The following is a 57,671-nucleotide window of genomic DNA, read 5'->3' as shown; positions in this document are numbered from 1 at the left end:
GGGTTCGGTGGGCGGCTCCGCGGGGACAGGCCGCAGTCGCCCGGTTGTCTCGGTGGTCCCGTCCTCGGGTTCGGCGGTCCGCGGACCGGACGGCGGGGCGTCGGGAAAACGGGCGGAGGGCGGGGGCGGGGGCGGGGGCGGCGACACGGGGGCGGTACGGGTGCCGGGGAAGCCCGGCGGCTCGGGGGCGTCACCGGCACCCGGCGCCGCCGAAGGCGTCGTCGTGGCGACGGAGGCATCGGCGGAGGGCTTCGAGTCGTGCCAGAGCCGGAAGGGCCGCGGTGCGCGGGCGCCGGAGCGCGGCGCGGGGCCGCGGGGGGCCGGAGCCGCGCTCCCGGCGGAGCCGGACGGGGCCGGCCGCCGGGAGTCGCCGGCCGGGCGCGGTGTGTCCGTGGTGGACGCGCCGGGCGACAGCGGCGTACGGGGGGCGCCGCCCGCGCGTGCGGCCGCGTCGGCGGAGGTGCCGGTCGGCTCGGGCCGCCGGGACTCGCCGGCCGGGCGCGGCACGGCGTCACGGGTGGCACCGGGGCTCTGCGTCCCGCCCGTGGAGGGGCCGGACGGTGGGGTCATGGCGTCGTCCGCCGAGGACGACCGGTCCCGGCGGGGCGGGCGCGGAGCGGGGACGTCCCGTGTGGCGGAAGGCTCCGCCGGGCGGCGCGCGGGGGGCCGCGGGGCCGCCTCCGAGGACGCCTCCTCGGGACTCGGCATCGACCAGGACTCACCCACCACGGACGGCTCCGTCCGGCGGGGTGGCACAGGCTGCCAAACGGGCGCCGAAGGCATCTCCTCCGGACCCGCAGGCGACCAGGAATCACCCGCCCCCGACGACTCCACCCGACGGGGCGCCGCAGGCCGCCAAGCGGGCGCCGAAGGCATCTCTTCCGGACTCGCAGGCGACCAGGACCCACCCGCCTCCGCCGACTCCACCCGGCGAGGGGCCGCAGGCTGCCAAGCAGAGGCCGAGGATGTCCCCTCCGGGCTCGCTGGCGGCCAGGACTCACCCGTCACGGACGGCTCCGTCCGGCGGGATGGCGCAGGCTGCCAAGCGGGCGCCGAAGGCGTCTCCTCCGGACTCGCAGGCGACCAGGACCCACCCGCCTCCGCCGACTCCACCCGGCGAGGGGCCGCAGACCGCCAAGAAGAGGCCGAGGACGCCTCCTCCGAGCTCGGAGGAGGCCAGGACCCGCCTTCCACCGACGACTCCACCCGACGGGGCGCCGCAGGCCGCCAAGCGGGCGCCGAAGGCATCTCTTCCGGACTCGCAGGCGACCAGGACCCACCCGCCTCCGCCGACTCCACCCGGCGAGGGGCCGCAGGCTGCCAAGCAGAGGCCGAGGATGTCCCCTCCGGGCTCGCTGGCGGCCAGGACTCACCCGTCACGGACGGCTCCGTCCGGCGGGATGGCGCAGGCTGCCAGGCAGAGGCCGAGGGCGTCTCCTCGGGGGTCGGCAGTGACCAGGGCTCGCCGCCCACGGGTGGCTGTGCCGAGCGGGGCCGCCAAGTGGCGCCGGAGGGCAGGTACTCAGGGCGGGGCGGTAGCGCGTCTCCCCTCCCGGCAGGCCGCTCAGGCCTCCCGGCAGACCGCTCGGGCCGCTGCGGAGCCGCCGGGGGCGGTGGCGCCGCGGCGTCGGGCGCGGGCGGTGTTTCGGGCCGCTGCGGGGTGGCCGGACGAGAAGGCGCGGAACTCCCCCGCCCGACGGACTCTCCGAACCCCGGCGCCGAAGCCGGACGAGAGGACATCCCGGAAATCCCCTGCCCAGCGGGCGCCTCGGACCCCGGCGCCGAAGCCGGCCGGGGCGGCACGCCGTCCCGGCGCGCAGAAGCCCCTCCGGACCGCGGCGGACCCGCAGGGCGCGACGGCGGAACACTCCCGCCGTCGCGATCCCCCGCCCACGACGGGGACACCGGACGGGAAGGCGCTCCAGGCCCCCACGCAGGGCGGCGCAGCATGCTGTCGCCGCTCGCCGGGGCTCCCGACCGCGGCGACGACGACGGGCCGGAAGACACCGCGTCACCACCCGTGGAGGACGCCTCGGACCTCGGCGCGGGCGCCGTACGGCGCGGTGTGCTGTCGTCCCCCGCCGGCGGTCCCGACCGCGGCGACGACGACGGGCCGGAAGGCGCTGCCTCACCGCGCACGAAAGACGCCTCAGATCTCGACCCGGGCGCCGGACGGCGCGGCGCGCTGTCGTCACTCGTGAGGGATTCCGTGCCCGTGGGAGTCGTCGTCTCCTCGGGGGAGTCTCCCGGTGGCTGTGCCGGGCGGGGTGGGGTGGCCGGGCGTGGCGGGATGGAGGCGCGGCGCGCTTCCGTACTCATGCACCCCCCGTTTCCTCGTACCCGGGCAACCGACCCGGCCCGGAGTCCGCCGGGCCGTTCACCTGTACGGAAGGAACCACCTCGGCGACTCATCCGTCACGAGCACGCATACCCGTACCGACGGACCGTCATCCCGGACACGACCCGCCCGGACAAGGTCGTTCCTCCCTGCGTGCGCGTCACTCTACGGGTTGACATGGGCAGGGAGGGAACCAGTCCACGACCCCGCGGCATCTGCCCGGAACGTCCCCCTACCCTGCAGTAATGGAGTCTGGCAGGCTTCGGGCATGACTGCCCGCGCCGCAGACCGGGCCCGCTACGACCGGGCCACCGCTCACCTCGACGCCCCTCTCGCGATCGTGGACCTGGAGGCCTTCGACGCGAACGCCGACGATCTCGTCCGCAGGGCCGGCGGAAAGCCGATCCGGGTCGCCAGCAAGTCCGTGCGCTGCCGCGCCCTGCTCGAACGCGTCCTGGACCGGGACGGCTTCGCGGGGATCATGTCCTTCACCCTCGCCGAGTCGATCTGGCTGGCCCGCTCCGGCTTCGACGACATCCTGCTCGCCTACCCCTCCGTGGACACCGGGGGCTTCGCCGAGCTGACCTCCGACCCCAAGCTGGCGGCCGCCGTCACCGTCATGGTCGACGACCCCGCCCAGCTCCGGCTGATCGACGAGGCCCGCCGGGGCGGCACCGAAGTCGTGCGCGTCTGCCTGGAGTTGGACACCTCCCTCAAGCTGCTCGGCGGCCGGATCCGGGTCGGGGCGCTGCGTTCGCCGCTGCACTCGCCCGCCCAGGTCGCCGACATGGCCCGCGCCGTGGTCGGCCGCCCCGGGTTCAAGCTGGTGGGGATCATGGCGTACGAGGGGCATATCGCGGGCGTCGGCGACGCCGTCGCGGGGCGGCCGTTCCGGTCGCGTGCGGTCCGGCTGATGCAGGCCACCGCCCGTAAGGAACTCGCGCAGCGGCGCGCCGAGGTGGTCCGCGCGGTACGGGCCGTGGAACCGGACCTCGAATACGTCAACGGCGGCGGCACGGGCAGTGTGCAGCACACGGCCGCCGAGGACTCGGTCACCGAGATCGCGGCGGGATCCGGACTGTACGTTCCGCGGCTGTTCGACAACTACACGTCGTTCAGCGGACGTCCGGCCGCGCTCTTCGCCCACCCCGTCGTCCGCAGGCCGGGCGTCGGGGTCGTCACGGTGCTCGGCGGCGGCTACCCGGCCTCGGGCGCCCCGGGCCCCGACCGGCTGCCCGTGCCCTACCTCCCGGAGGGGCTGCGCTACGACCCCCAGGAGGGCCCCGGCGAGGTGCAGACGCCGCTGCTCGGCTCCCCCGCGGACGACCTGCTCATCGGCGACAAGGTGTGGTTCCGGCACGCCAAGGCCGGCGAGCTGTGCGAGCGGTTCGACTCACTGCACCTCGTCGAGGGCGACACGGTGACGGAGACCGTCCCGACGTACCGCGGAGAGGGCCACACCTTCCTCTGAGGCCGGGGTCGCCACCACTGAGGCCGGGGCCGCTACCGCGACGGGCCGATGCTGCTCCCCACTCCCCCGCCCGGGTCCGCGTCGCCCACCGGCCGGATCCCGTCGGTGATCCTGTCCATGTCGGTGAGCGGCGGCCCGTCCGCACCCGCGTCGAACGCGAAGCGGACGATGACGAGCGCCTGCGTGCCCACCGTGGACGGGAACGCCAGTGACTCGACGTACCCGCCGGGCCCCACCCCGGTCCTGACCCGCCAGCGCACGAAGTACCCGGCGCGGCCCGCGACGGCCGCCGAACCCGCCGCCACCTGCCGGTGGGAGGTGATGCCTCGGTAGGGGCGGCCGTCGAGGAGGTCGCGGTCGTACGCGGTGCGCGCGGCGTCCGTGATGTCGTGCTCGGCGAGGACCTTGGGGGACTTCTCGTCGTTCGCGGTGACCGTGCGCGAGACGACCCTGCCGTGGCGGCAGACTCCGGGGTCGCCCGGACAGTCGTAGGTGCCGGGAGTGGTCATCACGACATCGTCCTCGGCCACGTACCGGGGCCGGACCCAGCCGTCGAGCAGCGGCAGGGTGATGCCGTTGAGCTCGTCCACGACGACGGACGGTCCGGACGTGGACGGGGCGGGTGACGGGGAGCCGGTGCCCGCGGGCGCGGCGGTCTCCGCGGGCGCGGCGGACGGCGTGGTCCGCGCGGCCGCGTCACCGCCCCCGCCGGCGTCTCCGTTGCGCCGCAGGAGTACGGCGCCCGTGACGATCGAGGTGACCAGGACGACTCCGGCGACGACGAGCGCCACGGCCTTGGCACGGCGTGGGCCGCCGCCGACGGGTTCCGGCGGCGCCAGGGGCACTTGGGCGGCCTCGGACTGCCGCCGGTGGTCGGTCCACGCGCTGCCGTCCCACCAGCGCTCGACGAGCGGGTACGACGGGTCGCGGTACCAGCCGGGCGGTGGCGTCATGCTCATCCCGGCACTCTAGGACCCACCCCGAACGTCAGTACACGGTGCTTCCGTGGACGGTGTCCTTCTGGTCGGGTACGACCGAACCGTCGCCCCTGAGGACGGGTTCCTTGCCGCCGTCGGTCGCGTTGTACGCGTTGGTCGAGCACGGATACGGCTCCGGCCTGCGCGGCAGTGGGGCGATGAACATCGGGTTGATCACCCAGCGGCCGTCGGCGTCGTCGTACGCCCGGCACATGAGTTCGCTCTTGTTGCGGTTGAGGACGAGGTGCGCCCCGGTGGCGTCGCCGACGAAGGTCACGTCGGTGTCGGCGTCGCCGGCCGCGAGCGCGGGGCGGTGGCGCGGGTCCTGCCGCTGCCAGGCCGCGGCGCCACGGACGCCGTAGATCTCCTGGTTGATCCAGCAGCGCTTGCCGTCGATGTACGGGATGGCCTCGCCCCGGGTCGCGGGTACGCCCCCGCAGCCCTGGTTGGAAGTGGTGATCCGGCCGTGCCGGTCGAGGACCGACCGGATGGCGATCGTGTGCCGGGCGTCGATGCCGACGCCGCGCGACCAGACCTCGGTGACCGGCTCGGAGCCCGCCGAGACGACATAGACGTCGAATCCGGCCCGCTGGAGCGTACGGATCAGATCGCGCTGCTGGTCGTAGTGGCGGACGTACGCGGGGAGGGTGTGGGTACCGAGGGTCCGCGTCGCGCCGAGGGGTGCGGCGAGGGCCTCCGCGCGGGCGTGGCGGGCGTACGAGGTCAGTTCGGCGATCGTGCGGCCGGCCAGGAGCTGGGGCACCCAGGCGTACTGGGGCAGGGTCCGCCGGTGGTTCCAGGTGCCGGCGAAGGCGGCGGCACCGCTCATGGTCCGGCCGTTCTCGCGGATTTCGAGGATCTCGTCGGTGCAGCGGGGCTCGGCCGAGGTGGGGAGGGGCACGCCCACGGCCGCGGTGGTGCCGCAGGCGGCGGTCAGGGCCCGGTCCGCCGCGTCCGTGAGCCACTGGCTGGTGTCCCGCCAGCGCGCGGGGCGGAGGATCCTGTCGTGCCGCAGGGCCCAGGTGAGGGTGGCGTCGGTGACGTCGTTCCTGGTGACCGTGTTGTCCCAGTCGAAGACGGCGACCGGGGAGGTCTCCCCCGCCGGAGCGAAGCCGACAGCTTGGGGGAGGCCGCCGGGGCGTCCGGCGCAGCTGCCGCGTTCGTCGATCACCTGTTGGAGGTGGGCCCGGTTGTCGCCGTACCAACTCCCGGACAGGCGGGGGCAGTTCCGGTGTGCCGTCGCGGCCGGGGCGGTGGTGGCGGCCGCCAGGGCGGTGGCCGCCACCAGAGTCCACGCGAGAAGGTGTCGCATACGACGTGGACCGTACCGTTCTGTCCCCTACAGGGGCGTGACGTACGCGCCCGAGATCCCTCCGTCCACCAGGAAGTCGGAGGCGTTCACGAAGGAGGAGTCGTCGCTGGCGAGGAAGGCGACCGCCGCGGCGATCTCCTCGGCCTCGGCGAACCGGCCGACCGGGATGTGCACGAGACGGCGCGCGGCCCGCTCCGGGTCCTTGGCGAACAGTTCCTGGAGGAGCGGGGTGTTCACCGGCCCCGGGCACAGGGCGTTGACCCGGATGCCCTCGCGGGCGAACTGGACGCCCAGTTCGCGGGACATGGCCAGCACACCGCCCTTGGAGGCCGTGTAGGAGATCTGCGAGGTCGCGGCGCCCATCCGGGCCACGAAGGACGCCGTGTTGATGATGGAGCCCTTGCCCTGGCGGCGCATGTAGGGGATCGCGGCCTTGCAGCACAGGTAGACGGAGGTGAGGTTGACCTCCTGGACGCGCTTCCAGGCCTCCAGACCGGTGTCCAGGATGGAGTCGTCGTCGGGCGGCGAGATGCCCGCGTTGTTGAAGGCGACGTCGACGGAGCCGTAGGTGTCGAACGCCGTCCTGAAGAGCGCCTCGACCTGCTCGGGGTCGGTGACGTCGACCTTGACGAAGATCCCGCCGACCTCGTCGGCGGCGGCCTTGCCGCGGACCTCGTCGACGTCGCCGCAGACGACGTGGGCGCCCTCGGAGGCGAGCCGGCGCGCGGTGGCGAGACCGATGCCGCTGCCGGCGCCGGTGATGACGGCGGTACGGCCGACCAGGCGGCGGCAGATGTTCTCTTCGGTCGCGGTCGCGGTCGGTTCGGTGGCTTCGGTCACTGTGCGGGGCCCTCCGTGCTGATGAAGACGTTCTTGGTTTCGGTGAAGGCGGTGAGCGCGTCCGGACCGAGCTCGCGGCCGATCCCGGACTGCTTGAAGCCGCCGAAGGGGGTCCAGTAGCGGACGCTGGAGTGGGAGTTGACGGACAGGTTGCCCGCGCGGACGGCCCGCGAGACGCGCAGCGCCCGGCCGACGTCACGCGTCCAGATGGACCCGGCGAGGCCGTACTCGGTGGCGTTGGCGAGCCGGATCGCGTCGGCCTCGTCCTCGAAGGGCAGGACGACGGCGACGGGGCCGAAGACCTCCTCGACGGCCACGCGCGCGTGCGGCTCGACGTCGGTGAGGACCGTGGGCGGGAACCAGAAGCCGGGCCCCTCGGGGGCCTTGCCGCGAATGCCGGGGATGCCGGCGGTGTCGGCGGTGTCGGCAGGGACGTAGGACCGTACGCGCTCCAGTTGCGCCCGGGAGATCAGCGGGCCCATCTGCGTCTGCTCGTCGGACGGGTCGCCGACGACGACGGACTCGATCGCGGGGGCGAGGAGGTCCAGGAAGCGGTCGTAGGCGGAGCGCTGGACGAGGATGCGGGTGCGGGCGCAGCAGTCCTGTCCCGAGTTGTCGAGGAAGGACATGGGGGCGGCTGCCGCCGCGGCCTCGATGTCGGCGTCGGCGAAGACGATGTTGGGGCTCTTGCCGCCGAGTTCGAGGGTGACGCGCTTGAGCAGGGCCGAGCCTTTCGCCAACACCTGTTTGCCCACAACCGTTGACCCGGTGAAGACGATCTTCGCGACACCGGGGTGCTCGACCAGCGCGTTGCCGGCGACCGGGCCCGCGCCCGGCAGCACCTGGAAGAGGTGCTCGGGAAGGCCCGCCTCCAGGGCGAGTTCGGCCAGCCGCAGTGCCGTCAGCGGTGTCGTCTCGGCGGGCTTGAGGACGACCGCGTTGCCGGCCGCGAGCGCCGGGGCGGTGCCCCAGGCGGCGATCGGCATCGGGAAGTTCCAGGGCGCGATGACCGCCACGACGCCGAGCGGTTCGAGGATGGTCACGTCCAGACCGCCGGGCACGGGGATCTGGCGGCCGGTCAGCCGCTCCACTCCCCCGGCCGCGTAGTCGAGCAGATCGCGTACGTTGCCCGCCTCCCAGCGGGCGTTGCCGATGACGTGCCCGGCCTCGCGGACCTCCAGCCGGGCGAGCTCTTCGAGGTGGTCGTCGACGACGACGGCGAAGCGGCGCAGCAGCCGGGCCCGCTCGCCCGGCGCGAGGGCCGCCCATCCGGCCTGGGCCTTCGCGGCCCGTACGACCGCCGCGTCCACGTCGTGCGCGGTGGCGCCCGGGACGGTGGCGAGAACCTCCTCGGTCGCGGGGTCGAGTACCTGGAGTTCGGACTGCTCGGACTGCTCGGACTGCTCGGACAAGAAGGGCCTCACATGCGTTCGAAGGAGCGGCGCAGCTCCCAGTCGGTCACCGCGGCGTCGAAGGCTTCCAGTTCGACGCGCGCCATGTTGCGGTAGTGCGCGACCACCTCGTCGCCGAAGGCGGCCCGGGCGATGGGGCTGTTCTCCCAGAGCTCGGCGGCCTCGCGCAGGGTGGTGGGCACATGCGCGTACTCCGCGGTGTACGCGTTGCCCGCGCACGGCTCCGGCAGCTCCAGCTTCTGCTCGATGCCGTACAGGCCGGCCGCGACGAGTCCGGCGACGGCCAGGTGCGGGTTGACGTCACCGCCGGGCAGCCGGTTCTCGAAGCGCATCGAGCGGCCGTGACCGACGACACGCAGCGAGCAGGTGCGGTTGTCGTACCCCCAGGCGACGGCGGTCGGCGCGAAGGAGCCGGGCTGGAAGCGCTTGTACGAGTTGATGTTGGGGGCGTAGAGGAGCGAGAAGTCGCGGAGGGCGGCCAGCTGCCCGGCGAGGAAGTACCGCATGACCTCGGACATCCCGCCGGGGTCCTGGGCGGAGCCCGCCATCACATTGGTCCCGTCCGCGTCCGTGAGCGAGAGGTGGATGTGACAGGAGTTGCCCTCGCGCTCGTTGTACTTCGCCATGAAGGTGAGCGAGACGCCCTCCTGGGAGGCGATCTCCTTGGCGCCGGTCTTGTAGATGGCGTGCTGGTCGCAGGTGACGAGGGCCTCGTCGTACTTGAAGGCGATCTCGTGCTGACCGGGGTTGCACTCGCCCTTGGCGGACTCCACGGTCAGCCCCGCGGCCTGCATCTCGTTGCGGATGCGGCGCAGGAGAGGCTCGATACGTCCGGTCCCGAGCACCGAGTAGTCGATGTTGTACTGGTTCGCCGGGGTCAGACCCCGGTAGTGCGCGTCCCAGGCCTGCTCGTAGGTGTCCTTGAAGACGATGAATTCGAGCTCGGTGCCGACCTGGGCGGTGTAGCCGAGTTCGGCCAGGCGGTCGAGCTGGCGGCGCAGGATCTGGCGGGGCGCGGCCACCACCGGGGAGCCATCGTTCCAGGCGAGGTCGGCGACGAGCAGGGCGGTGCCCTCGTTCCAGGGGACCCGCCGTAGGGTGCCGAAATCGGGGTGCATGGCAAAGTCGCCGTAGCCCCGGTCCCACGAGGACATGGCGTAGCCGTCGACCGTGTTCATCTCGGTGTCGACGGCGAGGAGGTAGTTGCAGCCCTCCGTACCGTGTTCGAGGACCTCGTCGAGGAAGAAGCGCGCGGCGAACCGCTTGCCCTGCAGCCGCCCCTGCATGTCGGGGAAGGCCAGGACCACGGTGTCGATCTCGCCGCCCGCGACGAGGGCGTGCAACTCCTCGACGGCGAGCGGGGGTGTGCGGTCTGCCACCGGAAAAGCCTCCTTGGGTCAGCCGAGAGCCATAAGGTATTGCCGAGAACCATTGCTTGGGAAGGGGGCACGACGAGATGACGCGGGCGGAGGCCGAGGGCGGCTTGGACGACCGGCTGACGCCGGTGCTGCGGCCGGTGCGGGCGGGCAACGGTTTCGAGGAGGCGCTGGAGCAGATCCTCCAGGTGGTCCGGCTGGAGCTGGTGCCGGGCGGTGGGCGGCTGCCCGCGGAGCGGGAGCTGGCGGAGCGGCTCGGGATCAGCCGGGTGACGCTGCGCGAGGTGCTGAAGGTGCTCCAGGACCAGGGTCTGGTCGAGTCGCGGCGCGGACGCTACGGCGGCACGTTCGTGGTGCCGAGGGCCGACACGCCCGGTGAGGACGAGCTGCGGCGCCGGTTCGCCGAGGTCGACATCGAGGACGTACTGCGCTTCCGCGAGGTGCTGGAGGTGGGGGCGGCGGGGCTGTGCGCGACGCACGGGCTCTCCCCGGAGCAGGCCGAGCGGCTGCGCGAGGCGCTGGCCCGCACGCACGAGGCGCCGCTCACGGACTACCGGCGCCTGGACACCCTGCTCCATCTCACCCTCGCGGAGCTGAGCGGTTCGCCGTCGCTGACGGCCCAGTACGCGGCCGTCCGCGCCTCCGTGAACGACCTGCTCGACTGCATCCCGCTGCTGGTGCGCAACCTGGAGCACTCCCAGCGCCAGCACACCGCACTGGTCGAGGCCGTGCTCGACGGGGACGCGGACGGGGCACGGGAGATGATGCGGGAGCACTGCGCGGGAACGGCGGCGCTCCTGCGGGGCTTCCTGGCGTGAGCCGGCGCCGGGTACCGTGCACACACCGTCAAAGGTATGAGTGCATTCCATTGAATCCGGTTGGGAGCGCGGTGTGGACAGTGCGGGTGGTGCGGGCAGTGCGAGTAGTGCGGCCGGTGTGGGCAGACCGCTGATCGGCGTGAGTACGTATCTGGAGGCCGGGGCGCGCTGGGGCGTGTGGGAGCTGGAGGCCGCGCTGCTGCCGGTCGGCTATCCGCGGCTCGTCCAGGCCGCGGGGGGTCTCGCCGTGATGCTGCCGCCGGACGACCCGGCGCACGCCGCTTCGGCGGTCGCCCGGCTCGACGGCCTGGTGATCGCGGGCGGCCCCGATGTCGACCCGGTCCACTACGACGCCGAGCGCTCCCCGCGGACCGGGCCGCCGGCCCCCGAACGCGATGCCTGGGAACTCGCCCTGATCCGGGCCGCGCTGGCCGCCGGCACCCCGCTCCTCGGCATCTGCCGCGGTATGCAGCTCCTCAACGTCGCCCTCGGCGGCACGCTCGTCCAGCACATCGACGGGCATGTGAAGGACGTCGGAGTCTTCGGGCGGCACGAGGTGACGCCGGTGGCGGGGAGCAGGTACGGGGTTCTCGCGCCGGAGCCGTGCGCCGTGCCGACCTATCACCACCAGGCGGTCGAACGCCTCGGCGAGGGGCTGACGGTTTCCGCGCACGCCTCGGACGGAACGGTGGAGGCGATCGAACTCCCCGGTCCCGCCTGGGTGTTGGGAGTCCAGTGGCATCCGGAGATGGGCGAGGACCTGAGGGTCGTGCAGGCGTTGGTACGAGCCGCTGCTTGAGCCGGGCAGCTCTTTTTGCGTCCGGGAGCGGAGCCCCTGGGGATGGGATGGGACGGCAGGGGGGCGGGGCGAGGCAAGTTCGTGGTCTACGCGCCGCGTGTCAGCGACAACAGGTCCCGGGCCGGCCCCGTGGGCCGGTGCCCCGTGGGCCAGACCGCCCGCAGATCCCGGCGGAGCCGGACGTCGGACAGCGGGATGTTCACCAGCCTGTGGGTCGACAGCTCCTCGCCGAGGGCCAGCTCGCTCAGCACGGCGGGCCCCGCCCCGCTGACCGCCGCGGCCTTGACCGCCGTCGTCGAGGAGAGCTCGATCAGCGGCCGGGCCAGACCGCCCAACGCCGCGTCGAGGACCTGCCGCGTCCCCGAACCCTCCTCCCGGAGGATCAACGGGGTCGTGGCCAGCTCCGCCCCGGCCAGGGACGCCCGGCGCCGGGCCCACGGATGCCCCGGGGCCGTCACCACGATCAGACGGTCGTGGGCGATGACCGTCGAGTCGAGGCCGGCGGGCACCGACAGCCCCTCCACGAAGCCGAGGTCCGCCTCCCCCGCGAGGAGCCGCTCGGCGACGGCCGTCGAGTTCCCGGCCAGCAGCGACACCGCCGTGTCCGGCCGCTGCCCGCGCAGCGCGATCAGCCACCCCGGCAGCAGATACTCGGCGATCGTCATGCTCGCCGCCACCCGCAGCCGCGAGTCCCGCCGGTCCCGCAGCGCCTGCGCCCCCGCGTCGAACGCCTCCGCCGCCTCCACGACCCGCCGCGCCCAGTCGGTGACCAGTGCCCCGGCGTCCGTGAGGCGCGAGCCCCGGGGCGAGCGGTCGACGAGCGCCACACCCAGTTGCCGTTCCATGGAACGGATCCGGCTGCTGGCCGCGGGCTGGGTGATCCCCAGTTCCCGTGCCGCCCGCCCGAGACTCCCGAGCCGGGCCACCGCGAGCAGCAGCTCCAACGCCCCGAGATCGGGCACCCGGTGCGCGATGCCGACCGCGACCGGCCCCCCGGCGTCCCTGGCCCCGGCACCTTCGGCCGGTTCCCCCGACCGGCCGCTCTCCTTCGGTCCCGCAGCGCTCGTACCCATAAAGCCAGCTTATGCCCCCATAGACCCGTGCTCCCTGGTGGGGACCTCGTCCCGGCGCGACCGTGGACCCATGGTCACCGCAGCCCAGCCCTTCCGACCGATCCCCGCCTCCGCCCTCGCCCCCGCCTCCACCGGAACCGCCGAGACCCGGCACCCGCGCGCCGCCGCCGTCCGTCACCTCGGTCCGAACTGGTACGCCTCGGTCATGGGCACCGCCATCGTGGCCACGGCGGGCGTCGGACTCCCCGGCGACGTCCCGGGCCTGCGGGCCGGCTGCGCCGCCGTCTGGGTCCTCTCGGCCGTCCTGCTCATGGCCCTGCTCGGCGCCCGCGCCCTGCACTGGAGGCACCACCGCGACCAGGCCCGCGCCCATCTCCTCGACCCGGCCATGGCGCCCTTCTACGGATGCCTGTCCATGGCCCTGCTGGCCGTGGGCGGCGGCGCCCTCGTCGTCGGCCGGGACTGGATCGGGACACGGGCGGCGGTCACCGTGGACGCCGTACTGTTCACCACCGGTACGGCCGTCGGCCTGGCCGCCGCCCTGACCATCCCCTACCTCATGGTCGTACGCCATCGCATCCGGCCCGACCAGGCCACCCCCGTCTGGCTGCTGCCCCTCGTCGCGCCCATGGTGTCGGCCGCCCTCGGGCCCCTCCTCGTCCCCCATCTCCCGCCGGGCCAGCCGCGGGCGACCCTGCTCCTCGGCTGCTTCGCGATGTTCGGGCTCAGCATGCTGGCCGCCTTCGTGATGCTGCCGGTGATCTTCACCCGGCTGATCACCGCGGGGCCGCTGCCGCTCGCGCTCACCCCGACGCTGTTCCTCGTGCTCGGTCCGCTCGGGCAGTCCACGACCGCGGTCGGCAAGTTCGCGGACTTCGCGCCGGGCGTCGTACCGGCCCCGTACGACCAGGGCTTCGAGATGCTCGCCGTCCTCTACGGCGTCCCCGTGCTGGGCTTCGCGCTGCTCTGGCTGGGGCTCGCCGGCGCGCTGGTGGTGCGGGCCCGCCGGCAGGGCATGGGGTTCGCGATGACCTGGTGGGCGTTCACCTTCCCGGTGGGGACCTGCGTCACCGGCGCGGAGGCACTGGCCCGGCACACCGGGCTCGTCGCCTTCGACGGGCTCGCGATCGCCCTGTACGCGCTGCTCGTGGCCGCCTGGTGGGTGACCGCCGTCGGCACCGCGCGCGGTCTGGTCAGCGGCGAGCTGCTCGCAGCGCCGCGCTGAGCCCGCCCGGCGCGCTGAGCCCGCCCGGCGCCTGTGCCAGCGACGGTCCGTACCAGGTGAGCAGGCGGCCGTCGACGAGCGCGCAGGGCACGCCCTCGAACGCCTCGGGTCCGTCGTCGGCCGTGAAGCGGTACGGCTCGTCGGGCAGGACCACGAGATCGGGGGCCGCGGCCCGGAGTTCGGGGAGGGGGACGCGGGGGTAGCGGTCCGCGTGGTGGGCGTACACGTTGTCGACGCCCAGGCGCGCCAGCATGTCCCCGGCGAAGGTGTCCCGGCCCAGGACCATCCAGGGGCGGCGCCAGATCGGCACGATCGCGGTCGTACGGCGGTCGGGAGCGGGCTGCCGCGCCCACGCCGCCTCCGCCTCGCCGAGCCAGCGCGGCCGGGTCCGCGCCCCGCACGCGTCGAGCACCCTGGCCAGCTCGCGGAAGGCCTCCGGTACGTCCCGCACCTCGGTGACCAGGACCTCGATCCCCGCCTCCCGCAGGGCGGTCAGATCGGGCTCGCGGTTCTCCTCCTCGTTGGCGATCACCAGGTCGGGGGCGAGCCCCACGATCCGGTCGATCCCGGGGTTCTTGGTGCCGCCCACGCGCACGACGTCGAGGTCCGGCGGATGGCTGCACCAGTCGGTCGCACCCACCAGGGCGCCGGGGACGGTGACGGCCACGGCCTCGGTCAGCGAGGGCACGAGCGAGACGACACGCACTCCGGTGGCCCCTCTAGGCACTGCGGGAGGTCTCGTCGTCATCGCGGGAAGTCACGTAGATATCGCGGGCAGTCTCGTAGGTGTCGCGGGAGGTCTCGTGGGTGTCGCCGGAGGTCTCGGGCACGGCACCAGTATCGCAACGGCTCCCGCGGGAACGGCTCAGCGCCTGCCGAAGCTCTGCCGGTCCTCCACCGCCTCGATGTGGTCGGCGACCTCGACCACGACCACCCGGGTGTCCGGCACGGTCGCGCGCCACCGGTGCCGCACTCCGCCCGTGAGGTACAGCGTGTCGCCGCGCCCCAGCCGGTGGGCGCGGCCCTCCGCCTCGACCTCGACGGCGCCGTCCGCGACGTACATCAACTTGTCGTTGCGGTGCTGGAGTTCACGGCCCTCCTCGTGGTCGCCGGTGAACTCCGTGGCGTGCAACTGGTGGTGACCGCGCACGAGGGGGCGCATATGGGCGTCGGGAGTGAACTCGGCGCCGGCATCGGCGCGCACGACATCGACGCTGCACGCCGGGTCGGCCGCGGCGAGCAGCTCGACGGCGGTGGTGCCCAGGGCGTCGGCCACTCTCTCCAGGGAAGTCCGGCTGGGCCGGGCCCGCTCGTTCTCGACCTGGCTGAGGAAGGGCACCGACAGGCCGCTGCGCTCGGCCACGACGGCGAGGGTGAGCTCCAGCGCCCGGCGCCGCCGCCGCACTGCCGCGCCCACCCGAAGGGGCTGTTCTTTGTGGTCGCCCATCGCTCCGGCTCCCTCCCACGCGTCGTCGGTCCGCTGCCTCGGTCTGACACTTCGACTGCTGCTTCGCTCATGCTTCGGTCTCGTGCCTTGGTCTATCGCATCGCTCTACAGCATCGCTCCAGTGGCTCTACAGCATCGCTCTAGCGCTTCGGTGCACCGCTCCGGTCCACCACTTCGGCACACAACTTCTGATGAGTTGTTTGCACCCTACGCATGTTCGGCAAACCGTTTCATGCACCCGTCACATCGCTGACACATCGGAGGAGCCCGAGGGTCACAATTCGCGCCAATAGACGAGTTGTCCCGACTCCCCCGGCGCCGCGCCCTCCCGCGGCACGAAAAGGCTGACCAGCAGGGCCGGATGCCCGTCCGTGGCGGTGAGCAGGCCCGCCGAGGGGGTGGCGAACGGGCGACTGCCGCCGTGGGTGCGGATGGTCAGCCGATCAGCCCGCCCGGTCGTCGGATCATAGGCGTACGTCCGCCACCTGCCGAAGCCCCCGCACCCACGCTGACTTTCCGTCAGAAACAGTCTTCAGCCGCCGAGTTCGAGGGCCGACGGGCCGCTGATGCTGCCGCCGCTCCCCCGCGGCTCCAGGGCGCGGGGGAGCCACCGGTCGGGCACGGCGTGCCAGGTCGCGAAGTCCTTGAGCCTGGCGCGGAGTTCGCGGTCGGTGTCGCACCGGGCCCGGTGCGACCGGTGGGCTCGACCGTGCCGTCGTGCGCGGAGGCGATGTCCGGCGTGCCCTCGGCGCAGCGCGAGAGGACGCGCGGTGCGCCGTGGGCGTGGGCGGCCTTTCCGGCCGGCCGGGCGCCGAGATCGGGGGAGCCGCGTACGGCGATGTGGTTGTCCGGATCCTTTTCGTACACAAGGACGTATCCGCCATGGCCGTCGGCGGCCACCCCTCGACGCACGTCCGTCCGGCTACCGCGGAGTCATCCGCCCCACCACGTCCGGGTGCTCCTTCAGCCATGCCGCGACGGCGGCCTCCTCATGACCCTGGCCGCGCTGCTTGATCTCGCTCTCCAGGGAGCCGAGTTCGGCCTCGCTCATCCTGAAGTTCTTGATCCACTCGGTGAGCTGCGGATACCGGTCCGGGAACTTCGCGCTGGAGATGGTCCGGATGGTGTTGCCCTCGCCGAAGAGTTTCTTGTCGTCCGCCAGCTTGGTGAGCCCGTACTCGCTGTACGCCCAGTGCGGCGACCACAGGACGACGGCGACCGGCTGCTTCTTGGCGTACGCGCGCTTCAGCTCGGCCAGCATCGCGGGCGTGGAACCGTCGACGACCTTGTACTCCTTGTCCAGGCCGTAGCCCGGGAGCACCTTCGTCTTCAGGAGGTTCATCTCGCCGGTGCCCGGTTCGATGCCGATGATCCGGCCGCCGAAGGTGCCCGCCCTGCCCTTCAGATCCGCGAGGGACTTGACGTCCTTCACGTACGAGGGCACGGCGATCTCCAGAGAGGTCGGCTCGTACCAGGTGCCCAGGTCTCTCAGGTCGTTCTTGTGCTGATCCCAGTAGTTCGACTGGGCGTACGGCAGCCAGGCGTCGAAGTTGAGGTCGAGGTCGCCGGAGGCGAGGCCCGTGTAGACGGGACCGACGTCCATCTGCTTGAGGTTGAGCGTGTAGCCGCGCCGCGCCAGCACGTTCTTCCAGAGGTAGGTGACGGCGACGTCCTCGTCCCAGGGGAACCAGGCCACGTCCAGCGGACGCCTGGTCTCGGCGGCGGCCGTGGAGCTCTTGACCGGGGCCAGCTTGTCGACGACACCGGGGTTCCGCTTCAGCCAGGCGCGCACGGCGTCCTGCTGCTTGCCCTTGCCCGCCTTGTTGATCTCCGCCTCAAGGCCGGTGAGCTGCTGCTCGGTCATCCGGAAGTTCTTCAGCCACTGGCCGACGACCGGGTTGTCCTGCGCGAAGCCCTTGCGGGAGAGCGTGTGCACGCCGTCGCCCTTGCCCCAGGCGCCCTTCGGGTCCTTGAGCTTCTTCAGGTCGTAGTCGCTGTAGGCCCAGTGCGGCGACCACAGGGTGACGACGATCGGCTCCTTCTTGGCGTACGCGCGCTTCAGCTCGGCCAGCATCGCGGGCGTGGAGCTGTCGACGACCTTGTACTCCTTGTCGAGGCCGTACGCCTTCAGGACCTTGGTCTTGAGCAGGCCCATCATTCCGGCGCCGGGCTCGATGCCGGTGATTTCACCGCCGAAGGTGGCCGCCCTGCCCTTGAGGTCCGCCAGGGAGTCGACGCCCTTCATGTACGAGGGCACGCTCAGCTCCAGCGAGGTGGGTCCGTACCAGGACCCCAGGTCGTCGAGCCGGCTGCCGTACTTCTTCCAGTACTGCTCGTGCGTGGTCGGCAGCCAGGAGTCCGTCTCGAAGTCGATGTCGCCCTGGGCCATGGAGGTGTACAGCGGGCCCGCGTCGAACTGCTTGGTGTCGACCTGGAATCCGCGCTCCTGGAGGATCTCCTTCCACAGGAAGGTGGAGGCGACGCCCTCGTCCCACGGGATGTAGCCGATGGTGATCTTCTTGCCCCCGCCGACGTTCTCGCCGTCCGCCGCGGTGGACGACGTACCCGAACCGCCGAAGATGCCCATGCCGCCCGCGACCAGCGCGAGCACGACGACGCCGGCCATGGCGACGGCGGGACGCGGGCGGTAGGACCAGAGCTTCAGTCCCTGCGCGGCCCGCAGTCTGGCGGCGGCGCGGCGGCCGAGCGGGGAGACCTGGGCGCCCAGCGCACTGGTCATGCGGTCGAGGTAGATCGCCAGGATGACGATGGCGACGCCCGCCTCGGAGCCGAGGCCGACGTTCAGCTGCCCGATGGCCTCGTTGACGTCGCCGCCGAGGCCGCCGGTGCCGACCATGCCCGCGATGGCGGCCATGGACAGGCCCAGCATGATGACCTGGTTGACGCCCGCCATGACGGTCGGCAGGGCCAGCGGCAGCTGGATGCGCAGCAGGGTGTCGCGGGGTGTGGTGCCGAACGCGTCGGCGGCCTCGACCAGTTCCTTGTCGACCTGGCGGATGCCCAGCTCGGTCATGCGGACACCGGGGGCCAGCGCGAAGATCAGGGTGGCCACGATGCCGGCGGGGGCGCCGGTGCCGAAGAAGAGGATCGCCGGGATGAGGTAGATCATCGCGGGCAGCGTCTGCATGAAGTCCAGCACCGGCCGGACGATGCCGCCGACCCGGTCGGAGCGCGCCGCCCAGATGCCCACGGGTACGGAGACCACGAGTGCGATGAGCGTGGCGACGAGGACCAGCGAGAGGGTCACCATCGCGTCCTCCCACAGTTCGAGGGAGTCGATGAAGGCGAATCCGACGAAGGTGAGGACACCGGCGGAGGTGCCGCGCAGCCAGAACGCGATCACCGCGAAGATGCCCGCGAGAAGCAGCGGTTGGGGCGCCTGGAGGACGGCGTCGATACCGTCGTACGCGCCCTGGAAGACGGTCTTGAAGAAGTCGAAGAGCCACGCCATGTGGTTCAGCAGCCAGTCGACGGCGCTGTTGACCCAGTCGCCGAAGGGGATCCTAGGCACCGGCCGTCACCGCCTCGTCCCGAGGGCTGGCACAGCGTGCGGGGGTCCCCTGCTCGTCGGCGAGGAAGGCGACGAGGCACCGGCGGGTGACGACGCCGACGAGTTCGCGCCGCTCGTCGAGGACCGCGACCGGGTGGGTGAGGCGTGCGCTGATCGCGCAGAGGTCCACGAAGGAGGTGTCGGGGGTGGCGGTCTCGCAGTCGCAGTCCGCCTCGTCGCCGCGTACGTCGGTGTCCATGACGGCGTCGGCGGTGAGCACCCGGGCGCGGTCGACGTCCTGGGTGAAGGCGGCGACGTAGTCGTTCGCGGGGCGCACCAGGATGTCCTCGGCGGTGCCGGTCTGGACGATGCGGCCGTCGCGCATGACGGCGATCCGGTCGCCCAGTCGCATGGCCTCGTTGAGGTCGTGGGTGATGAAGACGATGGTCTTCTTGAGCTTCTTCTGGAGCTCGATCAGCTGGTCCTGCATGTCACGCCGGATCAGCGGGTCGAGGGCGCTGAACGACTCGTCCATCAGCAGCAGGTCGGCGTCGGTGGCGAGCGCGCGGGCGAGGCCGACGCGCTGCTGCATACCGCCGGACAGTTCGTCGGGCCAGGACTTCTCCCAGCCCGCGAGCCCCGCCAGTTCCAGGGCCTTGGTGGCGCGTTCCCTGCGCTCGGCGCCCGGTACGCCCTGGACCTCAAGGCCGTACGCCGCGTTCTCCAGGACACTGCGGTGCGGGAAGAGCGCGAAGTGCTGGAAGACCATGCTGATCTTCTTCGAGCGGACCTCGCGCAGTGCGCGGGCGCTGAGCCCGGTCAGGTCCTGGCCGTCGAAGCGCACCTGTCCCGCGGTGGGTTCCAGGAGTCCGTTGAGCATGCGCAGCAAGGTGGACTTGCCGGATCCGGACAGGCCCATGACGACGAAGATCTGGCCGGGTTCCACCGTGAAGGAGACGTCGATCACGGCGGCGGTGATGCCGTCGGCGCGCAGCTCCTCGCGGTCGGCTCCCTGCCGGAGCCGCTCCATCGCCTCTTCGGGTCGTCTCCCGAACACCTTGTACAAACCCTCGGCCTCAAGCCTGGCTGACACGTGTGCCTCTCGTTCGGACGCTCTGGGCGTTCTGGTTCGGACGCTCCGAGCGCTCTGCTCGGCGCTGTCGGTAGGAACGGCTGAAAACAACCGGGTCCGTTCCGATGCCGCGCCTGCCCTCGCTTACACGCAGCAAACACAGAAGTGGTCCAGGTCACTGTCAGTGGCGTACGGCATGATGCGAGGCGTGACCAGACGCCTGATGCTGCTCGACACCGCCTCCCTGTACTTTCGTGCCTACTTCGGGGTCCCCGACTCGGTGAAGGCCCCGGACGGCACACCCGTGAACGCCGTGCGCGGTTTGCTGGAGTTCATCGACCGCCTGGTCAAGGACCACCGTCCGGACGACCTGGTGGCGTGCATGGACGCGGACTGGCGCCCGCAGTGGCGGGTCGACCTGATCCCCTCCTACAAGGCGCATCGGGTCGCCGTGGAGACCGAGGCCGGCCGCCCCGACGAGGAGGAGGTGCCGGACACGCTCTCCCCGCAGGTGCCGGTCATCGAGGACGTCCTCGACGCGCTGGGCATCGCACGCGTGGGAGTCGCGGGGTACGAGGCGGACGATGTGATCGGCACGTTCACCGGGCGCGCCACGGGCCCCGTCGACATCGTGACCGGCGACCGCGACCTGTACCAACTCGTCGACGACCAGCGGGGAGTCCGCGTCCTGTACCCCCTCAAGGGTGTCGGCACGCTCCAGCTCACCGACGAGGCGTGGCTGCGCGAGAAGTACGGGGTGGACGGCTCCGGGTACGCGGATCTGGCGCTGCTGCGCGGCGACCCGAGCGACGGTCTGCCGGGCGTGCCGGGAATCGGTGAGAAGACGGCGGCCAAGCTGCTCGACCAGTTCGGCGACCTGGCCGGGATCATGGCCGCGGTCGACGACCCGAAGGCCGGGCTGACTCCCTCTCAGCGCAAGCGGCTCGACGAGTCGCGACCGTATGTCGCCGTGGCGCCCAAGGTCGTACGGGTCGCCGGTGACGTCCCTCTGCCGGACGTCGACACCGCGCTGCCGCATACCCCGCGCGACCCTGCCGCCCTGGCGGAACTCGCCGCGCGCTGGGGTCTGGGCGGATCGCTGCAGCGGCTGCTCACGACGCTGGAAGTGTGAGGAGCGACACACTCGTAGCCGGAAAAGCGATGCGGTAGTGGCATTCTCGTCAAGAAGAGTGGCATTCTCAATTTAGGGTAGCCTTAGTTCTAGAGTGGCACTCGACCCTGGATGTCGGGCGACTCGAACCTCGATACAGAGAGCCGGAAGGCTTCTGACACGAGGGGATCAACTCAGGCAGAGGTGCTAACTTAGGTAAGCCTAAGCGAGCGAATGAGGAGGCCGTCATGGCAGAGCGTCCGGCACGCAGGTCCAGGAAGCCGCACTCCGCGCGGGTCGTGCGGACCGAGCGGCTGACGCCGCACATGCAGCGCGTGGTGCTGGGCGGCGAGGGCCTCGCCGAGTTCTCCGCGGGCACCAGCACCGACCACTATGTGAAGCTGCTGTTCGGCCCGGACGGCGTCACCTATCCCGAGCCGTTCGACATGGAGCGGATCCGCGAGGAACTGCCCCGTGAGCAGTGGCCGGTGACCCGGACGTACACCGTGCGCGCCTGGGACCCCGAACTGCGTGAGCTGACGCTCGACTTCGTGGTGCACGGCGACGAGGGCCTCGCCGGTCCGTGGGCGGCACGCGTCCAACCGGGCGAGACCGTGCGGTTCATGGGGCCGGGCGGTGCGTACGCGCCCGACGCGAGCGCCGACTGGCACCTGCTCGCCGGTGACGAGGCCGCGCTGCCCGCGATCGGCGCCGCCCTGGAGGCGCTGCCGGAAGGTGCCGTGGTCCGCGCCTTCGTGGAGATCTCCGGACCCGAGGAGGAGCAGAAGATCAACTCCGACGTGGAGGTCGTCTGGCTGCACCGCGGGGACCGGCCGGTAGGCGAGGCCCTGGTGGAGGCCGTCCACGCCCTCGACTTCCCGGCGGGCCGGGTGCACGCGTTCGTGCACGGCGAGGCGGGCTTCGTGAAGGAGCTGCGCCGGCTGCTGCGGGTGGAGCTCGAGGTCCCGCGCGAGGACCTGTCGATCTCCGGCTACTGGCGCCTGGGCCACAACGAGGACGGCTGGCAGGCTGCCAAGCGGGAGTGGAACGCACAGGTGGAGGCGGAGCAGGAGACGGCCCTGCCGGCCGCCTCCTGACTCCGGACCACTTGGGTCACACAGAACGCTGATACGACCTGAACGTACGGATCGACAGCCACACCGCCGCCACGGCCAGCGCGAGCAGGGCGCCCGAGCGGCCGAGTACCGCACTCCAGTCGGGATGCTCCGACATCGCCGAACGCCCCGCCACCATGGCCCAGTTGAGCGGATTGAAGTCGGCGATGTGCCGCATCCAGCCGGGCATCTGGGACGGGGCCATGAAGGCCGAGGACAGGAAGGTCAGCGGCAGCAGCAGAAACGTGTTGATGCCGATGATCGACTCCCGCTCCCGGACCAGCATGCCCAGCGCGTTGGACAGCGCCCCGAAGACGGTGCCGAGCAGCACCGCGGCGACGATCAGGACCGCGATGCCGCCGATGCCGCCCGGACAGTCCGCGCCGCCCAGCAGACCGAGCAGCACGATGACGACCGACTGCAACGCGGTGATCAGGCCGTTGTTGACGACATTGCCGTTCATCAGGGCCGCCCGGCTGACCGGCGTGGTCAGGAACCGGTCGAGCGTGCCGCGCTGGATCTCGTCCAGCGTGCCCATGCCCGCCCACATGTTGGAGCTGAGCGCACTCATCACGACCACACCCGGGACGAGGTAGTCCAGATACGAGGTGGTGCCGAAGCCGCCGAGTTCGACGACCTTCTTGAAGAGGTTGCCGAACAGGAACAGCCAGATCACCGGCTGGATCAGAGTGATGATCGCGTACGCGGGCTGACGTGCGAACACCATGAGTTGACGCTGCGTCATGTACCAGGTCTGGGAGACGGCGGTGCTCATCGGGCACCTCCGGCGAGGACGAGGTTGTCGCCGCTTTCCGCTTCCGCCTCCGCGTAACGGCGGCCCGCGTAGCGGAGGTAGACGTCGTCGAGCGAGGGACGGGCGACGGTCGCGGCGGCGACGTCGACCCCGGCGCGCTCCAGCGCCCCGAGCAGAGCGGGCATCGCGACGGCCCCGTCATCGGCGCGGACGCTGATGCGACGGCCGTCGAACAGCGTCTCGTGCACGCCCGGCAGCCCGGTGAGGGCACCGTTCAGCAGCGTACGACCGGCCTCGCCGACCGCCTCGCGCAGCTCCACATGGACGGCATCACCGCGGAGTTCGCCCTTCAGGGCGTCCGGTGTGCCCTCCACGACGACACGGCCGCGGTCGACGATCGCGATGCGCTCGGCGAGCCGGTCGGCCTCCTCCAGATAGTGCGTGGTGAGCAGGATGGTCAGCCCCTCCTCACCGGCGAGACGGGCGATCTCGTCCCACATCGCGGTGCGCGCCTCGGGGTCGAGACCGGTGGTCGGTTCGTCGAGGAAGAGCACCTCGGGGCGGTGGACGAGGCCGAGCGCCACGTCCAGGCGGCGCTTCATACCGCCCGAGTAGCCCTTGACCGGGCGCCGCGCCGCGTCGGCGAGCCTGAAACGGTCGAGCAGTTCGTCCACCCGGCGGTTCAGGTCGGCGCCCTTCAAGCCGTAGAGCCTGCCCTGGAGTTGGAGGTTCTCGCGGCCGGTCGCCACCGGATCGGCGCCGGAGTTCTGGGCCACCACGCCGATCGCGCGGCGCACCCTGCCGGGGTGGCGCAGCACGTCGTGGCCCGCGACGGTGGCGGTGCCCGAGTCGGGGCGGGCCAGGGTGGTGAGGATCTTCACGGTGGTGGACTTGCCGGCGCCGTTCGGGCCGAGCAGGCCGAAGACGGTGCCGGTCTCGACGGTGACGTCCAGGCCGCTGAGCGCGGTGACGTCACCCGGATAGGTCTTGATCAGCTGACGCGCCTCGACCGCGGGCGCACGGGTACTGCTCATGACGGGGGCTCTCCTGTGTGAGCGGTGTTCTCGGGTGGGTGTACCGATCCGATCCGCGTGAAGAGCGCCGGGCTATCCTGGGTGTGCCGCACCTCGATCGCCCGGAACTGCCTCACGGCGGGTTCGGTTCGGGGTTCGAGACCCTGGCCGGGCTGCTGCAACAGCCCTGCCGGGGTCCTTTTCCTCCGGCTGTCTCTCTTCTCGGCTACTTCTCTTCGAAGCCGCCTTCCAACTTCACGTACTCCTCGGGGACCTCCCCCGTCTCGCTGAAGCTCCGCCACTGCTCGACGCCGGGAAACGTGCCGTCCTTCAGCTCCGCCAGGAAGCCCCGGACCCAGGTCGCCTCCGCCTCGATCATGTGCAGCTGGTACTCGGACTCGATCAGGAAGAGCCGGGGCAGCGTCTCGTAGAGCTTCTCCAGGCCGCCGCGCAGGCTCGCGGCCCGCACCTCCAGCATGTTGAGCCGCTCCCCCAGCAGGCGTGTCACCTCGTCGGGATGGAGCACGCCCATCAACGAGAGCGCGGATTCGAAGATCGGATACTCCCGCGCCGGAACGGCGAGCAGATCCGACAGCCACTCCACGGCCTCGTCGCGTCCGGCCTCCGTGATGCCGTACAGCGTGCGCTCGGGGCGGTTGCCCTGCCGCTGCACCTCGGCGACCTCGACGAAACCGTGCTTCTCCAGGTTCTGCACGACCGTGTAGAGCGAGCCGTAGTTGATCTTCAGGCTGGTGTCCTTGCCACGGCGGCGCAGGGTCTGGGCCATCTCGTACGGATGCATCGGCTTCTCGGTGAGCAGCACCATGACCGCGAGTGCCAGCGGATTGCCGAGCTTCCGGCGTTTCGTCGCCACGCCGACCCCTCTCCCACTCCGTCGCCGAATATCCGTGGCCGAACATATCGCGTGTCGACAGCGAGCGTCAATACACACGATGTATCGCGATTCCCCGAGGGGCGCAAGGGCGTGAGGAGTTCGGCCCGCCTCCGACACGGCCGTGTCACGCGGGCGAAACAGGGTCTCCCTAATTTCTGTCACCCGACAGGAATCCAGCTTCCCCCTCGCCCCGCCCACCCTTCCGCGCCGAAGGCAGGTGCCACGTGACGACCACCGCCCCCTCCGACGTACGCCCCGATCCGCCGCAGTCCCCCGGCGACGGCTCCCTGGCCGAGTTCGGCTACCGTCAGGAGCTGCACCGCAGCCTCGGCCGGTACGCCTCGTTCGCCGCCGGTTTCTCGTTCATCTCCGTCCTGACGACCGTCTTCCAGTTCTTCGCCTTCGGATACGCGTTCGGCGGCCCCGTCTTCTTCTGGACCTGGCCGGCCGTGCTGGTGGGCCAGCTGATGGTCGCCGCCTGCTTCGCGGAGCTGGCCGCGCGCTATCCGATCTCGGGCGCGATCTACCAGTGGTCCTCGCGCCTGTCGAACCTCTCCTTCGGCTGGTTCGCCGGCTGGATCATGGTGATCGGACAGATCGTGGTGGTCGCGGCGGCGGCGCTCGCACTGCAGATGGTGCTGCCCGCGATCTGGTCCGGCTTCCAGCTGGTCGGCAGCGACCCGGCGCCCACCAGCCCCGACGGCGCGGCCAACGCGGCGGTCCTCGGCGTCGTCCTGCTCGTCCTGACCACGCTGGTGAACGTCATCGACAACCGCGTGATGTCCCTGATCAACCGGATCGGCGTCACCGCGGAGATCGTCGGCGCCGTCCTGATCATCGTGCTCCTGCTCACCCACTCCGAACGCTCCCCCGGCATCACCTTCCACACCGGCCAGGGCAGCACCGGCCTGTTCGGGGCGCTGATGGTGGGCTCGTTCATGGCCGCGTACGTCATGATCGGCTTCGACAGCGCCGGTGAGATGAGCGAGGAGACCCACAACCCGCGCCGCACCGCGCCCCGCACGATCCTCACCGCGCTCGGCGCGGCGGGCCTGCTCGGCGGACTGATCGTGCTCGGCGGACTGCTCGCCGCGCCCAGCCTCACCGACGGGCACCTGGGCGTCGACGGCCTGAGTTACGTCCTGACCAGCAGCCTCGGCGACGGGGTCGGCCGGGCGTTGCTCGCCGACGTGGTGGTGGCCATCGCGGTGGCGACGCTGGCGATCCAGACCGCCGCCTGCCGCATGCTCTTCTCGATGGCCCGCGACCACCAGCTCCCCTTCTCCCGCCGGCTCGCCGAGGTCAACCCGCGCACCGGTATGCCGAGCGCCCCCGCCCTGGTCGTCGGCGTCCTGTCCGCCGCCCTCCTGCTGCTCAACTTCGCCTCCCCGGACGCCTTCCTGGCGATCGGCACCACCTGCATCGTGATGCTGTACCTGGCCTACGCGATGGTGACCGGGCCGCTGCTGGTCCGCCGGCTGCGCGGGGAGTTCACCGCCGACGGCACCGACGAGACGGGCGCCCCGCTCTTCTCGCTGGGCCGCTGGGGCGTCCCCGTGAACGCCCTCGCCCTCCTGTACGGCCTCTTCATGACCGTCAACCTGGCCTGGCCGCGCGCCGAGGTGTACGACCCGGCGGGCGGGCACTGGTACTTCCAGTGGTTCACGCTGCTGTTCCTCGGCGTGACCCTGGTCGCGGGCGTGGCCTACCGGGCGTACAAGGTCCGGACGCCGGTGCCGGAGGCCCCCGAGGCGGTTCCCGCCTCGTACGCTTGACCAGGTGAGACGCAAGCCCCGGATCCCGCCCTCCCCCCTGCCGCAGCGCGACGGAGTCGACCCCGTGCGGGTCAGGCTGCCGCCGTACGGGGGGTGGGCGACCGTCCGCGAGCATCTGGTGGAGCGGCTCGCGGCGGGAGCCGGGGTGATCGACGGGATGTTCGGGGACGGGCTGATCGTCGGGGCGGACGGGCGGCCGGTCGCGTCCGACGCGGCCTATGTGCCGGGGATGTTCGTGTGGTTCCACCGGGAGCTGCCCGCCGAGGAGCGGGTGCCGTTCGCGCTCGACGTGGTGTACCGCGACGAGCACATCGTCGTCGCCGACAAGCCGCACTTCCTCGCCACCACCCCGCGCGGCAGCCATGTCGCCGAGACCGCGCTGGCCCGGCTGCGACAGGAGCTGGGCCTTCCGGCGATCGGCGCCGCGCACCGGCTCGACCGCCTCACGGCCGGCCTGGTGCTCTTCACCGTACGGCCCGAGGAACGCGGCGCCTACCAGTCGCTGTTCCGCGACAAGCTGGTCCACAAGGAGTACGAGGCGGTGGCCCCGTACGACGCGGGGCTCGCGCTGCCCCGCACGGTCCGCAGCCGGATCGTGAAGGAGCGCGGGGTGCTGGCCGCGCAGGAGGTGCCGGGCGAGCCGAACGCGGTCACACGGGTCGAACTCGCCGACCACCGGGAGGGGCTGGGCCGCTACCGGCTGCTGCCGAGCACCGGGCAGACCCATCAGCTGCGGGTGCACATGAACGCGCTGGGCGTGCCCCTGCTCGGCGATCCGCTCTACCCGGTGGTGACCGGCCCCGTGCCGGCCGGTGACTTCCGGCGTCCGCTCCAACTGCTGGCGCGGAGGCTGGAGTTCACCGATCCGGTCACGGGGCGGGCCCACCGGTTCGTCAGCGAGCGGGTGCTGCGGGCCTGGTCCTCGTACGACGCCTGGGCCCAGGAGCCGTGATCAGGGACGACCGGCGCGGGTGACGGTGATCGCCGACGGCCGGCGCCGGTACCCGGGATCGCCGACGGCCGGGCTCAGTAGCCCCGCCACCAGCGCAGGAAGCGCTGCCAGGCGCCGGGACGGCGTCCGGATCCCGGGGCCGGGGCCGGGGCCGGGGCCGGGGCCGGGGCCGGGGTCGTCCAGGGCGGCGTGCCGGATCGCGGGGCGGCGGCCGCCGGCTCGTCCGTGGTGACCTGCCAGTTCGACCGCTGCCGCGGGACCGGGTTGATGGCCGCCACTTCCTCGACCTCCTGCGGCGGCTGCGGCTCGAAGTACACCGGAAGCTCCACCAGGTGCCGCGACGACATCGAGGAGCGCCAGTGCAACTCGTCCTCGTCGCCGTAGAGTTCGACATCGGGCAGCCGGATCAGCAGTGCTTCGACGCCGACGTCCGCGATGGCACGGCCGATGTCCTGGCCCGGGCACTCGTGGGGTCCGCCGCCGAAGGCGAGGTGGGCGCGGTTGCCCATCATGTTGGCGCTGAGGTCGGGGCGCACCCGGGGGTCGATGTTGCCCGGCGCGATACCGAGGATCAGACCGTCGCCCCGGCGGATCTGCCGGTCTCCCAACTCCGTGTCGTGCTTGGCGAAGTAGCCGAGGACGGCGCTGAACGGCGGCTCGTCCCACAGGGACTGCTCGACCGCCTCGGGGACCGTCATCTGCCCCCCGTTCAGCTGGGCGCGGAAACGCGGGTCGATGAGCACCACGCGCAGCACATTGGCGAGGAGGTTGGCGGTGGCCTCGTACGCGGCGAGCAGGACCAGCCGCAGATGCTGGGAGACCTCGTCGTCGGTGAGCCGGGCCGGGTGGTTGATCAGGATGCTGGTGAAGTCCTCCGTGGTCTCGGCCCGGCGCCGGGCGGTGTGCCGGACCAGGATGTTCATGACGTACTCGTTGCTGGCGATGGCGGTCTCGGTGCCCTTGAGCAGGTCGCGGGTGGCCTGCACCAGCCGGTCGTCGTACTCCTCGGGCATGCCGAGGATCTCGCACATCACGGCCATCGGAAGGTGCTCGGCGAACTGACTGACGAGGTCGGCCCGGCCCTTCTCGCAGAACTGGTTGACGAGGAGCTGGGTCGCGCGGTTGATGTGCCGACGAATGGTGCGGTGGTTGATGGTCGACATGGCGCCCATGACCGCGCCGCGCAGCCGCAGGTGTTCGTCGCCCTCGGCGTGGGAACAGATGGGCTGCCAGGCGATGTGCGGAGCGAGTGGGTGGTCGGCGCCCGCGGTGCCGTCCTGGACGGCCCTCCACAGTCGGCTGTCCCGGGAGAAGTGCGTGGGGGTGCTCACCATGTGCAGGTTCTCCGCATGGCCGAGCACCACCCAGATCGGCACGTCGTTGTGGAGCAGGACGGGGGCCACCGCACCGTGCTCCTCGCGGAGTTGCTCGTACAGGTCTCCCAGTTCGTCCGCCTCGGCGCCGTACAGCCGGCGCAGCCCGCCGGGACCGAGTCCGTGGGCGGGGCAGCCGGGCGGCGGGTCGAGCGTACGGTCGTCCGTACCGGCCGGGGAGTGGGATTCAGGCGTCACGGTGATCGCTCCGAAACTGAAGTGGATTCCGAAACCGGAGTGGATCCGGGTGTCTTGGGGTTGGTCCGGCGTCTTCGGGGTTGGTCCGGCGTCTTCGGGTGGGCCGGGTGCCTTGGAAGTGAAGTGGTCCGGCGTCTTGCGGGGGACGTGGCGGTCGCTGCGGCATCAGGCGCGCGACCGGCGCATCGCGAGCGAGTGCAGGAAGTGCATCAGTGTCATCAGGACGTCCCGGCTGGAGGCCCGGCGGCGCGCGTCGCACTGCACGATCGGGATCTCCTCGGCCAGGTCGAGCGCGGCGCGCAGGTGCTCGACCGGGTAGGTGGGCGCGTCCGGGAAGGTGTTCACGGCGACGACGAACGGCACACCGCGCTCCTCCAGGCGGCCGATCACTTCGAAGCTGACTTCCAGCCGGCGGGTGTCGATCAGGACGACCGCGCCGAGCGCGCCCTCGAAGAGGCCGTTCCACAGGAACCAGAAGCGCTCCTGGCCGGGGGTGCCGAAGAGATAGAGCACCAGCTGTTCCGTGATGCTGATGCGGCCGAAGTCCATGGCGACGGTGGTCGCGGTCTTGGTCTCCGAGCCGTAGTTGTCGTCGACGCCGATGCCGGCCTGCGTCATGGTCTCCTCGGTGGTCAGCGGCTTGATCTCGCTGACGGCACCCACCATGGTCGTCTTGCCGACCCCGAAACCGCCCACGATCACGATCTTCACGGCTGCCTTCGCCGTGTGCGGCAGATGGTCCTCGGCGCGCGGGCCCGTGATCGTGTCAGAGCTTTTGAAGTCCATGCATCACCGCTTCGAGGAGGGAACGGTCGGGGAGCGCCGAGCGGACGATCGGGGCGCGCGCCTGTACCAGTTCGGCCGCCAGCAGCTCGGTGAGCAGGACGGTCACCACGCTGAACGGCAGATTGAGATAGGCCGAGATCTCGGCCACGGACAGAGGTGCCTTGCAGAGCCGGAGCAGCACCGACTGCTCCGGCTGGGTGGTGGGCGACGGCGCGTCGGCGCGCGCCACGATTAAGGTGACCAGGTCCAGTTCGGCCCGCTCGCCGCCCTCGCCCCCGGTGAGCACATACAGGCGCCCCGGGGCCTTGGGGTCCTCTTCCTGACCGTCCTGGCCGTCCTGGCCGTCCTGGCCCTGTTGGCCTTCCCGGTCTTGAGGAGGGCGCTCTTTGGGGGGCTCGGTGAACTCTTCCTTGGGGTAGCGCCGTCGGCGTTGCGGAGGAGTCATACGGTCTGCCCGTTGCGCCGCGGCGGGCTGGTCAGATGGGCGCCGATCCGCGCGACGAGGTCACTCATGCGGTTGCTCATCAGGCCGGGCTCCGCGATCCGGTTGGCGAGCACGGCGAGATAGGCGTTGGCCCCGGCCGACATCAGATAGAAGTAGCCCTGGTCGATCTCGATGAGGACCATGTGCATCGTGCCGTCGCTGCGGGGGACCTCGCCGGCGACGGCTCCGGCCAGGCTCTGCAGGCCCGCGCAGGCCGCGGCGACACGGTCGGCCGCGTCGGGGTCGCCGCCGTAGCGGGCGATGCGCAGTCCGTCGGCGGAGAGCACCACGATCTGCTGGATGCCCGGTACACCGTCGGCGAGATCCCTGAGCATCCAGTCGAAGTCGTCCGTCTGCCGGATCACTTGAGGTCCCCCTCGTCGTCGGCCTCCGGGGCCGCCTGGTTGTTCCTGGTGAGCGCGTTCGGGTCCGGGTCACGCTTGAGGCCTTGCCAGAACGCCTCGACCCACCTCCCCGGTTGGTGCGGCTCCTTCTTCGGGGCGGCGGGCTCGGCTTCCCAGGAGGGCGCCGCGGCCGCGGCCGCCGCTTCCGCCTCGGCTGCCTCGGCCGCTTCGGCGTACCGCTGGCTGAGCGGGATCTTGACCCTGCTGCGGCGCTGCGGCAGGCCGTTGGCCGTCCACTCGGTGACCACGGGGATGTCGTCGTCCCAGGACCCGTCGATCTGCTCGGGCAGCCGCGGTCCGGCGGTCGGGCGGCGCTTCTTCGGCTTCCGGTCGGGCCCCTCGACACCGTCGGTGTCCAGGGTCGCCACGGAGTTCACGCCCACGCCGTGCGCCACACTGAGGGCGACGTTCTTGTCCTTGGCGAGCATGTTGCTCGGCACGACGACGACGACGCGGACACCGCCGTACGCGGACTGCCGGACCGCGATCTTCATGTTGTACATCTTCGAGAGCCGGCCCACTACGGGGATGCCGAGCCGAGGGGCCTCGCCGAGAGTCTGAAGGTCGGTGCCTGCCGCGGCCTGCCGCAGCAGTTCCTCCATCTTTCCGCGGGCCTCTTCGTTGAAGCTGACGCCGGAGTCCTCGATCTCGATGGCGACACCGGTCTGCACCTTGAGTGCGGTCAGGTGCACCTTGCTGTTCGGCGGCGAGTAGCGCGTCGCGTTGTCGAGGAGTTCGGCGACGGCGTGGATGACCGGTTCGACGTGGAGGCCATTGACGTTGACCTCGGCGATCGAGTGCAGCTCGATGCGGCGGTATTCCAGGATCCGGGACATCGCGCCGCGCATCACGCTGAACAACGGCACGGGCTTGGGCCAGTTGCGGCCCGGGCGGCCACCGCCGAGCACCGCGATGGAGTCGGTGAGTCGGCCGATCAGCGCGGTGCCGTGGTCGATGCGCAGCAGGTCGTCGAAGACCTCGGGATTGCGCCCGTGGTCCTCCTCCATCTCGCGCAGTTCCTTGTTCTGCTGGTGGACGATCGCCTGGACGCGCCGGGCGATGTTGACGAAGGAGCGGTGCGAGGAGTCGAGCAGCAGCTTCTCGGTGTCCAGCAGTTGGAGGAAGGTGTGCAGCAAGTCCCGCTGCGAATCGGAGACTTCGGGCAGGCCGGGGTCGCCGACGGCGACGGTGCGCGCCACTTTCTCGGGGTTGCCGCCCCGGTTCAGCCGCCTGACCGAGGCGGGCAGGACTTCCTTGTGGAAGCGCACGATGTCCTGGTCGTGGGCGGCGATGCGCTCTTCGAGGTACGCGGTCCGGCGGGCGAACTCGGCGCGCAGGTCACGGATGACGCGTCCACGGCGTACGGCTTCGGCCGCGACCGCGATCACCAGCAGTGTGGCGATGCCGCCGCACCAGCCGACGGCGGCCCGGGCCGGGCCCGTCACCACGGCGACGGCGGCCCCGGTCACCGCGGCCATCAGTATGGCCGGCAGCAACAGCACACGCGCGTAGGGAAGTTCTCGGCCACCGGGAGGCAATTGAACACTCACCATGTATGCCCTCTGAGACAAATCGGCTGGGGGTCGGGGGGATTTTGTGGGGAAACGGCATGGTCAAACAGAATCTTCGGAACTTTTTGGGAACAAGCGCACGAATACACCTCAACTCGGTGCGCTGCGGGCGAGCTTAGTCCGACCGGATCATCGCCGTGTCATATTCAGCAACCACCTGAAATCGCCCTCGCGGCAGGAGTACCCTCATCCCCATTTGCACGCACAGGATTCACTCGCACACGCTGAGTAGCGACGTACGGGCATACGAAAGCCGCGCCCCACAGGGCGGTACGTCAGATTCCGGCGATCCGCAGCGCCGCGTCGGCGGTGGCTTCGGCGAAGGCCGACACAGGGCGTTCCGGGTCGGAGCGGTGTACGAGAATCACACCTTCGATGAGGCCGAACAGCAGATCCGTCCGCAGATCGAGTTCACTCTTGACGAGCGCGCCACCCGCGGGCGTCGCGGCCAGCAACTGCCGATAGGCGTCCTTCAACTCGGCCCGTACGGCGTGGAAGCCGGCGAAGCGCTCGGCGCGCACCTCGGGCAGCAGATACAGCCCGCCGAGGTTGTGCGGGCCTCCGCAGAGCAGTTCCACATCGGTGCGGCACAGCTCCCAGAGCCGGCCCTCCGGCGGGGTCGCGTCGTCCGCGAGGAGCCCCCGGGCGTAGGCCAGTGAGGGCGTGACCGTGGATTCCAGGAGCTCGGCGAGCAGCTCCTCCTTGCCGGAGACGTAGTGGTACATGGACGCCTGGCGCATGCCCGCCCGCTCGGCGACGGCGCGGGTGGTCGTCGCGGCGTAACCGCGGGTGGTGAACAACTCGGCGGCGGCGTCCAGCAGTTCGTCGCGCGGCGACAGTCCACTGTCCGGCCGCTGCGCGACCCGCGGCCGGCCAACCCGTCGCCCACCACCGGTTCCCATACGTTCGATCCTCGCACACCACCACGCCCCCACAAGGGGCACGGTGAACTGCGCACCCAGCCACACACAACCCGCGGACACGAACCGACGACACCCCCATCAGGGGCACGGTGAACTGCGCGCCCAGCCACACACGATCCGCGGACACGAACCGACAGCACCCCCCATCAGAGGCGCGGGGAACTGCGCGACCAGCCCCCACCCACCCGCAGCTCCAAGCCCGCGGAACCCCGTAGAACCCCGCGGAGCGACCCCGCGGAGCAACCCCGTGAGGCCTCGGTAACCGGACAGCAACACACGAGACACGGCCCCGACCCGCCCCGCCCCTAATTTCTGTCGGGCGACAGAAATAACCCAGGAGCCGGAGGACTCGCCATGGCGACAGCGACCACTTACGGAGCCCGTGCCCACGCCCGCGCACAGGACGGCTCGCATGCCGAAGCCATGCCCGTCGTCCCGGCGAGCACCTGGCCGACGCCCCCCTGCGAGGCGGGCCACCTGGTGTGGGCGGAGACGGTGGCAGGCGGCAACTACACGCACAGAGTGCTGGCCCGCGGCACGGAGCTCAGGCTGACCGACCTCAGGGGCGACGCCTGCGCCCACCTGCTCCTCCACTCCGCCGACCGCCCGTGGGAGCGCCTGAACGTGGCGGACACGGTCAAGGTCCAGTGGAACGCCTATCTGGGCGAGGGGCAGCTGCTCCTCTCCGACCAGGGCCGCGTCCTCGCCTCGCTGGTCGCCGACACCTCCGGGCGGCACGACGCCCTGTGCGGCACCTCCACCCTCGTACGCAACACGCGGCGCTACGGCGACGGCACCCCGCAGTCCGCGTTCCCCGCCGGGCGCGAGCTGTTCAAGCTGGCCGCCGCCAAGAACGGCCTCGAACCACGCGATCTGCCGCCCTCGCTCTCCTTCTTCCAGGGCGTGGAGGTCCGCGACGACGGCTCACTGGACTTCACCGGTTCGGCGGGGCCGGGCGGCAGCGTGACCTTGCGCGCCGAACAGGACGTCACCGTGCTGATCGCGAACGTGCCGCACCCCGCCGACCCCCGTACGGAGTACGTCAGCACTCCGCTGGAGGTCCTGGCCTGGCGCGCGGCGCCGACCGAGCCCGGCAGCCCGCTGTGGGAGGCCACGCCCGAGGGCCGCCGCGCGTTCCTGAACACCGCCGAGTTCCTTGCCGCGAGGGGGATCGCATGACCCGCACGACCGAACCGGCCGACACGACCGACCCGGCCCGCACCACCGTCCCGGCCCGCGCCGCCTGGTCCGCCGTCGTCCGCGCCGGCGAGACGCTCACCGTCACCGACCTGCACGGCAACCAGGCCGTCGACTTCCTGGTGTACGACGCCCACGACACGGCCGTCCGCTACAGCGCGCCCGACACGATCCACGCGCAGGGCAACCTCTTCCTCACCACCGGCAGCGTGCTGATGTCCAACGAGCACACCCCGCTGATGACCGTGGTCGAGGACCAGGTCGGCCGGCACGACACGGTCGGCGGCGCCTGCTCCAAGGAGTCGAACACCCTCCGCTACGGCCACCACACCTGGTCCCAGCACGCCTGCGTGGACAACTTCCTCGCGGAGGGCGCCAAGTACGGCCTCGGCAAGCGCGACCTCGTCTCGAACATCAACTGGTACATGAACGTGCCGGTCGAGAAGGACGGCACCCTCGGCATCGTCGACGGCATCTCGGCCCCGGGGCTCAGGCTGACGCTGCGCGCCGAGTGCGACGTCCTCGTGCTGGTCTCCAACTGCCCGCAGATCAACAACCCCTGCAACGGCTTCGAGCCGACGGCCGTCGAGATGACGATCAGCGGGGCGGGCACCGCATGAGCCCCCGGGACTCCGCGCCGGGCTTCGACACCCTGCTGGTCGCCAACCGGGGCGAGATCGCGGTACGGATCATCCGCACGGCCCGCGCACTCGGTCTGCGTACGGTCGCCGTGTACTCCGACCCCGACCGCTCCGCCCCCCATGTCCGGCTCGCCGACGAGGCGGTACGGCTGGGTCCGGCGCCCGCCAAGGAGTCGTACCTCGATGCCGACCTGGTCCTGAAGGCGGCCAAGGACACCGGCGCCGGGGCGATCCACCCCGGGTACGGCTTCCTGTCCGAGGACGCGGGCTTCGCGCGGCGCTGCGAGGACGCCGGGATCGTGTTCGTGGGGCCGACGCCGGAACAGCTGGAGCTGTTCGGGGCGAAGCACACGGCACGGGCGGCGGCGCAGGCCGCCGGGGTGCCGCTGGCGCCGGGCACCGGACTTCTCGCCGGCCTCCCGGAGGCTCTGCGGGCGGCCGCCCGTATCGGCTATCCCGTGATGCTCAAGGCCACCGGCGGTGGCGGCGGCATCGGTATGTCGGCATGTCGCTCCGCCGATGAACTGACCGAGGCATGGGACCGGGTACAGCGTGTCGCGGCGGCCTCCTTCTCCTCCGCCGGGGTCTTCCTGGAACGGTTGGTCGAGCGGGCCCGCCATGTGGAGGTCCAGGTCTTCGGCGACGGCCGGGGCCGTGTCGTCACCTTCGGAGACCGCGACTGCTCGCTCCAGCGCCGCAACCAGAAGGTCCTGGAGGAGGCCCCGGCACCAGGACTGCCGTCCCACGTGCGCGCACAACTCACCGCTGCGGCACGCGATTTGTGCGCCTCGGTGGACTACCGCTCGGCCGGAACCGTCGAGTTCGTCTACGACGCCGCGCGCGAGGAGGCGTACTTCCTGGAGGTCAACACCCGCCTCCAGGTGGAGCACCCGGTCACCGAGGAGATCTACGGGGTCGACCTCGTCGCCTGGATGCTGCGGCTCGCGCGCGGGGAGTCGGAGGTCGTACGGGATCCGGGGGCGCCCCGGGGTCACGCCGTCGAGGCCCGGGTGTACGCCGAGGACCCCTCGCGCGACCACCGGCCGAGCGCGGGCCTGCTGACACGGGTCGAGTTCCCCGGCGACGTCCGCGTGGACGGCTGGGTGGAGACGGGCACCGAGGTGACCACGTCGTACGACCCGATGCTCGCGAAGGTCATCGCGTACGGGCCGGACCGGGCGCACGCCCTGGAGCGCCTCGACGAGGCGCTGGCCAGGACCCGGGTGGACGGCATCGAGACGAATCTCGGGCTGGTGCGGGCCGCGCTCGCCGACCACTCCTTCCGGGAGGCGACGCACTCCACGGCGACGCTGACCGGGGTCACCGATCCCACCCGGCGCATCGAGGTCGTGTCCGGCGGGACACTCACCACGGTCCAGGACTGGCCCGGCCGCACCGGCTACTGGCAGGTGGGCGTACCGCCGTGCGGCCCGATGGACGACCTGTCCTTCCGGCTCGGCAACCGCGCCCTCGGCAACCACGAGGGGGCACCCGGTCTGGAGTGCACCCTCAAGGGGCCGACGCTGCGCTTCACCCATGCCACGACGGTCTGCGTCACGGGCGCTCCGGCGCCGGTCACCGTGGACGGCACGACGGTCGCGCAGTGGGAGCCGGTGACGGTGCCCGCGGGGGCCCTGCTGGAGGTCGGCGCCCCCGCCGAACACGGCCTGCGCACCTACGTGCTGTTCGCGGGCGAGGGCCTGGACGTGCCGGCCTTCCTCGGCAGCGCGTCCACCTTCACGCTGGGCCGGTTCGGCGGGCACGGCGGCCGGACCCTGCGGACGGGGGACGTGCTGCACGGCGGCTCCGCCACGGACGGCGGAACACCCGTGCCGCCCGCCGACCGCCCCGCCTTCGGCTCCCGGTGGCGGGTCGGCGCGCTGGAAGGCCCGCACGCCGCACCGGAGTTCTTCACCGAGGACGACATCCACGACTTCTACGCCGCCGACTGGAAGGTCCACTTCAACTCGGCGCGCACGGGCGTACGGCTGGTCGGGCCGAAGCCCCGCTGGGCACGCACCGACGGCGGCGAGGCGGGCCTGCACCCGTCCAACATCCACGACACGCCGTACTCGGTCGGTGCCGTCGACTACACGGGCGACATGCCGGTGCTGCTCGGCCCCGACGGCCCCTCGCTCGGCGGATTCGTCTGCCCGGCGACGGTCGTCAGCACGGAACGCTGGAAACTCGGCCAGCTGCGCCCCGGCGACACCGTGCGCTTCGCTCCGCTCGCCGACGACGGCTCGCGGCGGCCCGCGATCGTCGACGGCGGGGTGCTCGCACGGGACGGCGACGTGACGTACCGCCGCAGCGGCGACGACAACCTGCTCGTCGAATTCGGACCGCCGCAGCTGGACCTGGCGCTGCGCATGCGGGTCCACGCGCTGATGGAGGCGGTCGCCGAGGCCGCCCTCGACGGCGTCACGGACCTGACACCGGGCATCCGCTCCCTGCAGATCCAGACCGACCCGCGCAGGCTGCCTCAGCAGGAACTCCTCACCGCCGTGCGGGAGACGGTCCGCACGCTCCCGCCGAGCGACCGGCTGGTGGTCCCCTCCCGCACGATCCACCTCCCCCTGTCCTGGGACGACCCCGCGACCCGCGAGGCGATCGCCCGCTACATGGCGGGCGTCCGCGACGACGCGCCCTGGTGCCCGTGGAACATCGAGTTCATCCGCCGTGTGAACGGCCTGGACTCGGTGGACGACGTGTACCGCACGGTGTTCGACGCGGAATACCTCGTCCTGGGCCTGGGAGACGTGTACCTGGGCGCGCCGGTGGCGACCCCGCTGGACCCGCGCCACCGCCTGGTGACCACCAAGTACAACCCGGCGCGCACCTGGACCGCCGAGAACTCGGTCGGCATCGGCGGCGCCTATCTCTGCGTCTACGGCATGGAGGGTCCCGGCGGCTACCAGTTCGTCGGCCGTACGACCCAGGTGTGGTCCGGCTGGCAGCAGCGCGGCGCCTTCGAGCCGGGCTCACCCTGGCTGCTGCGCTTCTTCGACCGCATCAAGTGGTACGCCGTCGAGCCCGACGAACTCCTCGACCTGCGCGCCGACATCATCTCGGGCCGCTTCGTGCCCCGGATCGAGGAGGGTGTCTTCTCGCTGGCCGAGTACGAGGCCTTCCTCGCCGCCCACTCCGAGTCGATCGAGGAGTTCCGGGCCCGGCAGGGAGCGGCGTTCACCGCCGAGCGGGATGCCTGGGAGGCGGCGGGCGAGTTCGCCCGCGCGGACGCCGCTGACGCCCCGGCGGCGCCCCCCGCCGAGGTGACCGTCCCCGCCGGCGGCCGTCTGATCGAGGCCGAGTTCGCGGCCTCCGTGTGGCAGCTGAACGTCGAGCCGGGCGACCGGGTGACGACCGGCCAGCCCCTGCTGGCGTTGGAGGCGATGAAGATGGAGTCCAGGGTGCCCGCCCCGATGGACGGAGTGGTCCAACAGGTCCTCACCAGGCCGGGCGCCCAGGTCGAGGCGGGCACGGCACTGGTGGTCCTGGTACCCGCAGGTCCCACAGCGCCGTGAAAACGCCCCGGTGGTGTGTGCCCGCCGGCCCGCAGTCGAAGAACCAGGAGCAACCCATGTCCACCCTCACCCGAGTCCGCATGGCGTACACCCGCATCGAAGCCGTCGACCGCCCCGAGATCTGGATCGACCTCCGCCCCCGGCCGGAGGTCGAGAAAGAAGCCCAGGCCATCGACGCCCGCCTCGCCGCGGGCGAACACCTCCCCCTGGCCGGCAAGCTCCTCGCCGTGAAGGGCAACATCGACGTGGCGGGCCTGAACACCACCGCCGGCTGCCCGGCCTACGCGTACACCCCGCAGGGCGACGCCCCCGCGGTCGCCCGCCTCCGCGCGGCCGGCGCACTCGTCCTGGGCACCACGAACCTGGACCAGTTCGCCACCGGCCTGGTCGGCACCCGTTCCCCGCACGGCGCCGTGCGCGGCGCACTCGACCCGGCCCGCATCAGCGGCGGCTCCAGCTCGGGATCGGCCGTGGCGGTGGCCCTCGGTGTCGTCGACCTCGCCCTCGGTACCGACACGGCCGGCTCCGGCCGCGTCCCCGCCGCCTTCAACGGCATCGTCGGCCTGAAACCGACCCGCGGCGTCGTCCCGACGACCGGTGTCGTCCCGGCCTGCGCCTCACTCGACTGTGTGACCGTCTTCGCCCGTACGCTCCCGGAGGCCGAGCAGGCCCTCGCGTACATGGCGTCCCCGTCCGGACGCGAGCTTCCGGCGCTCCGCCCGCGCACCCCCGGCCCGTGGCGCGTCGCCGTCCCCCCGACGGCACAGCTCGGCGAGCTGGACGAGGGCTGGGCGGAGGCGTACGAGGCCGCCGTGGCGCAGCTCGTCACGGCCGGGGCCGAGCTGCGCACGCTCGATCTCACCCCGTTCACCGAGGCGGCGGCGATGCTCTACCAGGGCGCGTTCGTCGCCGAGCGCTACACGGCGGTGGGCAGCTTTGTCGACAAGTTGCTCGCCGAGGGAGACGCGGATCTCGACCCGACCGTCGCCGGGATCATCACCCGCGCCCGGGACATCCCGGCCCACCAGCTCTTCGCCGACCAGGACCGGCTGGCCGCGCTGCGCCTGCGGGCGCTCGCCGAACTCGGCGACGCGGACGCCCTGTTGCTGCCGACCGCACCCGGCCACCCCACCCTCGCGGAGGTCGCCGCCGACCCGCTGGGCACCAACGCCCGACTGGGCCGCTTCACCAACTCCACGAACCTCTTCGACCTGGCGGCCGTAGCCGTCCCGGCCGGTCTCACGCCCGCCGCCCTCCCCTTCGGCGTCATGCTGATCGGCCCCGCCTTCACCGACGAACGCCTCGCCCGCATCGCCACGCTGCTGCGGCCCGAGCCGTGTGTCGCCGTGGTCGGCGCCCACCTGTCCGGCCAGCCGTTGAACCCCCAGCTCCTCGCCCTGGGCGCCCGGCTGGAACGTACGACCACAACGGCGCCCGGCTATCGTCTGCACGCGCTCTCCACCACCCCGCCCAAGCCGGGCCTGGTCCATATCGGCGAGGGCGGGGCCGCCATCGAGGCCGAGGTGTGGCGGCTGCCCGCCGAAGGTCTCGGGCGCCTGCTCGCCGAGCTGCCCCGGCCGATGGCACTGGGCCGGGTCGAACTCGCCGACGGCACGTGTGTGCCCGGCTTCCTGTGCGAGCCCGGCGCTCTCGAAGGCGCCGAGGACATCACCCGGTACGGCGGCTGGCGCGGCTACCTCCGGGCACGCGGCTGAGCCGCCGCAGTCCCGGCCCGGGTGACCCACGTACCGGAGCACAGAAGTGCGCCGCCCCCGACAGCGGGGCGGCGCACCAGGAGCGACCGGGCTCGGCTCAGCCCACCGACGAGTAGGCGACCACCCCGCGCAGCAGGCCGTCGACCGCCTTGCGGGCGTTCTTCGCGACCGTCGTGCCCTCGCCGCCGGAGACGGGCGCGGCGGCCGAGATCTGGCCCAGGACGTCGATGACCTGCTTGCACCAGCGGACGAAGTCACCGGCGGGCATCTCCGCCTCGCGCAGCACCTCGTCGAGGCCCTTGCCCGAGGCCCATTCGTAGGCCGCCCAGGCGAAGCCGAGGTCCGGTTCACGCTGGCCGACACCCTCGGTCTGGGTGATCCGGAAGTCCTCCTCCAGGGCGTCGAGGCGGCCCCAGATGCGGACCATCTCGCCGAGCGCGGCCTTGGCCTTGCCCGACGGCAGCTTCGGCGCCATGGCGTCGTCGCCGACCCGGGACTCGTACACCAGCGCCGAGACGCAGGCGGCGAGTTCGGCCGGATCGAGTCCTTCCCAGACTCCGGCGCGCAGGCATTCGCTGGCCAGCAGGTCCAGTTCGCCGTACAGCCGGGCGAGCCGTCTGCCGTGCTCGGTGGCCTCGTCGCCGCGCAGGTAGTCCAGCTCGGTGAGGAGGGCGACGATCCGGTCGAAGGTGCGGGCGATGGTGTTCGTGCGGCCCTCGATACGGTTCTCCAGCTGCTTGGTGTCGCGCAGCAGCCGGTGATACCGCTCGGCCCAACGGGCATGGTCCTCACGGTCGTTGCACCCGTGGCAGGGGTGGGCGCGGATCTCCGTGCGCAGCCGGGCGATCTCGCGGTCGTCGGCCGCCTCGGAGCGCCTCTTGCGCAGCCGGTCGGGGACGATGTGCCCGGCCTTGGTGCGCAACGCCGAGGCGAGGTCGCGACGGGACTGCGGGGAGCGCGGATTGAAGGACTTCGGGATGCGCATCCGCTCCAGTGCCTCGACCGGCACCGGGAAGTCCATCGAGGCCAGCCGCTTCACCTGGCGCTCGGCGGTGAGGACCAGCGGACGCGGGCCGTCGTGGTGCTCGAAACCCCGGTGGCCGTTGGACCGGCCGGCCGGCAGCCCCGGATCGAGGACCAGTGCCAGGCCCGCGAACTTGCCGGTCGGGACATGGATGATGTCACCGGGCTTGAGCTTCTCCAGCGCCACGGCCGCCTCGGCGCGCCGCTGCGCCGCGCCCTGCTTGGCCAGCTCCGTCTCGCGGTCCTTGAGCTCGCGGCGCAGCCGCGCGTACTCCTCGAAGTCCCCGAGGTGGCAGGTCATGGACTCCTTGTAGCCTTCGAGCCCCTCTTCGTTGCGCTGCACCTGCCGGGAGATCCCGACGACCGACTTGTCGGCCTGGAACTGCGCGAAGGAGGTTTCGAGCAGCTCCCGCGAGCGGTGCCGGCCGAACTGCTCGACCAGGTTCACCGCCATGTTGTACGAGGGCTTGAAGCTGGAGCGCAACGGGTAGGTGCGGGTGCCCGCCAGTCCCGCCAGATGGTCCGGGCTGAAGCCGCGCTGCCACAGCACGACGGCGTGGCCCTCCACATCGATGCCGCGACGCCCGGCACGGCCGGTGAGCTGGGTGTACTCGCCGGGTGTGATGTCCGCGTGCTGCTCGCCGTTCCACTTGACGAGCTTCTCCAACACCACCGAGCGGGCCGGCATGTTGATGCCCAGCGCCAGAGTCTCGGTCGCGAACACGGCCCTCACCAGGCCGCGGACGAAGAGCTCCTCGACGACCTCCTTGAACGTGGGCAGCATGCCCGCGTGGTGGGCCGCTATGCCGCGCTCCAGGCCCTCCAGCCACTCGTAGTAGCCCAGGACGTGCAGGTCCTCGGGGGGGATGGAGGCGGTGCGCTCCTCGACGAGCTCGCGCACTCTGGCGCGTGCCTCGTCGTCGTTCAGTCTCAGGCCCGCGTACAGGCACTGCTGGACGGCGGCCTCGCAGGCGGCGCGGCTGAAAATGAACGTGATCGCGGGCAGCAGGCCCTCGGAGTCGAGCCGTTCGATGACCTCGGGCCGGCCCGGTGTCCAGATCCGCGAGCGCTGCCGGCGCTCGCGCTCCCGGTCGGCCTCGCGCATGGCGCGGCCGCGTCTGCGGTCCTGGTACGAGGGACGGCTGGCCTCCATGCGGGCCAGCCGGGTGAGGTCGGGGTTGACCGCCTTCTTGTTGCCCTCGCCCTCCTCGAAGAGGTCGTACATCCGGCGCCCGGCCAGCACGTGCTGGAACAGCGGCACGGGCCGGTGCTCGGAGACGATCACCTCGGTGTCACCCCGCACGGTGTCCAGCCAGTCGCCGAACTCCTCCGCGTTCGACACCGTCGCCGAGAGTGACACCAGGGTCACCGACTCGGGGAGGTGGATGATCACTTCCTCCCAGACGGCGCCGCGGAAGCGGTCCGAGAGGTAGTGCACCTCGTCCATGACCACGTAGCCGAGGCCGAGCAGGGTCTGCGAACCCGCGTACAGCATGTTGCGCAGCACCTCGGTGGTCATGACGACCACCGGGGCATCGGAATTGACGCTGTTGTCACCGGTGAGCAGACCGACCTTGTCCGCGCCGTAACGGCGGCACAGATCGGCGTACTTCTGGTTCGAGAGCGCCTTGATCGGCGTGGTGTAGAAGCACTTCTTGCCCTGCTGGAGGGCGAGGTGGACGGCGAACTCGCCGACGATCGTCTTGCCGGAGCCGGTGGGCGCGGCCACGAGCACACCCTTGCCCGTCTCAAGTGCCTGGCAGGCCTCGATCTGGAAGGGGTCGAGGCCGAAGTCGTACATCTCGCGGAAGGAAGCGAGCGCGGTGGCCTGCTCGACAGCGCGCCTGCGTGCTGCCGCATACCGCTCGGCCGGTGAGAGGTCCTCTGTCATCGTGCTTTCGAGACTACCGGCCGCCACTGACAACAGGACGATCAATATCCGGATCAGAGCCGACGGGAGCGAGAATCCCGCAGCTCAACACCGGGTCGACGGTCCGGCAGCCGGCCCGCGGGCACCTTCGCCCGGCTTTTCGCCGGTCGGCCTGACAGCGGCCCCCACCTCGACGGCGAGGGCGACCACTCTTCGCGATGGCTCAATGGCTCAATGGCTCACTGACGAGTGTGGCCCACCAGTCAGCACTGGTGGGCCACACTCGTCAGTCGTTCGTCCCGCGGCAGCGGATCGGTCAGCTCAGGTCACGTCAGGTCACGTCGTCATAGCCGTTGACCCGGTCCCCGGTCGACTGCTCGGGTATGGCCCGACTGGCCGCCACGGACTCGACCTCGCCGATGGCCTCCGGCGTGAGGTCGAGGTCGGAGGCCTCGTCGTCGGCCGGGCCCTCGGCCTCGCGGCGCCGCTTGCGCCTGTCGTTGAACAACGAGAAGACGGTCGCCACGAAGTACAGCACCCAGATCGGTCCGGCCAGCGCCAGCATGGTCAGCGGGTCGGTGCTGGGGGTGGCCACGGCCGCGAAGACCGTGATGCCCATGATCATCCCGCGCCACCAGCTGAGCATGCGTCTGCCGGTGAGCACCCCGGTCAGGTTCAGCATGACCAGGAGCAGGGGCAGCTCGAAGGAGAGACCGAACACGAGCACCATGCGGACGATCAGGTCGAGCAGGTCGTCGAGGGGCAGCTGGTTGTCGAGGTCCGCGGGCGAGAAGCCGAGCAGCACGGTCGCCATCGTCGGCAGCGTCTTGTACGCGAAGAAGGCACCGCCCAGGAACAGCGGGACGCCCGTACCCACGAACGCCATCGCGTACTTCTTCTCGTGCCGGTGCAGACCCGGAACGATGAAGGCCCACAGCTGGTACAGCCAGATCGGTGAGGCGAAGATCACACCGGCCATCAGCGAGACCTTGAGCGCGAGCGTGAACGGCGTCAGCAGACCGTTGAGCACGATGCGGGCGCAGGTACCGCTCCGCTGCTGGGCCAAGTCGGAGAAGCTGGACTTGCACCCCACCGCATCCAGAATCGGGTTCGTGAAGAACTCGATGATGTTCTTGTAGTAGAAGGCAGCGACGACCGTGACGACAACGATGGCCAGGACGGCCTTCGCGAGCCGGTTGCGGAGCTCACGAAGGTGCTCCGCAAGGGGCATCCGTCCCTCGGGATCCTTCTCCTTCTTGCGGGCAGAGTTGAGCAACCCACGTCCTCATCTCGTGCGGCGGGCCGGAGGCGTCCGGCCCTGCGTCAGCGCTTGTTGGTCGTGTCCGTGGGCTCGGTGACCGGGCGCGAGCTGGTCACGTCGCCGGGCGCGGCCTGGATGGTGCGCTGAGCCGGGGTCTGCTCGTCCGCGTTCGGCGGGCCGGCCGGGGCGGGGTTGCTGCCCTCGTCCTTCATCGCCTTCGCCTCGCTCTTCAGGATGCGCGCGGACTTGCCGAGAGAGCGCGCCATGTCCGGAAGCTTCTTCGCGCCGAACAGCAGGATGATGACGACGAGGATGAGAATGATCTCGGGAGCTCCGAGCCTTCCGAACATAAGTCTTTACCTTCTCACCGAGGCGGCTGGGTCGGGGTGCTGTCCGATCGGCCGGACATGTGTCCGATCGTCGTGTTGACAGCGATCGTAACGCTCAGGGGTGAACGCGGGGCAATCCCTGTGCGTACTCCCAGTTCGCGGCCCGCGCCTCGTTCTCCGGACCGCGATGTGAAGCGTACCTGCCCTCACCGACAAGGTGACAGGCTCAAGTGACTCATTGCGCAACCCTTGGAAGACTCATACCGGGATCCGGTGAAGGTCACAGGGAATCCGCGGAGCGCGCCGCGCCGACGGTCGCCCGCTCCAGGTCGTCGGCCGCGCTGTTGATGCGGCGCGCGGCATCCGTGACCTGCCTTCCCAGACGCTCCGCTTCCACGAACACACGGATGGCGAGCACGCCGAGGACGGCGATTCCCAGAAAACCCACAGCGATCGCGAACATCGGCCAGAACATGACGCCGAGCCTAGAGCGTCGAGTGCAGACGCAGTGTGCGCACCCCGCCGCCGGTGAGGAGTTCGACGATCCGCTCCCCCGCGGGCTTGCGGACGGCCGAGCCGCACTCGGGGCAGGTGAAGGAGTAGAAGGTGGTGCGGCTGGAGGCGCCGATGGCCAGCATCAGGGCGCTCGCCCTGAGCTCCAGACGGGCCCGGCAGTCGGGGCAGCCGGCCTTGAACAGCACATCGGCGACCCGGCGCATCCCGGCGAACGCGGTCACCACCGTCATCTCCGCCGCGCCCACCGACGCACCGGCCTGCTCCCCGCCACCCGCCCCGGACCCGACCCCGGCCTTCGCCGAGCCGGCGGCCCGCTCCTGGGCACCGGTCCTCTCCGACGCACCAGACATCGACGACGTGGTCAAAGCCCCTGCTCCTGCCTGTCGTACGGTCCGTCCTGAACTCCCTCTGGCCCGTCGTAGGCCGCGAGTGCCTCGCGAGCCGCCCGGCGGGCGCTGTCGGCCAGCTCCGGCGGCGACACGATCCGGCCGTCGCGGCCCAGGCGCAGCGCCAGCCGCCGCAGCGACGTGGGGTCGGGGGTCCGCAAGGTAATACGCAGCCCGCCGTCCGGCAGCTCATCCGCGCTGTCGTGCGGGTAGTACTCCGCGACCCAGCGCCCGCCCGGACCGACCTCGACGACCACCTCGGGGTCCTCGGCGGCGGGCTGCACAAGCCCCTCGGAGAGGTCGCGCAGTTCGATCTCGGGCGGCGCGGAGGGCTCGTCGAGGATGCGGATCTCGGCGACCCGGTCGAGCCGGAAGGTGCGGCGCGCCTCGGAGCGGCGGCACCAGGCCTCCACATAGGTGTGGCCGACGCTGACCAGGCGGATCGGGTCGATCTCGCGCTCGGAGAGCTCGTCACGCGAGGGTGAGTAGTAGCGGATCCACAGCCGGCGCCGCTCGGAGATCGCGCGGTCGACGTCCGCGAAGACCCCGCCCTCGGACTCGAAGGTCACCGAGAGCCGGGAGCTGGCGCCCGCCGCCTCGCCCGAGGCGGCCTCCACCTTGGCGGTGGCGCGCAGCAGGGCCTGCCGGTCGCCCTCGCGCAGCCCGGGCAGCGTGGACACCGCGCGGGCGGCCACGAGCAGCGCGGTCGCTTCGTCGGCGGCGATGCGCAGCGGCTCCGCGACATCGTCGGGGTTGTGCCACCAGATCCGGTCGCCGTCGGTGTCGATGTCCAGCAGATCGCCGCCGCGGAAGCTGGTCCCGCACAGCGGCAGTACGTCGAGGTCGGAGATCAGCTCGTCCTCGGTGATCCCGAAGGCGCGGGCGACGTCACCGACGCGAGCGCCGGGGCGCTCGCGCAGATAGGTCACCAGGGAGAGCATCCGCCGGGTCTGGTCGATCGCGTTCGTGGGCCTGGCCGGTTTTCCTGCCACTTTCCTACGTTCCCCCTCAGCCCTTGGCCACGGCGCGCAGCCGGTCCACGACGTCGGCCCGCAGTTCGGCGGGCTCCAGAACCACCACGTCGGGCCCGAACTCGACGAGCCAGGCGTCCAGGCCGTGCCCGTACGGAATCTCCAACTCGTCCCAGCCCTCCCCCAGTTCCCGTACGGAGACGGCCTTGGCGCGCAGCGGGTAGCCGGAGCCGGTGCGCAGCCGGATCCGCGCGGAGCGGTCGGTGATCTCGCCCGCCCAGCTCGCGACGGTCTCGCGCACGGTGACGACGTCGGGCACCTCGACGGTGTAGCGCCCGGCGCGGGCGCGGACCTTGCCGGTGATCCGAGAGAGCCTGAAGACACGCTCGGCGCCGCGGTCGCGGTCCCAGCCCGCCAGGTACCAGTGGCCGCGCCAGCACTCCAGGGCCCAGGGTTCGACCTGACGGGTCTCGGGGTGCGCGGCGGTGGCCTTGCGGTACTCGAAGACGACGGGGCGGCGGTCGCGGCAGGCCAGCATCAGCGGCTCGAAGGCCGCCTCGTGCACGGGGATGTGCGGTTCGAGGGCGCCGTGGGCCTCGTAGGGGTCGACGTCCTCGGGGAGCCCGGCGGCGCGCAGCTTCTGCAACGCACCGCTCGCGGCACCGGCCAGCCGGGCCTGCTGCCAGACCTTGGCGGCGAGGCCGAGGGCGGCGGCCTCCTCGGCGTCGAGGGTGATGGGCGGCAGCCGGTTGCTGTCGCGGCGGGCGAGGTAGCCGACCTCGCCGTCGAGGTTCTCCACCGTCTCGATGACCAGGCCGAGCTCGCGCAGATCGTCCTTGTCGCGCTCGAACATCCGGTTGAAGGAGTCGTCCGAGCCAGCCGCGCCCCTGCCCGGCCTGAAGGCCTCGACATAGGCCTCGATGGAGTCGCGCAGTTCGCGCTTGCTGAGCGGCCGCCGCGTCCCGAGCAGACACAGCGCGAGGTTCATCAGCCGCTCGGCCTTGGCAATGGCCATCGACGCCCTTCCCTATGGTGCTTCCGACCGATGACCGTACCGCTCCGGAGTGTCGCGGCAAAAGCCGAGGGTCCATGCCTGCACAGGCATGGACCCCAGATGATCAGCTCTGGTCACTTCTTGATCGCACGGTGTACGAAGATCGACCACAACCCAGGATGCGGAACCGGTCCCCGAGGTCGTCCGACCGGGAACCGGTTCCCGACCTTCGATGTCAGACCGCGACCAGGTCGCAGACGAAGATCAGCGTCTCGCCGGGGCCGATGCGGGCGCCGGCACCGCGGTCGCCGTACGCGAGGTGCGCGGGAATGGTCAGCTGGCGACGGCCGCCGACCTTCATGCCCTGCACGCCCTGGTCCCAGCCGCTGATGACCTGGCCGACACCGAGCTGGAACTCCAGCGGGGTGCCGCGGTTCCAGGAGGCGTCGAACTCCTCGCCGGTGGAGAAGGCCACGCCCACGTAGTGGACCTTGACGAAGTCGCCGGCCTTGGCGACCGGGCCGTCTCCCTCCCAGAGGTCCTTGATCTCGAGGTCCGCCGGGGGCTCGCCGCCCGGGAAGTCGATCTCGGGCTTCTCGATGCTCACGTCTCTAGCTCCTGCTTGTTCGCGTAAAGGCCTTGAGGCAACACCGACACTCTCACATCCCCGCAGGCGTTACATCTTCGCCAGGATGTCCACCGAGAAGACCAGCGTGGAGTCCTTCTTGATGCCACTGCCGCTCGGCGGATTGTCGCCGTAGCCCAGGACCGGCGGAATGACGATGAGCACACGGCTGCCGACCTTCTTGCCCGTCAGCCCCTGCGCCCAGCCCTTGACGACCTGCTGGAGCGAGAACGAGGTCAGCGAGTTCCTGCTGTACGTGGAGTCGAACTCCTTGCCGGTGTCCCAGAGCACGCCCTTGTACTGCACCAGCACACTGCTGTCGGCCGCGACCTCGTCGCCGTCGCCCTCGATGACGTAGTTCGCCACCAGCTTCGTCGGCGCCGTCGCCTTCGGTACGTCGATGGAGGGGGCCTTGCCGTCGGTGTTGGTGCCGACCTTGGGGAGCGCGGCGTCGTTCTGCGCGACGTCCTTGCCCTTGGCGGAGCTCGTCGCACTGAAGGTGTTCTGGATGTCGACGACGAACACCAGCGTGTCGGTGCCCTTGATGCCCGCCTGCGTGTTGCCCTGCGTGCCGTAGCCCCAGGTGGGCGGCACGGACATCTCGACGCGGCTGCCGACCTTCTTGCCCACCAGGCCGTAGCGCCAGCCGTCGATGATGCCGCCCTGCGCGAGCTGGATGACCAGCGACGTCTTACGGTCGTAGGAGTTGTCGAACACCTTTGCGGTGTCCCAGACCTGGCCGAGGTAGTTGGCCTGGATGTAGTCGTTCTCCACGACCGTCGCCCCGCCGCCCGCGATGACCGTCTTGACCGCGAGGTCCTTCGACGGGTCACCACTGCCCTTGGCAACGGTCGGCTTCTCGCCGAACTTCGTCCCGGCGGTGATGCCCGGCAGCGGACCGTCGACGATCTTCGGCGGCGGCGCCGAAGACGACGAAGCGGAGGCCGAAGGGGACGGGCTGCTACTGCTGCTGGACTTGGCCTTGTCCGACTTGTCGTCACCGCATCCGGCGAGGGTGACCAGTCCGGCGGGTACGGCAATGAGGAGGGAGCGTCGGCGCACGGTGGGGGCCTCGTATCGATCGATCTTGGTTGATGGCGTGCGCGCAACTCTACGACGTGAGAAGGGCGCCGTACGGAAAACGTACGGCGCCCCGCGTTGCGTACCGGAACCACGTCCGGAACGCGACGCGTCACATTCCCGCGATCAGCTTCTCCACCCGATCGTCCACGGAACGGAACGGGTCCTTGCACAACACCGTGCGTTGTGCCTGGTCGTTGAGCTTGAGATGGACCCAGTCGACGGTGAAATCGCGGCGCTGTTCCTGAGCGCGCCGGATGAAGTCCCCGCGCAACCGGGCCCGAGTGGTCTGCGGCGGCACGGACTTGCCCTCGAAGATCTTCAAGTCATTGCAGATCCGGGCGGCTTGTCCCTTCCTTTCCAGCAGGTAGTACAGGCCACGACGACGGTGGATGTCGTGATATGCGAGGTCTATCTGGGCGACCCGCGGGTGCGACATCGTCATGTTGTGCTTGGCGCGGTACCGCTCGATGAGCTGGTACTTCATGACCCAGTCGATTTCGGTACCGATCCGGTCGAGGTCCTCCGCCTCGATCGAGTCGAGCGTACGGCCCCACAATTCGAGCACCTGCTCGACCGTGCCGGTACGGATGCCGCGGCGCTCACAGAAGTCCACGGCCTTCTCGAAGTACTCGCGCTGCACCTCCAGCGCGGAGGCCTCCCGGCCACTGGCCAGGCGCACCTTGCGCCGGCCCGTGATGTCGTGGCTGACCTCGCGGATCGCCCGAATGGGGTTCTCCAGGGTGAGGTCGCGCATCACCGTGCCCGCCTCGATCATGCGCAGCACGAGGTCGGTGGCACCCACCTTGAGGAGCATGGTGGTCTCGGACATGTTCGAGTCACCGACGATGACGTGCAGCCGGCGGTAGCGCTCCGCGTCGGCGTGCGGTTCGTCGCGGGTGTTGATGATCGGCCGGGAGCGGGTCGTCGCCGAGCTGACGCCCTCCCAGATGTGCTCGGCGCGCTGGCTCACGCAGTACACGGCACCGCGCGGAGTCTGCAGCACCTTGCCGGCACCGCACAGCAGCTGCCGGGTGACCAGGAAGGGAATGAGAATGTCCGCGAGCCGGGAGAACTCCCCGTGCCGGGCCACCAGATAGTTCTCGTGGCACCCGTAGGAGTTGCCCGCCGAGTCGGTGTTGTTCTTGAACAGGTAGACGTCGCCCGCGATTCCTTCCTCGTGCAGGCGTCGTTCGGCGTCCACCAGGAGTCCTTCGAGAATGCGCTCGCCGGCCTTGTCGTGGGTGACGAGTTCCGTCACGTTGTCACATTCGGGTGTCGCGTATTCCGGATGTGATCCCACGTCGAGATAGAGGCGGGCACCGTTCCGCAGAAAGACATTGCTGCTGCGGCCCCATGACACGACACGGCGGAAGAGGTACCGCGCCACCTCGTCGGGAGACAGGCGCCGCTGTCCCCTGAACGTACACGTGACGCCGTACTCGTTCTCCAGCCCGAAAATGCGGCGGTCCATGACTGAACATTACGCCCGATCCCCCGAGCTGAAACGGGGTTCGACAGCACGGTTTGGATCATTTTCCGATGAGACCGCAACAACATCGCCGTCCCCGGTAGCTGCGAGGACCCGCCCCGTGGCCAGCAGAACCACCAGTGCGGCGGCCCCCGCGACACCCGGTACGGCGAAGCCCCACACCGCCCCGCCCCGCTCGACGACGGGTCCCGCGAGGCCCGTTCCGACCGACGCGCCCACGGTGAACGTCGTCACAAGCCAGGAGAACGCCTCGGTGACGGTGCCCCTCGGCGCGTGCCGGTCCACGATGATGAACGCGCAGGCGATGCAGGGTGCCAGGAAGACCCCGGCGAGCGCGGTGAGGGCCGTCATGGCGACCGCTCCCGGCATCAGCATGAGCGGGAGGTAACACACCGCCAGAAGAGCGACGAGCGCACGCAGTCGCCGCTCGGGCGTCCCCGTCCACCGCCGCGCCCCGTACGCCGTACCGCCGACGAGCGCGCCGAGGCCCAGGGCCGCCATCAACCAGCCGTAGACCGCGTCCCCGCCGTGATCGTCGGCGTACGACACCGCGGCGACCGTGATCGAGCCCAGCGCGATCCCCACGAACAGGAACGCGCCGAGCAGCGCCAGCAGCCCGGGCGAGCGCAGCGCGCCGAGCCAGTGCGCCTCGCGCGGTGCCGAACGCCACGCGCGCGAGGGCGGCGAGAGAACCACGGAGAGGGCGCCCAGCACCCCGATGACGTTCAGGATCAGCAGGGCAGCCCGGGCGGACCAGAGCGAGGCGCACAGGGTCAGCAGCAGCGGTCCGACGGTGAACATGACCTCCTGCGCCACGGCGTCCATCGCGTACGCGGTGTGCACCTGCTCCTGCCCGCGCAGGACGGAGGGCCACAGCGCCCGCAGACCGCCCTCCAGGGGCGGTGTGAAGAGCCCGGCGACGACCATCGAGAGATACGCCACCGGCAGCGGGTCGGTGCCCGAGAACGCGAAGACGCCCATCCCGAGGGCCGAGACGAGCGCGGCCGGCAACTGGACACGTGGCTGCCCGTACAGATCCACCAGCCGCCCGAGCAGCGGCTGCCCCACGGCGTTGCCCACCCCGTACACGGCCGCGAGGGCACCGGCCAGGCCGTACGTCCCGCCCTGCGCCCGGACGAAGAGCACGACGGCGATGGCGGCGGTGGCGTTCGGCAGCCGCCCCGTGAGCGTGCCGGCGAGCAGCCGTGCGGCGTGCCTCGCCCTGAGGATCTCCAGGTATCCCGCGGCCATGTCGTGCCCTTCCGGTAGCGCGTGACGTCCGACGGCCCCTCACGAGGTTTTACGTATAACGTCCTGGGTCATACGTACCATGTGCCCAGTCCGCGAGTCCAGACGAAGGAGCAGGTCGCCGGTGGCACGAGGTAGTACGCGCCCCACGAGCCGTGACGTCGCGCAGGCCGCCGGGGTCTCCCAGGCCGCGGTCTCCCTGGTGCTCGGCGACAAGTGGCGCGGCCGGGTCTCCGAGACGACCGCGGAACGCGTCCGCGAGGCCGCCCAGGAGCTCGGCTACCGCCCGAACCTGGCCGCCCGCAACCTCCGCCTGGGCCGCACCCGCACCGTGCTCCTGGTGGTCCCGGCGCTGACCACCGAGTTCTTCGCCGGCGTGTACACGGGAGCGGCCCGCATCGCCGCGGAACACGGCTTCGGCGTGGTCCTGTACCCCTCCCCCGAGGGCGTCGGCCCCGCCCGCGACCCGTTCGGCTCGGCGGCGGCCGCCCTGGACGGCGTCATCGCCTCCTCCATGGCCGCCGACGCCCTCACGGCGATCCGCGGCGACCAGCTCCCCCTGGTGATGCTGGACAGCGACCCGGAGGGCAGCCTGGGGGCGGCGACGGTCAATCTCGACATCAGGGACGGCGTACGCCAGGTGGCCGAGCACCTCCTGGCACTGGGCCACCGCCGCTTCCTCCACCTGGCCGCGGACATCCCGTCCTGGACCTTCGAGGTACGCGCCCGAGAACTGGCCGCGCGGCTGAACCGGGTCCCCGGCACCCACCTGCGCACAACCCGAGCCCCGATCTCCATCGAGGACGCCCTGTCCGCCGCGGAGGCGGCCCTCACCGCCCCCGGCGCCCGGCCCACCGCCCTGGTCTGCGACGACGACAAACTCGCGGCAGGCGCCTACAAGGCGGCCCGCCGCCTGGGCCTCGACATCCCCGGCGACCTCTCCGTCACGGGCCTGGACGACCTGGCCCTGGCCCGCGCCATCGACCCCGAACTGACCACGGTCCGCCTGGACGCGGAACTGTTCGGCGAACGCGGCATGGGAGCCCTCCTTGCCGTCCTGGACGGCCGAACACCTCCTGTGGGCGACATCCCGGTCCACCTGGTCGTACGAGGCTCCACAGCCCCACCACGCTAGCCGGACACCCCCAAGCCCCCACCAACCCGCAGTCGCTCATACGCAGAAGGGGCCGTGTCGGTACATCCAAAGCCCGTCGCATACGTCCGGATCTGGAAACGGCTCCCCATGGGGCGACGTCTGATCCGGCGGCGACGGCCTGGATGTACCGGCACGGCCCCGCCCCACCCACCGGCAGTCGGCGGGCAGGGCAAAGTCGAGGGTTCACTCCTCGTCTTCGGCGTCCTCGGCCTCCGTGGCGGTCTCCGCGCCACCCGCCTCCAGCAGCCGGGCCAGCTGACGCCCGACGATCCGCTTGAACTTGCGCTGCTGCGGACGCGTCCGGTCCAGGATCGCGACCTCCAGGCGCTCCGCGGGAATCTCCCGCTCGCCGCCGTTGGGCTCCCGCGACAGCGACTGCACCGCCAGCTTCAGCGCCTCCGCGAGCGACATACCGTCCTGGTGACGCTGGTCCAGATAGCTGCTGATCTGCTCGGCGTTACCACCCACCGCGACGGACCCGTGCTCGTCCACGATGGATCCGTCGTGCGGCAGCCGGTAGATCTGATCGCCCTCGGGCGTCTCGCCGACCTCGGCGACGACGAGCTCCACCTCGTACGGCTTCTCGGCCGCGGAGGAGAAGATCGTGCCCAGGGTCTGGGCGTACACATTCGCCAGACCTCGCGCCGTCACATCATCACGGTCATAGGTGTAACCCCGCAGGTCGGCATAACGCACACCACCGATCCGCAGATTTTCATATTCGTTGTACTTACCGGCGGCCGCGAAGCCGATCCGGTCATAGATCTCGCTGAACTTGTGCAGCGCACGGGACGGGTTCTCGCCGACGAACACGATGCCATCGGCATACTGCAGCACAACGAGGCTGCGACCGCGGGCGATGCCCTTGCGGGCGTATTCCGCCCGGTCGGCCATGGCCTGCTGGGGTGAGACATAGAACGGCGTCGACACCGGTTATCCGTCCCTTTCTGTCGAAGTCACAGGGTCACCTGGATAAAAAAGAGGCCCGGCTCAGAGCAGCGCGGCCCGCGGCCCGTCGGGCTGCTCCAGACGCCGCTCCAGGATCGCGCGGGCGATCTCGGAGGACTCGTCGTCGGTGAGCCTGCGGAAGCCGTCCTCGGTGATCACGGTGACGATGGGGTAGATCCGGCGGGCTACGTCGGGACCACCGGTCGCCGAGTCGTCGTCGGCCGCGTCGTACAGCGCCTGGACGACCAGGGTCGTGGCCTGCGCTTCGGTCAGGTCGTCGCGGTAGAGCTTCTTCATGGCACCGCGCGCGAAGATCGAGCCGGAACCGGTGGAGGCGTAGCCCTGCTCCTCGGAGCGGCCGCCCGTGACGTCGTAGGAGAAGATGCGGCCCTTTTCGCGGTCCACGTCATAGCCCGCGAAGAGGGGGACCACGGCGAGGCCCTGCATGGCCATGGCGAGGTTGGAGCGGATCATCGTGGAGAGGCGGTTCGCCTTGCCCTCCAGGGAGAGGGTGGTGCCCTCGACCTTCTCGAAGTGCTCCAGCTCCAGCTGGAACAGCTTCACCATCTCGACGGCCAGACCGGCCGTACCGGCGATGCCCACCGCCGAGTACTCGTCGGCCGGGAAGACCTTCTCGATGTCGCGCTGGGCGATCATGTTGCCCATGGTGGCCCGCCGGTCACCGGCGAGGACGACTCCGCCGGGGAACGTGGTGGCGACGATGGTCGTGCCGTGCGGGGCGTCGATGACGCCCTGGACGGGCGGCAGCTGCCGCTTGCCCGGCAGCATCTCCGGCTGATGCTCGGACAGGAAGTCCATGAAGGACGACGACCCGGGCGTCAGGAAGGCAGCCGGTAGACGCCCGGTGCTACGAGTGTTGGCTTCCACGGGGATCCTTCCAAGTAGGCGGCAGCCCGACGAACAGCGTCGGGATCATCTCCCAACTTGCCGATGGCCGAATTGCAGTTGAAGCACGGTACGCCACGGACCCTACCCGTCTCATGGCGGTGATCCACATGAACTGCGAGACCTTTCAAACGGATCACGCGGAACCCATATGGAAGGCGCGACACCCTATATCTCGCGCACGGCATCGCGCGCGAAGGCTGCTCGCGGTCCGGCCTCCCGCACCGCGAGCAGCACTTCACACCCAGCCCTTCGGGCGCTCAGTCGCTCCCGAATCGAACCTTCGAATCGAAGGGAAAGGCGGCCTACTGGCCACCCTTCTGTACAAAGGAGCGCACGAAGTCCTCCGCGTTCTCCTCCAGGACATCGTCGATCTCGTCCAGTACGGAGTCGACGTCGTCCGACAGCTTCTCCTGGCGTTCCTTGAGGTCGTCCGATACCTGCGCGTCCTGCGCCTGCTCCTCGACCTCCTCGGTGGAACGCGTCGCCTTCTGCTGTCCGCCGCCGGTGTCCTTGGTCGCCATAACCCTCACCCCGCTCGGTTCGACGTTCTTGATCAGACCCTACAAGCAGGGTCCGACATCGGCCCCGCAGTTGTCACAACGTCCGGGGGCCACCTCGATGATTCCCGGACGCCGCGTCTTTCCACCCCGTTGCGCCACCTGGGCCGCAGGGCCCCGGCGGCCCCCTCAGCCGCCTGACAGGACCCTGACCAGGTCTTCCGCCGTGCGACAGCGGTCGAGGAGTTCCTTGACGTGATTACGCGTTCCGCGAAGCGGCTCCAGGGTTGGGACGCGCTGGAGCGAGTCCCGGCCCGGCAGGTCGAAGATCACCGAGTCCCAGGAGGCCGCCGCCACGTCGTCCGCGTACTGCTCCAGACAGCGCCCGCGGAAGTACGCACGGGTGTCCTCCGGCGGCTTGGTACGGGCCCGCTCGACGTCCTGCTCGTCCAGGAGCCGCTTCATCTTGCCGCGCGCCGCCAGACGGTTGTACAGGCCCTTCTCGGCCCGAACGTCGGCGTACTGGAGGTCGACCAGGTGCAGCCGCGCCGCGTCCCAGTCGAGGCCGTCACGGCGCCGGTAGCCCTCCATGAGCTCCCGCTTGGCGACCCAGTCGAGCTCGCCCGACAGGCTCATCTGGTCGTTCTCCAGCCGGTTCAGGGTGTCCTCCCAGCGGGCCAGGACGTCCTTGGTCTGGTCGTCGGCGTCCGCCCCGAACCGTTCCTCCACGTATTTGCGCGACAGCTCGAAGTACTCCATCTGAAGCTGTACGGCGGTCAGCGTACGTCCGCTGCGGAGCGTGACGAGCCGCTTCAGCGTGGGGTCGTGCGAGACCTGGTGCAGCGTGCGGACCGGCTGGTCGACCGCCAGGTCGACGGCGATGAAGCCGTCCTCGATCATGGACAGGACCAGGGCGGTCGTGCCCAGCTTCAGATAGGTGGAGATCTCCGACAGGTTCGCGTCGCCGATGATCACGTGCAGCCTGCGGTACTTCTCGGCGTCCGCGTGCGGCTCGTCGCGGGTGTTGATGATGGGGCGCTTCAGCGTGGTTTCGAGGCCCACCTCGACCTCGAAGTAGTCGGCCCGCTGACTGAGCTGGAAGCCGTGCTCGTGCCCGTCCTGACCGATACCGACGCGGCCCGCTCCGGTGACGACCTGGCGTGAGACGAAGAACGGCGTGAGGTGGCGCACGATGTCCGAGAAGGGGGTCTCCCGCTTCATCAGGTAGTTCTCGTGCGTGCCGTACGAGGCGCCCTTGTTGTCGGTGTTGTTCTTGTACAGGTGGATCGGCTGGGCGCCGGGGAGCTGGGCCGCGCGCTCCGCGGCCTCCGCCATGATGCGCTCGCCGGCCTTGTCCCACAGGACGGCGTCCCACGGGTTGGTGACCTCGGGAGCGCTGTACTCCGGGTGCGCGTGGTCCACGTACAGCCGTGCCCCATTGGTGAGGATGACATTGGCCAGGCCGATGTCCTCGTCGGTGAGCTGGCTGGAGTCGGCGGCCTCGCGGGCGAGGTCGAAGCCTCGCGCGTCCCGCAGCGGGTTCTCCTCCTCGAAATCCCAGCGGGCGCGGCGCGCCCGGTGCATCGCCGCCGCGTACGCGTTGACGATCTGGGACGAGGTGAGCATGGCATTGGCGTTGGGGTGGCCGGGGACGGAGATCCCGTACTCCGTCTCGATGCCCATTACTCGCCGTACGGTCATGCGGCCCTCCTTGCCCGGCAGCGCCCTCGGTCGGGGGCGCTGCTCAAGTACCGCTGGTTCTCCGGTGCGTGTGCGGTGCCCGTCCCCGCACTGCGCGACTCGGCGGTACGAAAGAGCCTAGAGCGCCTCTGCGCTGGTGGGGAGATCATTTGCGTCATTGCTCTGCTCCAGCCGTGCCCCGGAAAACAGTCGGCTGCGGGTACCCGTGGAGGGCACCCGCAGCCGCCCTGTCTTTTACAGGTACTGACCGGTGTTCGCCACCGTGTCGATGGAGCGTCCGGTGTCCGCGCCCTGCTTTCCGGTGACCAGCGTACGGATGTAAACGATCCGTTCGCCCTTCTTTCCGGAGATTCGGGCCCAGTCGTCCGGGTTTGTGGTGTTCGGCAGGTCCTCGTTCTCCTTGAACTCGTCCACGCAGGCCTGGAGGAGGTGGGAGACCCGAAGGCCCTTCTGGTTCTGTTCGAGGAAGGCCTTGATGGCCGCCTTCTTGGCGCGGCCCACGATGTTCTCGATCATGGCGCCGGAATTGAAGTCCTTGAAGTACAGGACTTCCTTGTCGCCGT

At 70.9% G+C, this 57,671-nt stretch carries 49 protein-coding genes and 1 pseudogene (2 of these 50 running past the window's edge); 13 read left to right on the top strand and 37 right to left on the bottom strand.

The features are described from left to right. Nucleotides 1–729, bottom strand: the 5' end (the start) of a protein-coding gene (locus tag RV986_RS41315; protein WP_475922297.1) for a hypothetical protein. 867 nt of this gene lie to the left of the window's left edge; 729 of the gene's 1,596 nt are visible here — the first part of the coding sequence; its start codon is at nt 727–729; the stop codon falls past the left edge of the window. Between the two features lie 1,877 nt (nt 730–2,606). Between RV986_RS41315 and RV986_RS41310 the strand changes: the two genes are divergently transcribed. Then, a complete protein-coding gene (locus RV986_RS41310; protein WP_475922296.1) occupies nt 2,607–3,809 on the top strand; it encodes an amino acid deaminase/aldolase in 1,203 nt (400 codons plus the stop codon). Between the two features lie 32 nt (nt 3,810–3,841). On the opposite strand, the gene RV986_RS41305 is transcribed toward RV986_RS41310, so the two are convergent. From RV986_RS41305 to RV986_RS41285, 5 genes are read right to left on the bottom strand one after another with little or no spacing between them, the layout of a single operon-like run. Then, nucleotides 3,842–4,768 carry a DUF2510 domain-containing protein gene (locus RV986_RS41305; RefSeq protein WP_475922295.1) on the bottom strand — a complete coding sequence of 309 codons (927 nt, stop codon included), beginning with the start codon at nt 4,766–4,768 and terminating at the stop codon, nt 3,842–3,844. A 28-nt stretch (nt 4,769–4,796) separates the two neighbouring features. Then, entirely contained in the window at nt 4,797–6,098 is a 1,302-nt protein-coding gene (locus tag RV986_RS41300) for a haloacid dehalogenase-like hydrolase (protein ID WP_475922294.1), read from the bottom strand. 27 nt (nt 6,099–6,125) lie between these two features. Further along, nucleotides 6,126–6,938 carry a 3-oxoacyl-ACP reductase gene (locus RV986_RS41295; RefSeq protein WP_475922293.1) on the bottom strand — a complete coding sequence of 271 codons (813 nt, stop codon included), beginning with the start codon at nt 6,936–6,938 and terminating at the stop codon, nt 6,126–6,128. After that, nucleotides 6,935–8,350, bottom strand: a complete 1,416-nt coding sequence (locus tag RV986_RS41290) for an aldehyde dehydrogenase family protein (protein WP_475922292.1) — start codon at nt 8,348–8,350, stop codon at nt 6,935–6,937. Before RV986_RS41290 ends, RV986_RS41295 begins: the two co-directional genes overlap by 4 nt. 8 nt (nt 8,351–8,358) lie before the next feature. Next, nucleotides 8,359–9,729, bottom strand: a complete 1,371-nt coding sequence (locus RV986_RS41285) for a glutamine synthetase family protein (protein WP_475922291.1) — start codon at nt 9,727–9,729, stop codon at nt 8,359–8,361. 77 nt (nt 9,730–9,806) lie between these two features. Between RV986_RS41285 and RV986_RS41280 the strand changes: the two genes are divergently transcribed. Both RV986_RS41280 and RV986_RS41275 read left to right on the top strand, forming a co-directional pair. Next, complete coding sequence (locus RV986_RS41280; RefSeq protein WP_475922290.1) at nt 9,807–10,544, top strand: FadR/GntR family transcriptional regulator; 738 nt, start codon at nt 9,807–9,809, stop codon at nt 10,542–10,544. Between the two features lie 118 nt (nt 10,545–10,662). Next, nucleotides 10,663–11,343: a gamma-glutamyl-gamma-aminobutyrate hydrolase family protein gene (locus RV986_RS41275; RefSeq protein WP_475924621.1), complete on the top strand. Its 681-nt coding sequence runs from the start codon at nt 10,663–10,665 to the stop codon at nt 11,341–11,343. Between the two features lie 86 nt (nt 11,344–11,429). Here RV986_RS41275 and RV986_RS41270 read toward each other — a convergent pair whose 3' ends face one another. Further along, nucleotides 11,430–12,416, bottom strand: coding sequence for a LysR family transcriptional regulator (locus tag RV986_RS41270; protein ID WP_475922289.1), 987 nt, complete (start codon nt 12,414–12,416; stop codon nt 11,430–11,432). Nucleotides 12,417–12,486: 70 nt separating this feature from the next. Between RV986_RS41270 and RV986_RS41265 the strand changes: the two genes are divergently transcribed. Beyond that, nucleotides 12,487–13,641, top strand: a complete 1,155-nt coding sequence (locus RV986_RS41265) for a TDT family transporter (RefSeq protein WP_475922288.1) — start codon at nt 12,487–12,489, stop codon at nt 13,639–13,641. On the opposite strand, the gene RV986_RS41260 is transcribed toward RV986_RS41265, so the two are convergent. The 4 genes from RV986_RS41260 to RV986_RS41245 all read right to left on the bottom strand — a co-directional run bounded on the left by RV986_RS41260 (nt 13,610) and on the right by RV986_RS41245 (nt 19,692). Then, complete coding sequence (locus RV986_RS41260) at nt 13,610–14,347, bottom strand: helical backbone metal receptor (RefSeq protein ID WP_475922287.1); 738 nt, start codon at nt 14,345–14,347, stop codon at nt 13,610–13,612. The genes RV986_RS41265 and RV986_RS41260 overlap by 32 nt on opposite strands. 159 nt (nt 14,348–14,506) lie before the next feature. Then, nucleotides 14,507–15,088, bottom strand: coding sequence for a helix-turn-helix domain-containing protein (locus RV986_RS41255; protein WP_475922286.1), 582 nt, complete (start codon nt 15,086–15,088; stop codon nt 14,507–14,509). A 922-nt stretch (nt 15,089–16,010) separates the two neighbouring features. Further along, nucleotides 16,011–18,620 (bottom strand): ABC transporter permease/substrate binding protein, encoded by a 2,610-nt coding sequence (locus RV986_RS41250; protein WP_475922285.1) that lies wholly within the window; start codon nt 18,618–18,620, stop codon nt 16,011–16,013. After that, nucleotides 18,613–19,692 (bottom strand): quaternary amine ABC transporter ATP-binding protein, encoded by a 1,080-nt coding sequence (locus RV986_RS41245; protein ID WP_475922284.1) that lies wholly within the window; start codon nt 19,690–19,692, stop codon nt 18,613–18,615. Before RV986_RS41245 ends, RV986_RS41250 begins: the two co-directional genes overlap by 8 nt. Before the next feature lie 178 nt (nt 19,693–19,870). Between RV986_RS41245 and RV986_RS41240 the strand changes: the two genes are divergently transcribed. Both RV986_RS41240 and RV986_RS41235 read left to right on the top strand, forming a co-directional pair. After that, the gene (locus RV986_RS41240) at nt 19,871–20,803 is read left to right on the top strand and encodes a 5'-3' exonuclease (protein ID WP_475924620.1); all 933 of its coding nucleotides are present in this window, start codon (nt 19,871–19,873) and stop codon (nt 20,801–20,803) included. Nucleotides 20,804–21,030: 227 nt separating this feature from the next. Then, complete coding sequence (locus RV986_RS41235) at nt 21,031–21,879, top strand: siderophore-interacting protein (RefSeq protein WP_475922283.1); 849 nt, start codon at nt 21,031–21,033, stop codon at nt 21,877–21,879. 16 nt (nt 21,880–21,895) lie between these two features. Here RV986_RS41235 and RV986_RS41230 read toward each other — a convergent pair whose 3' ends face one another. From RV986_RS41230 to RV986_RS41220, 3 genes are all read right to left on the bottom strand, one after another. Further along, nucleotides 21,896–22,672: an ABC transporter permease gene (locus RV986_RS41230; RefSeq protein WP_475922282.1), complete on the bottom strand. Its 777-nt coding sequence runs from the start codon at nt 22,670–22,672 to the stop codon at nt 21,896–21,898. Next, entirely contained in the window at nt 22,669–23,685 is a 1,017-nt protein-coding gene (locus RV986_RS41225; protein WP_475922281.1) for an ATP-binding cassette domain-containing protein, read from the bottom strand. The genes RV986_RS41230 and RV986_RS41225 overlap by 4 nt, the downstream gene beginning before the upstream one ends. 205 nt (nt 23,686–23,890) lie before the next feature. Continuing rightward, nucleotides 23,891–24,538, bottom strand: coding sequence for a PadR family transcriptional regulator (locus tag RV986_RS41220; protein ID WP_475922280.1), 648 nt, complete (start codon nt 24,536–24,538; stop codon nt 23,891–23,893). 245 nt (nt 24,539–24,783) lie between these two features. On the opposite strand from RV986_RS41220, the gene RV986_RS41215 reads away from it, so the two are divergent. After that, entirely contained in the window at nt 24,784–26,334 is a 1,551-nt protein-coding gene (locus RV986_RS41215) for an amino acid permease (RefSeq protein WP_475922279.1), read from the top strand. A 4-nt stretch (nt 26,335–26,338) separates the two neighbouring features. After that, nucleotides 26,339–27,286: an RluA family pseudouridine synthase gene (locus RV986_RS41210; protein WP_475922278.1), complete on the top strand. Its 948-nt coding sequence runs from the start codon at nt 26,339–26,341 to the stop codon at nt 27,284–27,286. Nucleotides 27,287–27,360: 74 nt separating this feature from the next. Here the strand turns inward: RV986_RS41210 and RV986_RS41205 are convergent, their stop codons facing one another. From RV986_RS41205 to RV986_RS41180, 6 genes are all read right to left on the bottom strand, one after another. Then, the gene (locus tag RV986_RS41205) at nt 27,361–28,857 is read right to left on the bottom strand and encodes a cytochrome P450 (protein ID WP_475922277.1); all 1,497 of its coding nucleotides are present in this window, start codon (nt 28,855–28,857) and stop codon (nt 27,361–27,363) included. 165 nt (nt 28,858–29,022) lie between these two features. Continuing rightward, a complete protein-coding gene (locus RV986_RS41200; RefSeq protein ID WP_475922276.1) occupies nt 29,023–29,643 on the bottom strand; it encodes a GTP-binding protein in 621 nt (206 codons plus the stop codon). After that, entirely contained in the window at nt 29,624–30,088 is a 465-nt protein-coding gene (locus RV986_RS41195) for a DUF742 domain-containing protein (RefSeq protein ID WP_475922275.1), read from the bottom strand. Before RV986_RS41195 ends, RV986_RS41200 begins: the two co-directional genes overlap by 20 nt. Further along, nucleotides 30,085–30,462: a roadblock/LC7 domain-containing protein gene (locus RV986_RS41190; RefSeq protein ID WP_475924619.1), complete on the bottom strand. Its 378-nt coding sequence runs from the start codon at nt 30,460–30,462 to the stop codon at nt 30,085–30,087. Before RV986_RS41190 ends, RV986_RS41195 begins: the two co-directional genes overlap by 4 nt. Nucleotides 30,463–30,488: 26 nt before the next feature. Then, nucleotides 30,489–32,084 (bottom strand): ATP-binding protein, encoded by a 1,596-nt coding sequence (locus RV986_RS41185; protein ID WP_475922274.1) that lies wholly within the window; start codon nt 32,082–32,084, stop codon nt 30,489–30,491. A gap of 293 nt (nt 32,085–32,377) precedes the next feature. Beyond that, nucleotides 32,378–33,004: a TetR/AcrR family transcriptional regulator gene (locus tag RV986_RS41180; RefSeq protein WP_475922273.1), complete on the bottom strand. Its 627-nt coding sequence runs from the start codon at nt 33,002–33,004 to the stop codon at nt 32,378–32,380. A 375-nt stretch (nt 33,005–33,379) separates the two neighbouring features. On the opposite strand from RV986_RS41180, the gene RV986_RS41175 reads away from it, so the two are divergent. From RV986_RS41175 to atzF, 4 genes are read left to right on the top strand one after another with little or no spacing between them, the layout of a single operon-like run. After that, nucleotides 33,380–34,204, top strand: coding sequence for an urea amidolyase associated protein UAAP1 (locus RV986_RS41175; RefSeq protein WP_475922272.1), 825 nt, complete (start codon nt 33,380–33,382; stop codon nt 34,202–34,204). Further along, the gene (locus RV986_RS41170) at nt 34,201–34,842 is read left to right on the top strand and encodes an urea amidolyase associated protein UAAP2 (protein ID WP_475922271.1); all 642 of its coding nucleotides are present in this window, start codon (nt 34,201–34,203) and stop codon (nt 34,840–34,842) included. Before RV986_RS41175 ends, RV986_RS41170 begins: the two co-directional genes overlap by 4 nt. After that, the gene (locus RV986_RS41165) at nt 34,839–38,387 is read left to right on the top strand and encodes a 5-oxoprolinase/urea amidolyase family protein (RefSeq protein WP_475922270.1); all 3,549 of its coding nucleotides are present in this window, start codon (nt 34,839–34,841) and stop codon (nt 38,385–38,387) included. Before RV986_RS41170 ends, RV986_RS41165 begins: the two co-directional genes overlap by 4 nt. A gap of 17 nt (nt 38,388–38,404) precedes the next feature. Further along, nucleotides 38,405–40,102 (top strand): allophanate hydrolase, encoded by a 1,698-nt coding sequence (gene atzF / locus RV986_RS41160; protein WP_475924618.1) that lies wholly within the window; start codon nt 38,405–38,407, stop codon nt 40,100–40,102. 97 nt (nt 40,103–40,199) lie between these two features. Here atzF and RV986_RS41155 read toward each other — a convergent pair whose 3' ends face one another. The 11 genes from RV986_RS41155 to RV986_RS41105 all read right to left on the bottom strand — a co-directional run bounded on the left by RV986_RS41155 (nt 40,200) and on the right by RV986_RS41105 (nt 51,900). Continuing rightward, nucleotides 40,200–43,061 (bottom strand): DEAD/DEAH box helicase, encoded by a 2,862-nt coding sequence (locus RV986_RS41155; protein ID WP_475922269.1) that lies wholly within the window; start codon nt 43,059–43,061, stop codon nt 40,200–40,202. Nucleotides 43,062–43,326: 265 nt separating this feature from the next. Continuing rightward, entirely contained in the window at nt 43,327–44,271 is a 945-nt protein-coding gene (gene tatC, locus RV986_RS41150) for a twin-arginine translocase subunit TatC (protein ID WP_475922268.1), read from the bottom strand. Between the two features lie 47 nt (nt 44,272–44,318). Continuing rightward, the gene (gene tatA / locus RV986_RS41145) at nt 44,319–44,606 is read right to left on the bottom strand and encodes a Sec-independent protein translocase subunit TatA (protein WP_475922267.1); all 288 of its coding nucleotides are present in this window, start codon (nt 44,604–44,606) and stop codon (nt 44,319–44,321) included. Nucleotides 44,607–44,865: 259 nt separating this feature from the next. Beyond that, a complete protein-coding gene (locus RV986_RS41140; protein ID WP_475922266.1) occupies nt 44,866–45,060 on the bottom strand; it encodes a hypothetical protein in 195 nt (64 codons plus the stop codon). 10 nt (nt 45,061–45,070) lie between these two features. Further along, a complete protein-coding gene (locus tag RV986_RS41135; protein WP_475924617.1) occupies nt 45,071–45,331 on the bottom strand; it encodes a hypothetical protein in 261 nt (86 codons plus the stop codon). A gap of 131 nt (nt 45,332–45,462) precedes the next feature. Further along, nucleotides 45,463–46,479, bottom strand: a complete 1,017-nt coding sequence (locus tag RV986_RS41130; RefSeq protein ID WP_475922265.1) for a helix-turn-helix transcriptional regulator — start codon at nt 46,477–46,479, stop codon at nt 45,463–45,465. A 16-nt stretch (nt 46,480–46,495) separates the two neighbouring features. Continuing rightward, on the bottom strand, nt 46,496–47,473 hold the full coding sequence (locus tag RV986_RS41125; protein ID WP_475922264.1) for a helix-turn-helix transcriptional regulator: 978 nt from the start codon (nt 47,471–47,473) through the stop codon (nt 46,496–46,498). 214 nt (nt 47,474–47,687) lie between these two features. Then, on the bottom strand, nt 47,688–48,059 hold the full coding sequence (locus RV986_RS41120) for an FKBP-type peptidyl-prolyl cis-trans isomerase (RefSeq protein ID WP_475922263.1): 372 nt from the start codon (nt 48,057–48,059) through the stop codon (nt 47,688–47,690). Between the two features lie 69 nt (nt 48,060–48,128). Then, nucleotides 48,129–49,139 (bottom strand): FKBP-type peptidyl-prolyl cis-trans isomerase, encoded by a 1,011-nt coding sequence (locus RV986_RS41115; RefSeq protein ID WP_475922262.1) that lies wholly within the window; start codon nt 49,137–49,139, stop codon nt 48,129–48,131. Nucleotides 49,140–49,269: 130 nt separating this feature from the next. Beyond that, the gene (gene pafA, locus RV986_RS41110) at nt 49,270–50,631 is read right to left on the bottom strand and encodes a Pup--protein ligase (RefSeq protein WP_475922261.1); all 1,362 of its coding nucleotides are present in this window, start codon (nt 50,629–50,631) and stop codon (nt 49,270–49,272) included. A gap of 9 nt (nt 50,632–50,640) precedes the next feature. Continuing rightward, nucleotides 50,641–51,900 carry an MFS transporter gene (locus RV986_RS41105; protein ID WP_475922260.1) on the bottom strand — a complete coding sequence of 420 codons (1,260 nt, stop codon included), beginning with the start codon at nt 51,898–51,900 and terminating at the stop codon, nt 50,641–50,643. Nucleotides 51,901–52,021: 121 nt separating this feature from the next. On the opposite strand from RV986_RS41105, the gene RV986_RS41100 reads away from it, so the two are divergent. Next, nucleotides 52,022–53,032, top strand: coding sequence for a LacI family DNA-binding transcriptional regulator (locus RV986_RS41100; protein WP_475922259.1), 1,011 nt, complete (start codon nt 52,022–52,024; stop codon nt 53,030–53,032). Nucleotides 53,033–53,236: 204 nt separating this feature from the next. On the opposite strand, the gene prcA is transcribed toward RV986_RS41100, so the two are convergent. From prcA to arc, 6 genes and pseudogenes are all read right to left on the bottom strand, one after another. Beyond that, a complete protein-coding gene (gene prcA / locus RV986_RS41095; RefSeq protein WP_475922258.1) occupies nt 53,237–53,983 on the bottom strand; it encodes a proteasome subunit alpha in 747 nt (248 codons plus the stop codon). Between the two features lie 60 nt (nt 53,984–54,043). Next, entirely contained in the window at nt 54,044–54,889 is an 846-nt protein-coding gene (gene prcB / locus RV986_RS41090) for a proteasome subunit beta (protein WP_475922257.1), read from the bottom strand. Continuing rightward, nucleotides 54,841–55,056, bottom strand: a pseudogene (locus RV986_RS41085) (endonuclease domain-containing protein); the annotation flags it as partial. The gene prcB and the pseudogene RV986_RS41085, both read right to left, overlap by 49 nt. A 156-nt stretch (nt 55,057–55,212) precedes the next feature. Next, a complete protein-coding gene (locus tag RV986_RS41080) occupies nt 55,213–55,431 on the bottom strand; it encodes a ubiquitin-like protein Pup (RefSeq protein WP_060902297.1) in 219 nt (72 codons plus the stop codon). Between the two features lie 165 nt (nt 55,432–55,596). Then, complete coding sequence (gene dop, locus RV986_RS41075; protein ID WP_475922256.1) at nt 55,597–57,108, bottom strand: depupylase/deamidase Dop; 1,512 nt, start codon at nt 57,106–57,108, stop codon at nt 55,597–55,599. Nucleotides 57,109–57,342: 234 nt separating this feature from the next. Further along, nucleotides 57,343–57,671, bottom strand: the 3' end of a protein-coding gene (gene arc, locus RV986_RS41070) for a proteasome ATPase (RefSeq protein WP_475922255.1). The gene runs 1,438 nt beyond the window's last position; the window shows 329 of its 1,767 coding nt (coding positions 1,439–1,767); its start codon lies off the right edge, out of view; it ends in the stop codon at nt 57,343–57,345.

The sequence above is a fragment of the Streptomyces sp. RLA012 genome, assembly GCF_056270325.1.
The sequence above is the reverse complement of the archived record's forward strand: the minus strand, read 5'-3'. Positions and strand labels throughout refer to the sequence as shown.

What these genes read in the sequence shown, in the direction of transcription:
- RV986_RS41270 (WP_475922289.1), bottom strand. Translation starts at nt 12,416, where the DNA reads ATGGGTACGAGCGCTGCGGGACCGAAGGAGAGCGGCCGGTCGGGGGAA.
- RV986_RS41280 (WP_475922290.1), top strand. Translation starts at nt 9,807, where the DNA reads ATGACGCGGGCGGAGGCCGAGGGCGGCTTGGACGACCGGCTGACGCCG.
- pafA (WP_475922261.1), bottom strand. Translation starts at nt 50,631, where the DNA reads ATGGACCGCCGCATTTTCGGGCTGGAGAACGAGTACGGCGTCACGTGT.
- RV986_RS41170 (WP_475922271.1), top strand. Translation starts at nt 34,201, where the DNA reads ATGACCCGCACGACCGAACCGGCCGACACGACCGACCCGGCCCGCACC.
- dop (WP_475922256.1), bottom strand. Translation starts at nt 57,108, where the DNA reads ATGACCGTACGGCGAGTAATGGGCATCGAGACGGAGTACGGGATCTCC.
- RV986_RS41140 (WP_475922266.1), bottom strand. Translation starts at nt 45,060, where the DNA reads ATGTTCTGGCCGATGTTCGCGATCGCTGTGGGTTTTCTGGGAATCGCC.
- RV986_RS41265 (WP_475922288.1), top strand. Translation starts at nt 12,487, where the DNA reads ATGGTCACCGCAGCCCAGCCCTTCCGACCGATCCCCGCCTCCGCCCTC.
- RV986_RS41105 (WP_475922260.1), bottom strand. Translation starts at nt 51,900, where the DNA reads ATGGCCGCGGGATACCTGGAGATCCTCAGGGCGAGGCACGCCGCACGG.
- RV986_RS41305 (WP_475922295.1), bottom strand. Translation starts at nt 4,768, where the DNA reads ATGAGCATGACGCCACCGCCCGGCTGGTACCGCGACCCGTCGTACCCG.
- RV986_RS41125 (WP_475922264.1), bottom strand. Translation starts at nt 47,473, where the DNA reads ATGGCCATTGCCAAGGCCGAGCGGCTGATGAACCTCGCGCTGTGTCTG.
- RV986_RS41200 (WP_475922276.1), bottom strand. Translation starts at nt 29,643, where the DNA reads ATGGACTTCAAAAGCTCTGACACGATCACGGGCCCGCGCGCCGAGGAC.
- RV986_RS41225 (WP_475922281.1), bottom strand. Translation starts at nt 23,685, where the DNA reads ATGAGCAGTACCCGTGCGCCCGCGGTCGAGGCGCGTCAGCTGATCAAG.
- RV986_RS41180 (WP_475922273.1), bottom strand. Translation starts at nt 33,004, where the DNA reads ATGGGAACCGGTGGTGGGCGACGGGTTGGCCGGCCGCGGGTCGCGCAG.
- RV986_RS41190 (WP_475924619.1), bottom strand. Translation starts at nt 30,462, where the DNA reads ATGCTCAGGGATCTCGCCGACGGTGTACCGGGCATCCAGCAGATCGTG.
- RV986_RS41240 (WP_475924620.1), top strand. Translation starts at nt 19,871, where the DNA reads ATGCGAGGCGTGACCAGACGCCTGATGCTGCTCGACACCGCCTCCCTG.
- RV986_RS41175 (WP_475922272.1), top strand. Translation starts at nt 33,380, where the DNA reads ATGGCGACAGCGACCACTTACGGAGCCCGTGCCCACGCCCGCGCACAG.
- tatA (WP_475922267.1), bottom strand. Translation starts at nt 44,606, where the DNA reads ATGTTCGGAAGGCTCGGAGCTCCCGAGATCATTCTCATCCTCGTCGTC.
- RV986_RS41230 (WP_475922282.1), bottom strand. Translation starts at nt 22,672, where the DNA reads ATGAGCACCGCCGTCTCCCAGACCTGGTACATGACGCAGCGTCAACTC.
- RV986_RS41255 (WP_475922286.1), bottom strand. Translation starts at nt 15,088, where the DNA reads ATGGGCGACCACAAAGAACAGCCCCTTCGGGTGGGCGCGGCAGTGCGG.
- RV986_RS41080 (WP_060902297.1), bottom strand. Translation starts at nt 55,431, where the DNA reads ATGGCGACCAAGGACACCGGCGGCGGACAGCAGAAGGCGACGCGTTCC.
- RV986_RS41195 (WP_475922275.1), bottom strand. Translation starts at nt 30,088, where the DNA reads ATGACTCCTCCGCAACGCCGACGGCGCTACCCCAAGGAAGAGTTCACC.
- RV986_RS41310 (WP_475922296.1), top strand. Translation starts at nt 2,607, where the DNA reads ATGACTGCCCGCGCCGCAGACCGGGCCCGCTACGACCGGGCCACCGCT.
- RV986_RS41165 (WP_475922270.1), top strand. Translation starts at nt 34,839, where the DNA reads ATGAGCCCCCGGGACTCCGCGCCGGGCTTCGACACCCTGCTGGTCGCC.
- RV986_RS41300 (WP_475922294.1), bottom strand. Translation starts at nt 6,098, where the DNA reads ATGCGACACCTTCTCGCGTGGACTCTGGTGGCGGCCACCGCCCTGGCG.
- RV986_RS41135 (WP_475924617.1), bottom strand. Translation starts at nt 45,331, where the DNA reads ATGACGGTGGTGACCGCGTTCGCCGGGATGCGCCGGGTCGCCGATGTG.
- RV986_RS41185 (WP_475922274.1), bottom strand. Translation starts at nt 32,084, where the DNA reads ATGGTGAGTGTTCAATTGCCTCCCGGTGGCCGAGAACTTCCCTACGCG.
- RV986_RS41235 (WP_475922283.1), top strand. Translation starts at nt 21,031, where the DNA reads ATGGCAGAGCGTCCGGCACGCAGGTCCAGGAAGCCGCACTCCGCGCGG.